Source organism: Mesorhizobium sp. WSM4819, assembly GCF_055811215.1.
Window position 1 is genome coordinate 115,344 of the sequence record NZ_JBVVQO010000007.1, and the last position, 54,254, is coordinate 169,597.

At 62.0% G+C, this 54,254-nt stretch carries 58 protein-coding genes and 1 pseudogene (1 of these 59 only partly in view); 28 read left to right on the plus strand and 31 right to left on the minus strand.

What is annotated here, in order from left to right; all coding sequences use genetic code 11:
- Position 1: a 1-nt sliver of a site-specific DNA-methyltransferase gene (locus AC0L18_RS09100; RefSeq protein WP_023799298.1), read on the minus strand. Its footprint begins 1,133 nt before the window's first position; only 1 of the gene's 1,134 nt is visible here; only part of the start codon is in view: it crosses the left edge, with 1 base visible at position 1; the stop codon falls past the left edge of the window.
- A gap of 187 nt (positions 2 to 188) precedes the next feature.
- On the opposite strand from AC0L18_RS09100, the gene AC0L18_RS09105 reads away from it, so the two are divergent.
- Complete coding sequence (locus AC0L18_RS09105; protein ID WP_473491733.1) at positions 189 to 878, plus strand: HAD family hydrolase; 690 nt, start codon at positions 189 to 191, stop codon at positions 876 to 878.
- A 39-nt stretch (positions 879 to 917) separates the two neighbouring features.
- On the opposite strand, the gene AC0L18_RS09110 is transcribed toward AC0L18_RS09105, so the two are convergent.
- A complete protein-coding gene (locus tag AC0L18_RS09110; RefSeq protein ID WP_287172147.1) occupies positions 918 to 1,592 on the minus strand; it encodes a hypothetical protein in 675 nt (224 codons plus the stop codon).
- A 127-nt stretch (positions 1,593 to 1,719) separates the two neighbouring features.
- Here AC0L18_RS09110 and thrC point away from each other — a divergent pair, with 127 nt between their 5' ends.
- From thrC to AC0L18_RS09135, 5 genes are all read left to right on the plus strand, one after another.
- Positions 1,720 to 3,117, plus strand: a complete 1,398-nt coding sequence (gene thrC / locus AC0L18_RS09115) for a threonine synthase (protein WP_473491735.1) — start codon at positions 1,720 to 1,722, stop codon at positions 3,115 to 3,117.
- A 14-nt stretch (positions 3,118 to 3,131) separates the two neighbouring features.
- Positions 3,132 to 4,424, plus strand: a complete 1,293-nt coding sequence (locus tag AC0L18_RS09120; protein ID WP_287217482.1) for a M16 family metallopeptidase — start codon at positions 3,132 to 3,134, stop codon at positions 4,422 to 4,424.
- Between the two features lie 15 nt (positions 4,425 to 4,439).
- A complete protein-coding gene (locus tag AC0L18_RS09125; RefSeq protein ID WP_473491737.1) occupies positions 4,440 to 5,036 on the plus strand; it encodes a GNAT family N-acetyltransferase in 597 nt (198 codons plus the stop codon).
- 2 nt (positions 5,037 to 5,038) lie between these two features.
- Positions 5,039 to 7,927, plus strand: a complete 2,889-nt coding sequence (locus AC0L18_RS09130) for an EAL domain-containing protein (protein ID WP_027152376.1) — start codon at positions 5,039 to 5,041, stop codon at positions 7,925 to 7,927.
- Between the two features lie 270 nt (positions 7,928 to 8,197).
- Entirely contained in the window at positions 8,198 to 8,608 is a 411-nt protein-coding gene (locus tag AC0L18_RS09135; RefSeq protein WP_473491845.1) for a DoxX family protein, read from the plus strand.
- Positions 8,609 to 8,753: 145 nt separating this feature from the next.
- Here AC0L18_RS09135 and AC0L18_RS09140 read toward each other — a convergent pair whose 3' ends face one another.
- Both AC0L18_RS09140 and AC0L18_RS09145 read right to left on the minus strand, forming a co-directional pair.
- Complete coding sequence (locus tag AC0L18_RS09140; RefSeq protein ID WP_473491738.1) at positions 8,754 to 9,776, minus strand: oxygenase MpaB family protein; 1,023 nt, start codon at positions 9,774 to 9,776, stop codon at positions 8,754 to 8,756.
- 150 nt (positions 9,777 to 9,926) lie between these two features.
- Positions 9,927 to 10,190, minus strand: coding sequence for a DUF4242 domain-containing protein (locus AC0L18_RS09145; RefSeq protein ID WP_023799307.1), 264 nt, complete (start codon positions 10,188 to 10,190; stop codon positions 9,927 to 9,929).
- Positions 10,191 to 10,341: 151 nt separating this feature from the next.
- On the opposite strand from AC0L18_RS09145, the gene AC0L18_RS09150 reads away from it, so the two are divergent.
- The 4 genes from AC0L18_RS09150 (at position 10,342) to AC0L18_RS09165 (ending at position 14,477) form a co-directional block, all read left to right on the plus strand.
- The gene (locus tag AC0L18_RS09150) at positions 10,342 to 11,220 is read left to right on the plus strand and encodes a LysR family transcriptional regulator (RefSeq protein WP_473491739.1); all 879 of its coding nucleotides are present in this window, start codon (positions 10,342 to 10,344) and stop codon (positions 11,218 to 11,220) included.
- 239 nt (positions 11,221 to 11,459) lie between these two features.
- Positions 11,460 to 12,011 (plus strand): nuclear transport factor 2 family protein, encoded by a 552-nt coding sequence (locus AC0L18_RS09155; RefSeq protein WP_473491740.1) that lies wholly within the window; start codon positions 11,460 to 11,462, stop codon positions 12,009 to 12,011.
- 189 nt (positions 12,012 to 12,200) lie between these two features.
- Positions 12,201 to 13,010: a class I SAM-dependent methyltransferase gene (locus tag AC0L18_RS09160; protein ID WP_473491742.1), complete on the plus strand. Its 810-nt coding sequence runs from the start codon at positions 12,201 to 12,203 to the stop codon at positions 13,008 to 13,010.
- 450 nt (positions 13,011 to 13,460) lie between these two features.
- Complete coding sequence (locus AC0L18_RS09165) at positions 13,461 to 14,477, plus strand: transglycosylase SLT domain-containing protein (protein ID WP_473491846.1); 1,017 nt, start codon at positions 13,461 to 13,463, stop codon at positions 14,475 to 14,477.
- A 151-nt stretch (positions 14,478 to 14,628) separates the two neighbouring features.
- Here AC0L18_RS09165 and AC0L18_RS09170 read toward each other — a convergent pair whose 3' ends face one another.
- Positions 14,629 to 15,237 carry a YqgE/AlgH family protein gene (locus AC0L18_RS09170; protein WP_023799312.1) on the minus strand — a complete coding sequence of 203 codons (609 nt, stop codon included), beginning with the start codon at positions 15,235 to 15,237 and terminating at the stop codon, positions 14,629 to 14,631.
- Positions 15,238 to 15,427: 190 nt separating this feature from the next.
- On the opposite strand from AC0L18_RS09170, the gene AC0L18_RS09175 reads away from it, so the two are divergent.
- The 3 genes from AC0L18_RS09175 to AC0L18_RS09185 all read left to right on the plus strand — a co-directional run bounded on the left by AC0L18_RS09175 (position 15,428) and on the right by AC0L18_RS09185 (position 17,453).
- The gene (locus tag AC0L18_RS09175; protein ID WP_473491743.1) at positions 15,428 to 16,234 is read left to right on the plus strand and encodes a protein-disulfide reductase DsbD domain-containing protein; all 807 of its coding nucleotides are present in this window, start codon (positions 15,428 to 15,430) and stop codon (positions 16,232 to 16,234) included.
- 121 nt (positions 16,235 to 16,355) lie between these two features.
- Positions 16,356 to 16,856 (plus strand): redoxin family protein, encoded by a 501-nt coding sequence (locus AC0L18_RS09180; protein ID WP_473491744.1) that lies wholly within the window; start codon positions 16,356 to 16,358, stop codon positions 16,854 to 16,856.
- 117 nt (positions 16,857 to 16,973) lie between these two features.
- Positions 16,974 to 17,453, plus strand: coding sequence for a DUF2938 domain-containing protein (locus AC0L18_RS09185; protein ID WP_473491848.1), 480 nt, complete (start codon positions 16,974 to 16,976; stop codon positions 17,451 to 17,453).
- 36 nt (positions 17,454 to 17,489) lie between these two features.
- Here AC0L18_RS09185 and rnhA read toward each other — a convergent pair whose 3' ends face one another.
- The 11 genes from rnhA to coxB all read right to left on the minus strand — a co-directional run bounded on the left by rnhA (position 17,490) and on the right by coxB (position 26,703).
- Complete coding sequence (rnhA, locus tag AC0L18_RS09190) at positions 17,490 to 18,023, minus strand: ribonuclease HI (protein ID WP_473491746.1); 534 nt, start codon at positions 18,021 to 18,023, stop codon at positions 17,490 to 17,492.
- Positions 18,020 to 18,982, minus strand: a complete 963-nt coding sequence (locus tag AC0L18_RS09195; protein ID WP_473491748.1) for a homoserine kinase — start codon at positions 18,980 to 18,982, stop codon at positions 18,020 to 18,022. Before AC0L18_RS09195 ends, rnhA begins: the two co-directional genes overlap by 4 nt.
- Before the next feature lie 5 nt (positions 18,983 to 18,987).
- The gene (ispH, locus tag AC0L18_RS09200; protein ID WP_027152363.1) at positions 18,988 to 19,998 is read right to left on the minus strand and encodes a 4-hydroxy-3-methylbut-2-enyl diphosphate reductase; all 1,011 of its coding nucleotides are present in this window, start codon (positions 19,996 to 19,998) and stop codon (positions 18,988 to 18,990) included.
- A 97-nt stretch (positions 19,999 to 20,095) separates the two neighbouring features.
- Positions 20,096 to 20,851, minus strand: a complete 756-nt coding sequence (locus AC0L18_RS09205; protein WP_473491750.1) for an SURF1 family protein — start codon at positions 20,849 to 20,851, stop codon at positions 20,096 to 20,098.
- Positions 20,848 to 21,234 (minus strand): DUF983 domain-containing protein, encoded by a 387-nt coding sequence (locus tag AC0L18_RS09210; RefSeq protein WP_287236991.1) that lies wholly within the window; start codon positions 21,232 to 21,234, stop codon positions 20,848 to 20,850. Before AC0L18_RS09210 ends, AC0L18_RS09205 begins: the two co-directional genes overlap by 4 nt.
- 186 nt (positions 21,235 to 21,420) lie before the next feature.
- Entirely contained in the window at positions 21,421 to 22,302 is an 882-nt protein-coding gene (locus tag AC0L18_RS09215; protein ID WP_027152361.1) for a cytochrome c oxidase subunit 3, read from the minus strand.
- A 1-nt stretch (position 22,303) separates the two neighbouring features.
- A complete protein-coding gene (locus tag AC0L18_RS09220) occupies positions 22,304 to 22,945 on the minus strand; it encodes a cytochrome c oxidase assembly protein (protein WP_287236990.1) in 642 nt (213 codons plus the stop codon).
- Positions 22,946 to 22,952: 7 nt separating this feature from the next.
- The gene (locus AC0L18_RS09225) at positions 22,953 to 23,114 is read right to left on the minus strand and encodes a hypothetical protein (RefSeq protein ID WP_077381685.1); all 162 of its coding nucleotides are present in this window, start codon (positions 23,112 to 23,114) and stop codon (positions 22,953 to 22,955) included.
- Between the two features lie 2 nt (positions 23,115 to 23,116).
- A complete protein-coding gene (locus AC0L18_RS09230) occupies positions 23,117 to 24,061 on the minus strand; it encodes a heme o synthase (protein ID WP_473491751.1) in 945 nt (314 codons plus the stop codon).
- A 76-nt stretch (positions 24,062 to 24,137) separates the two neighbouring features.
- Positions 24,138 to 25,787, minus strand: a complete 1,650-nt coding sequence (ctaD, locus tag AC0L18_RS09235) for a cytochrome c oxidase subunit I (RefSeq protein ID WP_473491752.1) — start codon at positions 25,785 to 25,787, stop codon at positions 24,138 to 24,140.
- 37 nt (positions 25,788 to 25,824) lie between these two features.
- A complete protein-coding gene (coxB, locus tag AC0L18_RS09240) occupies positions 25,825 to 26,703 on the minus strand; it encodes a cytochrome c oxidase subunit II (RefSeq protein ID WP_287236988.1) in 879 nt (292 codons plus the stop codon).
- Positions 26,704 to 27,078: 375 nt separating this feature from the next.
- Here coxB and AC0L18_RS09245 point away from each other — a divergent pair, with 375 nt between their 5' ends.
- The 3 genes and pseudogenes from AC0L18_RS09245 (at position 27,079) to AC0L18_RS09255 (ending at position 29,647) form a co-directional block, all read left to right on the plus strand.
- The gene (locus AC0L18_RS09245; RefSeq protein WP_473491753.1) at positions 27,079 to 27,669 is read left to right on the plus strand and encodes an invasion associated locus B family protein; all 591 of its coding nucleotides are present in this window, start codon (positions 27,079 to 27,081) and stop codon (positions 27,667 to 27,669) included.
- 242 nt (positions 27,670 to 27,911) lie between these two features.
- A complete protein-coding gene (gene tldD, locus AC0L18_RS09250) occupies positions 27,912 to 29,324 on the plus strand; it encodes a metalloprotease TldD (RefSeq protein WP_473491755.1) in 1,413 nt (470 codons plus the stop codon).
- Between the two features lie 43 nt (positions 29,325 to 29,367).
- Positions 29,368 to 29,647: pseudogene (locus tag AC0L18_RS09255) on the plus strand (AbrB/MazE/SpoVT family DNA-binding domain-containing protein).
- 99 nt (positions 29,648 to 29,746) lie between these two features.
- Here the strand turns inward: AC0L18_RS09255 and AC0L18_RS09260 are convergent.
- The 4 genes from AC0L18_RS09260 to AC0L18_RS09275 form a co-directional block, all read right to left on the minus strand.
- Complete coding sequence (locus AC0L18_RS09260) at positions 29,747 to 30,253, minus strand: RES family NAD+ phosphorylase (RefSeq protein WP_473491757.1); 507 nt, start codon at positions 30,251 to 30,253, stop codon at positions 29,747 to 29,749.
- Positions 30,246 to 30,617, minus strand: coding sequence for an antitoxin Xre/MbcA/ParS toxin-binding domain-containing protein (locus AC0L18_RS09265; protein WP_027152353.1), 372 nt, complete (start codon positions 30,615 to 30,617; stop codon positions 30,246 to 30,248). Before AC0L18_RS09265 ends, AC0L18_RS09260 begins: the two co-directional genes overlap by 8 nt.
- Positions 30,618 to 30,702: 85 nt before the next feature.
- Complete coding sequence (locus tag AC0L18_RS09270) at positions 30,703 to 31,944, minus strand: class I SAM-dependent RNA methyltransferase (RefSeq protein WP_473491758.1); 1,242 nt, start codon at positions 31,942 to 31,944, stop codon at positions 30,703 to 30,705.
- Entirely contained in the window at positions 31,941 to 32,735 is a 795-nt protein-coding gene (locus AC0L18_RS09275) for a TlyA family RNA methyltransferase (RefSeq protein WP_473491759.1), read from the minus strand. Before AC0L18_RS09275 ends, AC0L18_RS09270 begins: the two co-directional genes overlap by 4 nt.
- Positions 32,736 to 32,908: 173 nt before the next feature.
- Here AC0L18_RS09275 and AC0L18_RS09280 point away from each other — a divergent pair, with 173 nt between their 5' ends.
- Positions 32,909 to 33,310 carry a GFA family protein gene (locus tag AC0L18_RS09280; protein WP_077381347.1) on the plus strand — a complete coding sequence of 134 codons (402 nt, stop codon included), beginning with the start codon at positions 32,909 to 32,911 and terminating at the stop codon, positions 33,308 to 33,310.
- Positions 33,311 to 33,430: 120 nt separating this feature from the next.
- Here AC0L18_RS09280 and AC0L18_RS09285 read toward each other — a convergent pair whose 3' ends face one another.
- Complete coding sequence (locus AC0L18_RS09285) at positions 33,431 to 34,093, minus strand: FMN-dependent NADH-azoreductase (RefSeq protein ID WP_473491761.1); 663 nt, start codon at positions 34,091 to 34,093, stop codon at positions 33,431 to 33,433.
- 98 nt (positions 34,094 to 34,191) lie between these two features.
- On the opposite strand from AC0L18_RS09285, the gene AC0L18_RS09290 reads away from it, so the two are divergent.
- Entirely contained in the window at positions 34,192 to 35,055 is an 864-nt protein-coding gene (locus tag AC0L18_RS09290; RefSeq protein ID WP_473491762.1) for a LysR family transcriptional regulator, read from the plus strand.
- A 194-nt stretch (positions 35,056 to 35,249) separates the two neighbouring features.
- On the opposite strand, the gene AC0L18_RS09295 is transcribed toward AC0L18_RS09290, so the two are convergent.
- From AC0L18_RS09295 to AC0L18_RS09310, 4 genes are all read right to left on the minus strand, one after another.
- Positions 35,250 to 35,735: a DUF302 domain-containing protein gene (locus AC0L18_RS09295; protein WP_473491763.1), complete on the minus strand. Its 486-nt coding sequence runs from the start codon at positions 35,733 to 35,735 to the stop codon at positions 35,250 to 35,252.
- 178 nt (positions 35,736 to 35,913) lie between these two features.
- On the minus strand, positions 35,914 to 37,116 hold the full coding sequence (locus AC0L18_RS09300) for an MFS transporter (protein ID WP_473491849.1): 1,203 nt from the start codon (positions 37,114 to 37,116) through the stop codon (positions 35,914 to 35,916).
- A gap of 92 nt (positions 37,117 to 37,208) precedes the next feature.
- On the minus strand, positions 37,209 to 37,709 hold the full coding sequence (locus tag AC0L18_RS09305) for a cupin domain-containing protein (protein ID WP_473491765.1): 501 nt from the start codon (positions 37,707 to 37,709) through the stop codon (positions 37,209 to 37,211).
- A gap of 201 nt (positions 37,710 to 37,910) precedes the next feature.
- A complete protein-coding gene (locus tag AC0L18_RS09310; protein WP_473491766.1) occupies positions 37,911 to 38,825 on the minus strand; it encodes a LysR family transcriptional regulator in 915 nt (304 codons plus the stop codon).
- Between the two features lie 147 nt (positions 38,826 to 38,972).
- Between AC0L18_RS09310 and AC0L18_RS09315 the strand changes: the two genes are divergently transcribed.
- From AC0L18_RS09315 to AC0L18_RS09355, 9 genes are all read left to right on the plus strand, one after another.
- Positions 38,973 to 39,803, plus strand: a complete 831-nt coding sequence (locus AC0L18_RS09315) for a 3-hydroxybutyrate dehydrogenase (protein ID WP_473491767.1) — start codon at positions 38,973 to 38,975, stop codon at positions 39,801 to 39,803.
- Between the two features lie 51 nt (positions 39,804 to 39,854).
- Positions 39,855 to 40,940 (plus strand): patatin-like phospholipase family protein, encoded by a 1,086-nt coding sequence (locus AC0L18_RS09320; RefSeq protein WP_473491769.1) that lies wholly within the window; start codon positions 39,855 to 39,857, stop codon positions 40,938 to 40,940.
- A gap of 218 nt (positions 40,941 to 41,158) precedes the next feature.
- The gene (locus AC0L18_RS09325; protein WP_292543980.1) at positions 41,159 to 41,428 is read left to right on the plus strand and encodes a BufA1 family periplasmic bufferin-type metallophore; all 270 of its coding nucleotides are present in this window, start codon (positions 41,159 to 41,161) and stop codon (positions 41,426 to 41,428) included.
- Between the two features lie 32 nt (positions 41,429 to 41,460).
- A complete protein-coding gene (gene bufB / locus AC0L18_RS09330) occupies positions 41,461 to 42,489 on the plus strand; it encodes an MNIO family bufferin maturase (protein ID WP_473491771.1) in 1,029 nt (342 codons plus the stop codon).
- Positions 42,476 to 43,252 carry an HvfC/BufC family peptide modification chaperone gene (locus AC0L18_RS09335; RefSeq protein WP_473491773.1) on the plus strand — a complete coding sequence of 259 codons (777 nt, stop codon included), beginning with the start codon at positions 42,476 to 42,478 and terminating at the stop codon, positions 43,250 to 43,252. Before bufB ends, AC0L18_RS09335 begins: the two co-directional genes overlap by 14 nt.
- Before the next feature lie 35 nt (positions 43,253 to 43,287).
- A complete protein-coding gene (locus AC0L18_RS09340; protein WP_473491851.1) occupies positions 43,288 to 43,743 on the plus strand; it encodes a DoxX family membrane protein in 456 nt (151 codons plus the stop codon).
- 30 nt (positions 43,744 to 43,773) lie between these two features.
- On the plus strand, positions 43,774 to 45,075 hold the full coding sequence (locus AC0L18_RS09345; protein WP_473491852.1) for an NAD(P)/FAD-dependent oxidoreductase: 1,302 nt from the start codon (positions 43,774 to 43,776) through the stop codon (positions 45,073 to 45,075).
- Positions 45,023 to 46,915 carry an adenylate/guanylate cyclase domain-containing protein gene (locus AC0L18_RS09350; protein ID WP_473491774.1) on the plus strand — a complete coding sequence of 631 codons (1,893 nt, stop codon included), beginning with the start codon at positions 45,023 to 45,025 and terminating at the stop codon, positions 46,913 to 46,915. The genes AC0L18_RS09345 and AC0L18_RS09350 overlap by 53 nt, the downstream gene beginning before the upstream one ends.
- Positions 46,916 to 46,943: 28 nt before the next feature.
- The gene (locus AC0L18_RS09355; RefSeq protein WP_473491854.1) at positions 46,944 to 47,321 is read left to right on the plus strand and encodes a DUF3307 domain-containing protein; all 378 of its coding nucleotides are present in this window, start codon (positions 46,944 to 46,946) and stop codon (positions 47,319 to 47,321) included.
- Between the two features lie 119 nt (positions 47,322 to 47,440).
- Here AC0L18_RS09355 and dxs read toward each other — a convergent pair whose 3' ends face one another.
- The 6 genes from dxs to AC0L18_RS09385 form a co-directional block, all read right to left on the minus strand.
- Positions 47,441 to 49,381, minus strand: coding sequence for a 1-deoxy-D-xylulose-5-phosphate synthase (dxs, locus tag AC0L18_RS09360; protein ID WP_473491776.1), 1,941 nt, complete (start codon positions 49,379 to 49,381; stop codon positions 47,441 to 47,443).
- Between the two features lie 207 nt (positions 49,382 to 49,588).
- Positions 49,589 to 50,509, minus strand: coding sequence for a pirin family protein (locus AC0L18_RS09365; RefSeq protein WP_473491778.1), 921 nt, complete (start codon positions 50,507 to 50,509; stop codon positions 49,589 to 49,591).
- Between the two features lie 10 nt (positions 50,510 to 50,519).
- Positions 50,520 to 50,786, minus strand: coding sequence for a DUF2277 domain-containing protein (locus AC0L18_RS09370; protein ID WP_023799339.1), 267 nt, complete (start codon positions 50,784 to 50,786; stop codon positions 50,520 to 50,522).
- A 110-nt stretch (positions 50,787 to 50,896) separates the two neighbouring features.
- Positions 50,897 to 51,148, minus strand: coding sequence for an exodeoxyribonuclease VII small subunit (locus AC0L18_RS09375; protein WP_023799340.1), 252 nt, complete (start codon positions 51,146 to 51,148; stop codon positions 50,897 to 50,899).
- A gap of 3 nt (positions 51,149 to 51,151) precedes the next feature.
- Positions 51,152 to 52,078, minus strand: a complete 927-nt coding sequence (locus AC0L18_RS09380) for a histone deacetylase family protein (RefSeq protein WP_128179928.1) — start codon at positions 52,076 to 52,078, stop codon at positions 51,152 to 51,154.
- Between the two features lie 181 nt (positions 52,079 to 52,259).
- On the minus strand, positions 52,260 to 52,904 hold the full coding sequence (locus AC0L18_RS09385) for a TetR/AcrR family transcriptional regulator (protein WP_473491780.1): 645 nt from the start codon (positions 52,902 to 52,904) through the stop codon (positions 52,260 to 52,262).
- 118 nt (positions 52,905 to 53,022) lie between these two features.
- Between AC0L18_RS09385 and AC0L18_RS09390 the strand changes: the two genes are divergently transcribed.
- The gene (locus AC0L18_RS09390; protein ID WP_473491782.1) at positions 53,023 to 54,243 is read left to right on the plus strand and encodes an MFS transporter; all 1,221 of its coding nucleotides are present in this window, start codon (positions 53,023 to 53,025) and stop codon (positions 54,241 to 54,243) included.
- Positions 54,244 to 54,254 lie beyond the last annotated feature (11 nt).

The window sequence follows — 54,254 nt, forward strand, 5'->3', positions numbered from 1 at the left end:
TTGTTACACCCAAAGCACGCGTTACTGTTTACTCCCTGTTATGGTTACCGATCAGCGTAAATATTCGGTGAAGGCCCAAGGGTCCGGATCGGGTGCAGACCCCGGGTAATTTGCGAAGATCGGCCTGTTGGTGTATGCCGCGCCGCCTGAACCGTCCCAGCCTCCTCCCTCCCGCTTTCCGGATCGCTATGCCCCAGCCAGACCTTGTCATCTTCGATTGCGACGGCGTGCTCGTCGATTCCGAGATCATCGCCGCGCGCATCGAAGCCGAGCTGTTGACGTCGGCCGGCTACGAGATATCGGCCGAGGAGATTTCCGAAACCTATGCCGGGCTGACCTTCAAGGACATCATGATGCGGGTCGAGGAAAAATCCCGCGTCCCATTCCAGGCCTCGCTGATCGATCGCGCCGAAGACCTGGTCGACCGCCGCCTGCGCAGCGACGTGCGCGCCGTCGACGGGGTGCACGAGGCGGTCGCCGCGGTGAGGGCGCCGCGCTGCATCTGCTCGAATTCGCGCACCGAGCGGATCGAATTCATGCTGGAGAAGGTGCATCTGCTGCCGTTTTTCAGCGGCCGGATTTTTTCCTCGCTGGAAACACCAAGCGGGAAATCCAAGCCGGCGCCCGACGTGTTTCTCTTTGCCGCGGCAACGCTCCAGGCCGATCCGGCGAACACCTTCGTCATCGAGGATTCCGTGCATGGCGTGACCGGCGCCAAGACAGCCGGCATGCGTGTGATCGGCTTCACCGGAGCGGCGCACAGCTATCCCGGGCATGCCGACTCGCTGACCGAGGCCGGCGCCGAAACGGTCATCCGCCGCTGGGCGGAACTGAAAAGCGTGATCTCCGCCCTGTCGGAGTGGTCGGCGGATGCGTGAAGCAGGCGTCCAAATGGACGCGCAGATCCAAAGCCGCGGCTATTCGGCCGCGGCAACCTTCTTGTCGGTCTTCTTCGGCGGGCCTTCGTCATAGCCGGCGAACACCTGATAGTCCCGCGCGGTGGGCTCGGGAACGACAACGTTCGAATCGGTGAAGACGAACTGGGTGGCACTCGAGGGATTGGTAACCTGGACCTGATGTTGGTGAAGCTGCGAGTAAAGGACCTCCTTGCCATGCATCACAGCGATACGGATCGGCATGGTGATGGTGCCAGGGCTGAACATCGGTCCCGGAACGACCTTGCCGGCGACGGCGATCTTCATCGTCAGCGAGCCGTTGGCGCGGATGCAGTCGCGGGTCACATCGGTGATCGAAGCCTGATAGACGATCTTGGCGGAACCATCCTGCTGGCCGCTGCTCGCGTCAAGCGCGGCAGCTTCTGCATCCAGGGTGGCGGCTTTTTTCTTGGGCTTTTGACTGCCCTTGGCATAGGTGTTGAAGAAGGCGGTGCCGTCGCGCAGCGTCACTTTCGGACAATAGGCCAGCAATTGGCTGGCGAGAACCTTGGGGTCCGGCGGTGGTGGCGGTGTCGTGTCCTTCTTTCCGAAGCCCAGCATGCTGCTGCCGCCTGATTGGCAGCCGGCGGCGGTAAGCATAAAGCCGGCGAGCGCCAGACCCGCGACAAAACGACCGTTAAATGTATGAAACGCCATGAACTGCACTTCCCTCTCGCAAAGCGGGTGACGTATATCAACCGCGCGGCAAAAATGCGACTGAGCAAGTACGGAAATTAACCACTTTGCCGCGGACAATACCGCCCGGCAGCAATGGAACATGACGATGCGCTATGTGAGTACCCGCGGGGAAGCGCCCGTGCTTGGATTTTCCGACGCTGTGCTGGCTGGTTTGGCGCGCGATGGCGGACTTTATGTCCCTGAAACCTGGCCGCAGTTTTCGGCAGCTGAGATCCGCGCGATGCGCGGCCTTGCCTATCCCGACCTCGCGATCCGCGTGTTGTCGCCGTTTCTCGGCGGCGAGATCGCGATGCCGGTGTTCGAACGCCTGGTGCGCGAAGCCTATGCGACGTTCCGTCACGAGGCGGTCTGCCCGCTGGTGCAGACCGGCTCGAACATGTTCGTTCTGGAACTCTTTCATGGCCCGACGCTTGCCTTCAAGGACGTCGCCATGCAGCTTCTCGCCCGGCTGATGGACCATGTGCTTGCCGAACGCGACCAGCGCGCCAGCATTGTCGGCGCCACCTCCGGCGATACCGGCGGGGCCGCCATCGATGCCTTCGCCGGGCGCAACCGCACCGACATCTTCGTTCTTTTCCCGCACGGCCGGGTCTCGCCGGTGCAGCAGCGGCAGATGACGACGTCCATCGCCGCAAATGTCCATGCGCTGGCGGTCGAAGGCAATTTCGACGATTGTCAGGGCCTGGTGAAGGACATGTTCAACGATCACGGTTTTCGCGACCGGGTCTCGTTGTCCGGCGTCAATTCGATCAACTGGGCCCGCATCATGGCCCAGATCGTCTACTACTTCTCATCGTCGCTGTCGCTCGGGGCGCCCGACCGGCCGATTTCGTTCACGGTGCCGACCGGCAATTTCGGCGACATCTTCGCCGGCTACGCCGCCAAGAAGATGGGGCTGCCGATCGAGCGGCTGATCATTGCAACCAACGACAACGACATTCTGGCGCGCACGCTGTCGAGCGGCGAGTACCGCACGAAAGGCGTCTTTTCGACCACGTCGCCGTCGATGGACATCCAGGTCTCTTCGAATTTCGAGCGCTTGCTGTTCGAGGCGGCCGGCCGCGACGCCTCTACCGTGCGGCGCTACATGAGCGGCCTAAAGCAGTCCGGCGCCTTCACCATCGAAGCGGGCGAGATCGCCAGGATCCGCTCCGAATTCGACGCCGGCCGCTCGACCATGGACGAAGTCGCAGCCACGATCCGCTCGACGCTCGCAGCCAGCAACTATCTGCTCGACCCGCACACGGCCGCGGCCATGCACGTTGCGGTTGCAAAAGCCACCAATGCCGTGCCGATGGTGGTGCTGGGCACCGCCCATCCGGCAAAGTTCCTCGCCGCCGTCGAAGCGTCCAGCGGCGTGTCGCCTGCCCTGCCCGCATGGCTAGGCGGGTTGATGACTTCAGAGGAAAAATACACGGTACTTCCATCCGACCTGAAAATGGTGGAAGATTATGTTAGCCACCACACGCGGGCGGCAAATTAGGGAGTATCAGCTATATGGGTGTTGAGGTAAGCCGTCTGTCGAACGGCCTGACAGTCGCCACCGAAACCCTTCCAAGCCTCGAATCCGTCGCTCTTGGCGCCTGGATCAAATCAGGCGCCCGCAATGAGCGTAGCGAAGAGCACGGGATGGCCCACCTGCTTGAACACATGGCGTTCAAGGGAACCAGAAGGCGCAGCGCCTTTGAGATCGCCTCCGAAATCGAGGATGTCGGCGGCGAGATCAATGCCGCCACCAGTGTCGAGACCACCTCCTATTATGCCAGGGTGCTGAGCGACGACGTGCCCCTGGCCGTCGATATCCTGTCCGACATCCTGCAGGAATCCGAGTTCGACCCGCAAGAGCTGGAGCGCGAGCAGCATGTGATCCTGCAGGAGATCGGCGCCGCACACGATACGCCCGACGATGTCGTCTTCGACCACTTCACCGAGACGGCCTTCCGCCACCAGACGATCGGCCGCTCCATCCTCGGCACGCCGGAAACCGTCAAATCCTTCACCTCGAAGCAATTGCACAAATTCATCGAACGGCAATATGGCGCCGAGCGCATGGTGATCGTTGCCGCCGGCGACATCAAGCACGACAACTTCGTGCGCGAGGTCGAGAAGCATCTCGGCGGTTTCCGCAGCAAGTCCGACAACACCATGCCGCAATATGCGCAATATGTCGGCGGCGATTTCCGCGAGGACCGCGACCTGATGGACGCGCAGATCGTGCTGGGGTTCGAGGGCCGCGCCTATCATGTACGCGACTTCTACGCCTCGCAGGTCCTGTCGATGATCCTTGGCGGCGGCATGTCGTCGCGTCTTTTCCAGGAGGTCCGCGAAAAGCGCGGGCTGTGCTATTCGGTCTATGCCTTCCACTGGGGTTTTTCCGATACCGGCATATTCGGCGTCCATGCCGCGACCGGGCAGAGCGACATCGCCGAATTGGTGCCGGTCGTCATCGGCGAGTTGCAGAAGGTCGGCGAGACCATCCTGCAGGAGGAACTCGACCGGGCACGCGCCCAGTACCGTGCAGGCCTGATCATGTCTGCCGAAAGCCCAGCCAGCCGCGCCTCGCAGATCGCCCGGCAAATGCTTCTGTTCGGCCGGCCGATCGCCAAGGAAGAGCTGATGGAACGGCTGTCGGCGCTGACGGTCGAGCGGTTGACGGACCTTTCGTCACGGCTGTTTTCGACCAAGCCGACGCTGACTGCCGTCGGACCGGTGGGCACGCTCGCTCCCTATGAGGCGGTCCTCGAGTCGCTTTCGGGCACGCAGACCACGGCCCGAAAGCTCGCCGGCTAAGTCCATCAAAGCGTCATGTTCGCGCTCCCTTTCTTTCGCCGTGACCTGCCGGCACTGAAGGGTGACCGGGTCACGCTGCGCGTGCCGCTGACCGACGACTATCGTGAATGGTCGGTGCTGCGCGGGGAAAGCCGCGCCTTCCTGGAGCCGTGGGAGCCGCGCTGGAACCCCGACGAACTCGACCGCACGGCCTGGCGGCATCGCCTCAGCCGCTATCGCGAAGACTATGCGCAGGGAACGGCCATAGCCTTCTTCATCTTCGACAAAAGCAACGCCAAGCTTGTCGGTGGAATCACCCTCGGCAATATCCGCCACGGCGTCGCGCAAAGCGGCCATATCGGCTACTGGATCGGCGAGCGCTACAGCGGCCGTGGCCTGATGACCGACGCGGTCAAGGTGGTGACGCGCTTCGCCTTCGATACGCTGAGGTTGCACCGGATCGAAGCTGCCTGTATTCCCGACAACGCCCGGTCGATCCGCGTGCTTGAAAAAGCCGGATTCCGGCGCGAAGGACTTCTCCGATCCTATCTCAGGATCAACGGCATCTGGCAGGACCACTACCTCTACGCCCGGATCGAGGACGATCCGCCGGGCGCGGAAACGAAGGACTGATTTTGACGAATTTCCTGCGAATCGGGTCGTTGTTCGCCTTTGTGCTGACGGCAATCGTCGTGCTCTGCGCGGCGTCTTCGGCCTTCGCCGTCGAACCGATCAAGATTGCCCGCGACGATGTGGCGCTCGACCTTTCGGGCGCCGTCGAAATCTACCGCAACCAGGGCGAGAATTTTCAGGTGTCGACTGCTCCGGGACCGGACGGCATCGTGCGGCGCATCGAGGTCGAGGCCAATGATGCGCGCTCGACCGGCGACTGGGCGGTGTTCGCGCTTGCCAACACCACCGACCAGCAGCTCGACAGGCTGATCGTCGCACCGCATTTCCGGCTGGTGAATTCCGGTATCTTCTGGCCGGATCTCGGCTCGACGCGCATTGCCGCGATCACGCCCAGCGAGGGCTTCGCGCTCGACCGCCAGAGCAGCCCCGACGCTGATGTGTTCCGGGTGACGCTGAACCCCGGAACGGTGATCACCTTCATTGCCGAACTGGCGTCGCCCAAACTGCCGCAGGTCTATCTTTGGGAGCCGGAATCCTACAAGGATTCGGTCAATTCCTACACGCTGTTTCGCGGCATCGTCATCGGCATCGCCGGCCTCCTGGCGCTGTTCCTGACCATCCTTTTCGTCGTCAAGGGGACCTCGATGTTCCCGGCAACCGCAGCGCTCGCCTGGGCGGTGCTCGCCTATATTTGCATCGATTTCGGCTTTCTCAACAAGGTCCTGGAAATATCGCCCGGCAACGAGCAGATGTGGCGGGCCGGAACGGAGGTGGCCCTTGCAGCGACCTTCGTGGTGTTCCTGTTCGCCTACCTCAACCTTAACCGATGGCACGGCCATTTCAGCTACGGCGCTCTGGTCTGGATTCTGGGGCTGCTGCTGATCGCCGGCGTTGCAATCGTCGACCCGGCGGTCGCCGCCGGCATCGCCAGGCTGTCCTTCGCCGCCACCGCGCTGACCGGCCTCGGCCTGATCATCTTCCTCGGCATACGCGGCTACGACCGCGCCATCATGCTGGTGCCCAGTTGGGTCATGGTCCTGTTGTGGCTATGCGGGTCGTGGATGGCGATCACCGGCATGCTCGACAATGACATCGCCCAGCCGGCACTGGGCGGCGGGCTGATCCTCATCATCCTGCTCATCGGCTTCACCGTCATGCAGCACGCCTTTGCCGGCGGTGCGCTGCATCAGGGCCTTTTCTCCGATCTCGAACGGCAGGCGCTGGCCGTGGCCGGATCGGGCGACACGGTGTGGGACTGGGACGTGATGCGCGACCGCGTCGTCACCAGGCCGGATGTCAGCATCCAGCTGGGTCTTGCGCCCGACAGCCTGGGCGGCGCTGCCCGCAACTGGCTGCCGGTACTCCATGCCGACGACCGCGACACCTTCCGTACGACGCTCGACGTGGTGCTCGAACACCGGCGCGGCCGGGTGTCGCAGAATTTCCGCCTGCGCGGCGCCGACGGGCACTATCACTGGTTTTCGCTGCGCGCCCGGCCGGTGATCGGATCGGACGGCGAGGTCATCCGCTGCGTCGGCACCATGGTCGACGTGACGGAGCAGAAGAAGTCCGAGGAGAGGCTGTTGCACGATGCCGTGCACGACAATCTGACCGGCCTGCCGAACCGCGAATTGCTTATGAACCGGCTGGAGGCGATCATCTCGATCGCGCGCACCGAAGAGAAGGTCCGTCCCACCGTCTTCGTCATCGACATCGACCGGTTCAAGCAGGTCAATGACGGGCTCGGCATCTCGGCCGGAGATACCATCCTGCTCACTGTTGCGCGCCGGCTGCACCGGCTGCTCAAGCCGAAGGATTCGCTGTCGCGCTTTGCTGGCGACCAGTTCGCGCTGATGCTGCTTTCCGAGCAGGACCCGGCCCGCATCGCAGCCGTTGCCGACGCCATCAAGCATGCGATCAACAATCCGATTACCTTTGCCAAGCGCGAGATCGTGCTGACCGCCTCGATCGGTCTGGTCACCTGGACCTCGGCGCAGAGTTCGGCCGAGGACATGGTCAAGGACGCCGAGCTTGCCATGCACCAGGCCAAGCGTTTTGGCGGCGACAGGATCGAACCGTTCCGACCCGCCTTCCGGACCGTCGGCACCGACCGGCTGCAGTTCGAGTCCGACCTGCGCCGCGCCATCGAACGGCGCGAATTCACACTCGCCTACCAGCCCATCGTGCGGCTGGAAGACGGCAGTGTTGCCGGCTTCGAGGCGCTTTTGCGCTGGGATCATCCGCGTCGCGGCATGATCCCGCCAGGCGATTTCATCCCGGTCGCCGAGAGCTGCGGCCTGATCGTGCAACTTGGCTTGTTCGCCATGCAGCAGGCCGCCGAAGATCTGGCGGGATGGCAAAAGCAGATCGGCGACGCGCCGCTGTCGGTTTCGGTCAACCTGTCCAGCCGACAGCTCATCCGCCGCGATCTGGTCAGCGACGTTCGCTCGGTGATCGCGCGGGCCAATCTGAAGCCGCGCTGTTTCCGACTCGAGCTCACCGAATCGCTGGTGATGGACAATCCCGAGCAGACAGCCCATGTGCTGAACAAGCTGAAGAAGCTTGGCATCGGCCTGTCGCTGGACGATTTCGGCACCGGCTACTCATCGCTGGCCTATCTGACGCGCTTTCCCTTCGACACGATCAAGATCGACAAGAGCTTTGTCGACGACACGACACCGAAGCGCGCGGTGCTGCTCAAATCGATGGTCAACATGGCGCATGAACTCGGCCTTTCGGTCGTGGCCGAGGGCATTTCGGACGAAAGCGATGCGCTCGAACTGCGCCAGATGGGCTGCGAATATGTGCAGAGCTTCATGTTCGGCGCGCCGATGCCCGGCGATCAGGTGCTGAGGACGCTGAAGGAACAGTATCCGCTGACCCGGGCTTGATCTTATTCATGTCGTTGTCCCAAAACCGCTGCCCTTTTTGGGCGGCATGAGCCTGGCGATTGGCACCCGCTGGAGCACATCGAAGGTCTCAGCTCCCGCGGCTCGGCACTCCATCAAAAGTACGACCGGCGGTCACGCGACTGTGAACTGGGAGTATTGGTTTACGGCTCGCGCTGTGCATCATACCGACTTCGCGAAATCGGTGCGAAGAGCTGACCCGCTGATATTCAGCCTGCTGGCCGGAATCACCGGGTCATGATGGAGGCCCAGCTGATGAATTTCGACAAGATTTCTGCCTGGTCTCCAGTGTGGTTAAGCGTCGTGAGGATCATGTCGGCGCTGCTGTTTCTGGAGCACGGAACTCAAAAGCTCTTCAATTTTCCGCCCGCTCCCGAGCCGATGCAACTGTCGGGGCTTATTGTGATACAGGCATTGATCGAGCTGATCGGAGGCGCGCTGCTTGCCCTCGGACTCTTCACCCGGCCCGTCGCGTTCATTCTGTCCGGCAACATGGCGGTCGCCTATTTCATGGCGCATGCGCCGCAAAACTTCTTTCCGGTTGTCAACGAGGGCGACTCGTCGATCCTCTACTGCTTCATTTTCCTGTACTTCTTTTTCGCGGGAGGCGGCGCGTGGAGCGTCGATGCGGCCCGTCGCGGGACCGGCCTCGCGACGCCCTGAACAGGATCGCGAGGGAACTTGCTGGGCGGCTACCAGCGGAGCATGTCCGACAGCCTGCCAGGTCGAAATGATAGGAAGTTCCGGCTCCGCTGATCGTCGCTTTCGGGCCCTTTGCTGGACATTCCCCGACGCGAGATACGCGCCCTTAGGGCGGCCATTGCCGCACTTTTAACCCGTCGCTTTCCCTTATGCGGGCATCAAATCCCGCATGATCGCGACCGTGCTGCTCGTGTCTAGGTGCCTTCTGTCGGCGATAGAGATAGTTCTCGGGAAGACCGAGGCGACGGCACGACTGGACGGCCGGAGATGAAGGGAGCACGATGCGCTCGCAGATTGCAGCCGTCGTCTTCACAAAAGCACGCTCCCACGGCTTCAACGTCCAGTTGTCGCCGAGTGCCAACCGCTTGCGGACCCAGCGGGGCAGGATTTCGACAGCCGCCTTCAGAAATGGCCGCTGAAGCGGTTGAGCCATTCCCGGCAAGACGGGAACGTCTTCCATGATCTGCAGGAATTCCAGGACGATCGGCGATGCGACGAGTCTTTGCCTCATCGCGTCGAACAGCGCGTAAAGCTCGGCCTGCGACGTGGGCGCGTCAACCGCACCATAGAGAAGCGCGACGGGGCGAGCCTCGGCGGACATCGCATCCCGTTCGAAAAAATGCAGTCGATGCACATAGACGTGATAGGCCTCCATGAAACCAAACCCGGCCGTCGCTTGCACCCAGTCCAGCAACTTCGGGTCGGTGGCGTCGTATGGCTCACCTTCGCTGGTTCGGCCTGAAACGCGCCCATGCATCCTGACCACAACTTCAATCATGGCCTTGGCCTTGGTCCGGGGACCGTAGACCGTGACCAAGGCGGCGAGGCCCGTGCGCCGTAATCGTCGGAGCGCGTCGGAGCGGAATGTGCTGTGCTGCCAAATGGCGTCGCGAACCCGCGGCTCTGCCAATTCGAGCAGCACCGCCGTAACCCCGCCGATGAACAGCGCAACCGGGTTCTTGAAAATACGCCACGACACCGAGTTGGGCGGCAACAGCGCCGGCTCGCCCTGCGGGGTCGAGAAGTCCATCTGCGATCCGAGCCGCTGGCGCATGAACGACTGCGCAAGATTATCCACACGACGCCCAAGCGGGCGAGGCAGAGGAAGGGTGCCCGAATTGCCAAACATGCTCCGACTCTCCTGGCAACGCGTGTGGCTGGCGGATGCAGCACGAACGACTTGGCCCTTCCGTCGTTCCAAAGATTCAAACTGACGCGCTGCATAACTCCGCAAGAACACCGGGCCCGGATAGCCATCACGAGCCCGGTCGCGCCGGCCCTATGGGGTAAGATCGAGCGCCGGCACGATTCTGTGATAGGGCAGCCCCGCATCGTCGTTTAGACGCTTCACGTCGACATCGGAGGCAGCGTCAAACAGGCACATGCAGCGCCCGTCCTCCGGTGCGAAGGTCGAGCGCAGGTAGCTGATGTCGGTGCCGTTGGAGGTCATCTCGGCGGCTTTGCTGATCGCCGCCTTCTGCGCATCTCCCAAAGCTTCCATGCTGATGCCCTTGAGGTCGCGTTCCACCATGTAGACGGTCATTTCCAGATCTCCTCTTGTGAACAGTGACCACAGGAGTTGAATGCAGCGGCGGGCGAAAGAGAACGACATTTTTTCTATCGATCGATAGCCGACAGTTATCGATGAAAGGATTACAATGTCGTTTCGTGGAACCGCCTCGGGAGGGCTTGCCATGGAGATGTTTCAGGTCCGCTACGTGCTTGCCGCCGCGAAGATGCTGAACTTCACCAAGGCCGCCACCGATTGCAATGTCTCTCAACCGGCGCTCACCAAAGCGGTCAAGACGCTCGAGGATGAGCTTGGCGCGCCTTTGTTCCACCGCGAGGGAAAGCGCGTCCTCCTGAGTGAGTTCGGGCGCTCCATTCTGCCGCATCTTCAGCAGATCATGCAGGAGGCGCACGCAACCAGAACGCTTGCCGACAATTTCAGGCTGCTCAACCAGGTGCCGATCCGCCTCGGCGTCATGTCGACCATCGGCCATGGGAAACTCGCCCGGTTCCTCGCAAAGTTCCAGCGCGACTATCATGGCGTCGAGCTTGAAGTTAGCGAGGCGAGCGTCCAGGAACTGAAAAACAGGCTCGAGCAAGGCGATCTCGATGTTGCCGTTCTCAATCCGCTGGAGGGATTGGGAGCGGCGTTCCGCGTCCATGATCTCTACAGTGAGCGTTACGTCGTCGTATTCGCGCCGGATCATCGGCTTGCGAGCCTCAATGCAATCAAGTTGGTCGATCTCTCTCAAGAACCCTATGTCGATCGTCTGTCCTGCGAAATGCGGGACCTGGTAATGGGTGCGTGCCGGGAAAGAAACGTCAGCCTTTATGCCCGCTTTCGTTCCGAGCGCGAGGATTGGATCCAATCAATGGTGCTGGCGCGGATCGGCTTCGCCTTCATGCCTGAATATTCGGTGACATCGCCTGAACTTTTGCAGCGTCCGCTGATCGAACCCGCGGTGGCACGCACGGTGTCCCTGGCTAGCATTCCCGGCCGGCCCTATAGCCCGGCGACTGCGGCAATGGTCCGAGCTGCCCAGACGTTCGATTGGCCGGGCTAGGCGTTTATGCTGAGGCGTGAGCTTTGCTGATTTGAGATGCGTCAGATTCAACTTCTCGGCCGCTCGGCCCACGTGGCACTCGTCGTACACGATCTCCAACGAGGAGGTTGGGATCAATCCTGTTCAGCATGTCGATGAAATTATATCACTGGATTCAGCATCATCGAAGTGCGATCTCCTGAGCAAGCGGAGCAGCGCAAGGCGCGCTTCGCATCGGAAACAGATGCAGGAGCACCCGCATGCCGGTATCACGACGTTCCCTTCTCGCCGCAGCAAGCGCTGGCGTGGCATTGTCACAAACTGCAAAATTAACGAAAGCCTCGGCACAGGCTCTTGAGGAGACTGCTATAGACCAGACGGTTGTCGATCTCGTCGAGCGTTCTGCGGAAGCAAATTCGGCGCTGATGCGCGGGGAGACAACGAAATACTACGAGGTGATCCCACATACCAAGGACTTCCTGCTGATGTCTCCATTCGGAGGAAAGCCGACGCGGGCTTCTGAACTGACTGCAGAGCGGATCGAAGCGATGGGCCGCTTTTTCAAGAACGGGACCTTCGAGCACGAACTTCTTCAAGCCTATGGTTCCGCCGACATGGTGGTCCTCGCGATCATTGAACGCCCGCATGTCGAGGTCGGCGGTCTGCCAGCACAGGATTGGCCGCTGCGGGTTACCTTGGTCTATCGCCGCGAAGAGGCGGAATGGCGCCTGGTGCATCGGCACGCAGACCCCCTGGTCAAGGGCGTGCGCCTGGAGCAGGCGGCGGCCCTTGCACGCGGCGAAGCCGCGTGATGCGAAGAGTGTCGCCATCCCGGCGGAGCGCTCTGGCTGAAGGTCCAAAGCCCGCTGAAGGGTTTTCGCTTCTCGTCGACGCAGAACGTCATTCTATGGCGCCAGATGTGGCCCGACGCGCCTTGCGAGCACCTGCTGATGCCGGTGGAGTAGATCCGCCATAGTCATGCGCCCTGAGGGAGGACGATCATGACCTTGCCCAGCTACGCAATGAAACAGGTAAGTTTCCCGGAGATGTACGAGCGGTGGCTCGTCGGCCCTCTCTTCCGTCCATGGGCCGAGATGGCTCTTGACGAGTTGGAATTGTCTTCGGGCGATCGCGTACTCGATATTGCTTGTGGAACAGGAATAGTGGCGCGCGTTGCAAGAGAGCGGCTCGGTGGAGCCGGATTTATCGTCGGTGTCGACGTCAGCGCGGACATGCTTGCCGTGGCGCGCGCTGTAGAACCAGCCGTCGACTGGCGCCAGGGCAATGCCGGCGAGTTGCCTCTGCGTAGCGGTGAGACGTTCGACGTGGTCGTCTGTCAGCAAGGACTGCAGTTCTTTCCTGACAAACCCGCGGCGGCGGCGCAGATGCGTCGCGCGCTGACGATGGGTGGTAGGCTGGCAATCGCCACGTGGCGCCCGGACGACGAAATCCCGTTCTTTCGCGACCTGCGCCGCGTCGCGGAGCGTCATCTGGGCGCCATCGCCGATCAGCGGTACAGCTTCGGGGAAGCGGCTCCGCTTGAGGCGCTGCTGCGAGACGCCGGCTTCCACGAGGTCCGATCGAGGATTGTTTCGCGCACCATCCATTTCGGGGAAGGCGTACCTTTCCTGCATTTGAATACGATGGCGCTGGTCGGGATGAGTTCCTTAGCCAAGGAATTGGGTGATCAGGAACGCAAGCGCGTCGTGGACGCGATCGTGAGCGAGAGTGCGCCCGTGCTGCAGCCATACTCCATCGGATCGGGACTGGCCTTCGAGCTCAGCACCAATCTGGCGACAGCCAAAGGCTAAATGATCTCTCACCAGCTGCGGACTCTTTCGATCGAGTATTGTGCCGAGAATGGCTGCTCATTCACAATCTGCCGTTCGAGACCGAAAGGATTGCCCGGCTGCGGTCGAGGGCAGACCAACTCAGGGAAATTTCTGCTCGCCAATCGAGAGGCTTCACAAGCAACGCATCGGCTACGCAGCCCTCGATTAAAACCAGCTTGTTTTACATTTCGAATTATTTTGCCGCACTGTGGCCATTGTGCCGCCATTATCCATGACTAGTTGAATGAAGCACTGACCGTTCTTCTTGTCTTTTTCGACGTTGACGGCTCAACGTTGGAAATAGACCTGTCCCAAAATATCTGGGCGGCTAGACAAGGAACGGAGGGGGACCTGGCGTCACTCCAAAGAACATTTGAATTCTTTGCTTGCGGAGCCTTCGTCCTTTCGGGCGGACGGCCTTTGTCGAAAATGATGGCGGGGCTTGGCCTGGCGGCGACCGTGGCAGCCATGCCATGGCCGGTCTATTCGGGAGTCCTGGTCAACGGCGTGACCGAAGCCGCGGTTGCCACTGCTGTTCCGTTCTCGGCTCTGAGTTTTCCCTCGGCCGCGCCCGAGTTCGACATCATCGATCCAGACACCATATCGACCTCTGGACGCGAGGGAGAACGCACGCTGGCCCAGGCATTGAAGGGCACCGTCTCCATCCTTTCCCAAGGCGCGGAACAGATCGTCCTCGGCATGTCGATGCACGAGTTCGGCGAGTACAAGGTGTCGCAGCACATCGCCAGCGAAATCCTTCGTGCAGCCAAGGACACCCAATTTCCTGCCGACACGCTTTTTGCGATCGCCGAGAAGGAATCCTCCTTCGACATCAACAATCGCCCGTCTAAAGGGTCGGCGCTTGGTCTTATGCAATTCCTCGACCAGACATGGCTCGAGGCGGTGAAGAGGTACGGTGCAGAATTCGGCCTGGGCGACGAAGCGGAACTGATCCGGACCCGCCCCGAGGGCAAGCGCGAATACCATTTCGTCGAGGACAAGGCCGAAGAACAGCGCATCCTTGAATTCAGGCGCGATCCCTATCTGTCGGCGGCACTTGCGGCCAAGAACCTTCTCGCGGCCAAGCAACGCATCGAAGCTCGTCTTGAGAAGGCCATGGATGAAAGGGATCTCTACCTCCCCCATTTCCTTGGCACCAACGGGGCAGCAGCGCTCCTGTCGAATGCCGATGAGAAGCCCAATGCCACGGCCAGCACAATCTTCCCCAAGGCGGCACGCTTCAATATTGCGATCTTCAAGGCCGAGGGAAAACAGCTCACCGTCGGCCAGTTTCACCAGCGCCTGCGCTCCTTCCTGGAAGCCCGCATCGGCAAATACAGCGATGTCGAAACGCGCGTGAAACAGGCTGACCTGTCCTGGACGTCGGGTTTCGAGAATCTCGTCTACGATCTGGGCAAACGGCTGGCGATGGCAATGCGGCGGTAACCAGCCAGGTACGGGTTTTCACCTCTAAAGCGCGTCGCGTTGATCGGCCTCACGCGACGCGCTTTAGGTTGTCGTTTTATGCATGTCGCTATCGCAAAACCGCTACACACCCACGGGTCAAGCCCGAGGGCATGCTTTTGCGCGACATGCATTAGGCGTGACCGGCGGCCAGGCTGAGATGCGCGAGGTCGATACCGATCGAAGCGAGTATCCGGTCGTATTTGCGTTCGATGTCGGTATCGAACAGAAGCTCCGCATTTGCCGGGCAGGTCAGCCAACCGTTCTCGGCGATTTCGCTTTCCAGCTGACCGGCGCCCCAGCCCGAATAGCCGAGCGCCATCAGCGCGTGCCGAGGCCCGCGGCCCGACGAAATGGCGCGCAATATGTCGACGGTCGCGGTCAGGCAAATGTCGTCGGAGACGGCCAGCGACGATTCCACCCGGTAGTCGCCCGAATGCAGGACGAAGCCGCGGCTGCGGTCCACCGGTCCGCCGTTGCGGACAACGAAGTCGCGGGCCTGCGCGGGCAAGCGGATCGCCTCCTGTTCGTTCATGATGCCGAGTTGCACGAGCAGATCCGGAAACAGCATCTGCTGTGTCTGGTTGATGACCAGGCCCATCGCGCCTTCGTCGCTGTGCGCGCAAATATAGATGACGGAGCGCGTGAAGCGGTCGTCCTTCATGCCGGGCATGGCAATCAGGAACTGGTCGTCGAGAAAGCCGCGTCCCGCAGCCATCTTCTTGTGGCGCAACAAGTCCATGAGGGGAGCGTAACGCGTTTCTGGAGCGCCGAAAAGATGCGCCGCGCGCGATTTGGTCGCAGATGTGCATCCAAGGCACGCAAAGCTTTGCCCGAGATCACACAAAGCTGTGCCCGAGGTCACGCAAATATGATAGCAGCGACGCCATGAAGTCATTGCGCAGCCATGAACGGACGCTCAAATCACCGCCATGCAAAGCTTGAAAGTCCTGCTGCTCAGCGCCGCTGTCGGATGTGGAACCGGTCTTCCCGCCGCAGCCTCCTCGTCGATCTGGTACGAAAGCGAAGGCGGCAAAGTACGCCTTGTGACCAGCGGCGAGCCCGACACAGCCGGACGCATCCATGGCGTCCTCGATATTTCGCTCAAGCCTGGCTGGAAAACCTACTGGCGCGATCCGGGCGACGCGGGCGTGCCGCCGCAAATCGATATCTCGGCCAGCACCAACATTGCCAACGCGACGTTTTCGTTTCCACCACCCCAGCGCCACGACGACGGCTCCGGCAAATGGGCCGGCTACGACCATCCGGTTTCGCTGCCGGTAATGTTCACGCTGTCGGCGCCGAACGAGCCGGCCGTCATCGTTGCCGATATCTTTCTCGGAATTTGTGAGACGATCTGCATCCCGGTGCAAACAAAGCTGACCATCGATCCGGGCTCCGATCCGGACAATGTCGAAGACGCCGCTTTGGTGAAGGCGGCGCTTGCAACGCTGCCTGCTCCCGCAAGACCCGATTTCGGCGTCAATATCCTGCCGGGCGACCGCGCGACACTGATTGTCGAGGCGAGCTTTCCGGGCAATCCCAAAGCAGCGGATTTCTTCGTCGCCGGCGAGCGGGACTACATGTTCGGCGTGCCGGCCCGCAGCGAAAAGGACGGCAAGCTGGTGTTTACCGTGCCGATCCTCGACAGACCGACGACGACGCCGACGGATGGCGGACTTTACTACACGCTGACAACTGCGGCCGGCGCCGTCGAAGGCCTGCTGCCGTTCCCTTGATCCCCAGCAAAGGATGTTCAGATCGAACATCCCTTGCTCCGGCCACCCCGACAGTTGCGGGAAACGGCTGAATTCGCTATCGCAAGGACACTCCCTTCCATTTGTCAAAACGAGGACCACGATGATGATTGCCGTTGGCGACAAGCTGCCCCAAGCGAACTTCAAGACGATGACTGCCGACGGCGCAAAAGCGATCACGACGGCCGAGTTTTTCTCGGGAAAGAAGGTGGTGCTGTTCGCTGTTCCCGGCGCTTTCACGCCGACTTGCTCCAACAACCATCTGCCCGGCTTTCTGGATAATTACGACGCCATCCTGGCGCGCGGCGTCGACACCATCGCCGTCGTCGCCGTCAACGATGTCCACGTGATGGGCGCCTGGGCCCGCTTCAGCGGCGGTGAAGGCAAGATCCTCTATCTTGCCGACGGCAATGGCGATTTCGTCAAGTCGATCGGTCTCGACGCCGACCTTTCCGGCGGTGGCATGGGGCTGCGCTCGAAGCGGTTTTCGATGATCGTCGACGACGGCAAGGTCGCCGCGCTCAATGTCGAGACAAAGCCTGGCGTTGATGAATCCGGTGCTGCTCACATTCTCGGACAGCTTTCCGTTTTGGCGACAGCATAGGCCGAGGTTTTCACGCTCCTTTGGCCTGACGATCGCGCTCGTTTCGGCAGCCGCGCGTCCAATTGGGCGTGCAAAGAACGCTGTTTGGGAATTGCCTGCTTTTAGGGGACCTCAATGATGTTTGACCACTTCTGGCGCGCTGTGGCGATCGGCATCGGCGCCACGGCGCTCATGGACCTCTGGGCGATTTTCCTGAACACGGTGTTTGCTCAGCCACGGCCGAACTGGGGACTGGTTGGTCGCTGGGTCTGGCACCTGAGGGACGGCAAGGTCTTCCATAACGATATCGGCGAGGCAGCACCCTATGCGCATGAATCGGCGCTGGGCTGGGCCTTCCACTATTTTGTCGGTATCGTCTACGGCATCATCCTGGCCGTTTTGGCGGGAGCGGCGTGGCTGGCCGCGCCGACCTTCCTGCCGGCCTTCATCCTCGGCATCGTCACCGTAGGCGCCGGCTGGTTCCTGCTGGCGCCCGGCATGGGCGCCGGCTGGGCCGCGTCAAAGCGCCCCAACCCTATGCAGATCCGCGCCCTCAACCTCGTATCGCATACTGTGTTCGCGCTCGGACTTTTCGGCACAGCGCTGCTGATCCGCTGAATATGCCGGACCAGACTGGTCAGTAGTCCAGATTGGTCAGTAGCTTTGGGTCGAGCGGCGCAGTTTCCTGGCTGCCGGCTGTTTGGCTTGGGTGTTTTCCCCAGCCGAAACGGGCGCGGGCCTGGCCGTCTTGTTCTTGAACGGCGCCATGCCGAGCCGCGCCAATTCGTCGGCACGCTCGTTCTCCGGATGGCCGGCATGGCCCTTGACCCAATGCCAGATCACCTGATGACGGTTGCGCGCCTCGTCGAGCGCCTGCCACAGTTCGGCATTCTTCACCGGTTGCCTGGCAGCGGTCTTCCAGCCGTTGCGCTTCCAGCCGTCGATCCAGCTGAAAATGCCGTCCTTGACATAGTTGCTGTCGGTATAAAGATCGACCGAACAGGGTTCTTTCAGCGCATTGAGCGCCGAGATGGCGGCCAAAAGTTCCATGCGGTTGTTGGTGGTAGCAGCCTCGCCGCCCGACAGTTCCTTCGTGACGCCCTTGAAGCGCAGGACAGCCCCCCAGCCGCCAGGCCCCGGATTGCCCGAACAGGCACCATCGGTGAAGATTTCGACGCGCTTGGTCATGTCAGTCCGTATTCGGAAGGAGATTTGATCGCCCGGTGGAAACGCATACGCCTGATATATTCGGTCGGATCGCGTTTCACGACCAGCCCGCCGTTGGCAATGATCAGCCAGTCGTAAAGCCGGGTCAGCATGAAGCGCAGTGCCGAGCCGCGCGCCAGCATCGGCAGCGCAGCTTTCTCTTCGCCGCTCAAGGGCCGCACGCTTTGGTAGCCGGCAAGCAGCGCCGTGCCCTTGGTCAGGTTGAAGGAAAAATCCTTCTCGAAGCACCAGGCATTGAGGCAGGTAGCGACATCATAGGCGTAGAGATCGTTGCAGGCGAAATAGAAGTCGATCAGCCCCGACAGTTTCTCGCCGAGGAAGAAGACGTTGTCGGGGAAAAGATCGGCATGGATGATGCCTTCCGGCAGGCCGTTCGGCCAATTCCGCTCGAAATCGCCGAAATCGGCATCGACCTCGGCCGCCAGTCCCGGCTCGACCTCGTCGGCGCGAAGACGAGAGGCGCTCCACAGCTTGCGCCAGCCATCGATGGCAAGGGCATTCGGACGGGTCATCGGAAAGTCGGCGCCGGCCAGATGCAGCGCCGCCAGCGCCTTGCCGACCTCGCCGCAGTGCGCTGATGTCGGCCGCCGCAGCGAAACGCCTTCGAGGAAGGTGATGATGACCGCCGGCCGGCCGGCTAGCGTTCCGATGACGTCGCCATCATGCGCGGTCACCGGGAGCGGGCAGGAAATGCCCTTCCTGGCGAGATGGCTCATGAGGCCGAGGAAGAACGGCAGGTCGGCCTTGTCGACGCGCTTTTCGTAGAGCGTCAGGATGTAGGAGCCGCTGGTCGTGTGCAGCAGGAAGTTCGAGTTCTCGGTGCCTTCGGCTATGCCCTTGTAGGACAGGAGATCGCCGACTGGATAGGCCTTGAGGAACGCGCCGAGCTCGCCTTCGTTGACGTCGGTGTAGACCGCCATGAACCTTACGCGGCCCCGTTGACGAAAGCCATGTCGGCGGCCGTCAGCTCGACGTCGCGCAGCACCCGCATCACCGGAAAATCCTCGGTTTCCGTCGCCGTCACCGCCAGCTCGATGGTTACGTCGAAGCGCTGCCGGAACGCATCGATGATCTCGTCGACGATGATTTCCGGTGCCGAGGCACCTGCCGAAAGACCGAGCGTCGAGATGCCGGCGATCTCGGTCCATGGAATTTCGGAGGCGCGCTGCACCAGAAGCGACATCGAGGCGCCGGCGCGTTCGGCCACTTCGACGAGACGCCGCGAATTTGAGGAGTTGGGAGCGCCGACGATCAGGAAGAGATCGGCACCCGCGGCGGTCTCCTTGACCGCTTCCTGGCGATTGGTGGTGGCGTAGCAGATCGATTCCGCTGCCGCCGCATGCAAATCGGGAAAACGATCCTTAAGCACCCGAATGATGCCGGCGGTGTCCTCGACCGACAGCGTCGTCTGGGTTACGAACCCGAGCGCCTGCGGGTCGGCGGGCACCAAATTCGCGGCGTCGGCTTCGGTCTCGATCAAGGTGACGGCGCCGTCCGGCAACTGCCCCATCGTGCCGATCACTTCCGGGTGGCCGGCATGGCCGATCAGAAGCACATGACGGCCGAGCCGCTGATGGCGCATTGCCTGCTTGTGGACCTTCGACACCAGCGGGCAGGTGGCGTCGAGATAGAAGAGGTTGCGCGCCTGGGCGTCCGCCGGCACCGACTTCGGCACGCCATGCGCCGAAAAGACGACCGGGCTCTGACGATGCTCAGCCGGTATCTCGGAGAGCTCCTCGATGAACACCGCACCGAGGCTTTGCAGCCCCTCGACGACGTAGCGATTATGGACGATCTCGTGGCGAACATAGACCGGCGCGCCATATTTCTTCAGCGCCAGCACGACGATCTGGATGGCGCGGTCGACGCCGGCGCAGAAGCCGCGCGGCTGGCAGAGCCTTATCGTCAGCGGTGGCTTTGTCGTCGTGTGAAGCATGATTCCCGGCCGGTTGGTCGTAGCGTGAACTCAAGTCTTGAACTCAAGGCGCGAAATGAGGTGCGCACCCCTGCCCTGTCAAGGGCACCAGTGCTGATCATTCTTCTTTCGCCGGGCGGCGAAGCCTAAAGATGAGGACGCCGGCAAGGGCAGCGGCAAGGCCGTACCAGGTTACGGCATATTGCAAATGGCTGTTCGGCAGGTCGATGATTGTCACGCCGCCGACCGGCAGCCCACCCGGGTTCGGCGTGGCGTCCGCGTCGATAAAGAATGGCACCAGCCCCGCGCCGGCCGGCAGACCAGCGCTGGCCGCCATGGCGTCGCGATCCTTCCAGTAGAAGATGTTTTTCTGCGGATCATTGTCGGGAAGCATCATCGAGGGCTTTGCCGGCAGCGGATTGCGGGCGAGCCCCGTCACCGTTACCTGGCCCGCACCATGGCTTTGCGGGCGCTTGGCAGCGTCCTTGAGATCGTACGGCACGAAGCCGCGATTGATCAGGACGAAGCGGCCGTCCTCCAGATGCAATGGCGTGAAGACATCGAAACCGGACTGGCCTTCCCAGGTCGCGAAGAAATGTCGCTCGCCTTGATGCAGGAACGTGCCTGATGCCGTCACCGGCGTGTAATCCACATCGCCGCTGGCGGCAAACCGCTTTTCGACCTCGGGCAACGGCACGGGCGCTGAGTGCGTGCGCCGGTCGATGGTCTGGAGAAGACCCTCTTTCCAGTACAGGCGCTGGACCTGCCAGGTGCCGAGCGCCAGCAGGATGAAGAACAGCACGAGGCCAAGCCCAAGCAGCAATGCCGTCTTCGGCCGCGAACGGCCTGCAATCGAAGCGGATGTCGTGCTCATTCGCCGAGGTCCAACCTGCCCTCTGCCGCCTTGTTGCGGTATTGCAGCGTCAGGAGCACACCCTTGATCAGCCTAAGCGCGCCCAGGCAAAGCACCAGTGTCAGCGGTATCCACAGCAGGAAATGCAGCCAGAGCGGCGGGCTGAGCGTCACCTCCATCCACAGCGCCAGCCCGACGACGATGAAGCCGATGATCAGGATGACGAACACCGCCGGACCGTCGCCGGCATCGGCGTAGGAATAGTCGAGGCCGCAATTGGCGCAGCGTTCACCGACGGTGAGGAAGCCGGAAAACAGCCGGCCCTCGCCGCAGCGCGGGCAGCGGCCGCGCAGGCCAGCCGAAATCGGATCGATTGCTGGCCAGATCGCCTTGTCGTCGCTCATTCCGATACCTTAATGCATGTCGCGCAAAAGTGCGCAGCGGTTTTGCGATAACGACATGCATAAAAACAAGAACTTAAAGCGCGTCGCATGAATCCATTCAGCCGCGACGCGCTTTAATGCCCTTCACCCCAAAAGGTAAGGCGGCCACGTCGCCGCAGCCGCCTCATCGATTTCCTCAGGTAGATTTCAGTGGCCTTCGATGACCGCGCCGCTCGAGGCCCAGACATAGATCGACGCGAACAGGAACAGCCAGACCACGTCGACGAAGTGCCAGTACCAGGCGGCAGCCTCGAAGCCGAAATGGTGCTTGGGCGTGAAGTCGCCCTTCATCGCGCGGACCAGGCAGACGAGCAGGAAGATGGTGCCGATGATGACATGGAAGCCGTGGAAGCCGGTCGCCATGAAGAAAGTGGCGCCGTAGATCGAATCCCTGAAGCCGAACGGCGCGTGCATGTATTCGTAAGCCTGCACCATGGTGAACAGGATGCCGAGACCGACGGTCAGCACCAGGCCGTTGATCAGCCCCTTGCGGTCGCCATGAAGCAGCGCGTGGTGTGCCCAGGTCACCGTAGTGCCCGACAGAAGCAGGATGACGGTGTTGTAGAGCGGCAGGTGGAAGGGGTCGAGGACCTCAACGCCCTTCGGCGGCCAGACACCGCCGGTGAAGGTGGCGCGGGCATATTGCTGTGCCTCGCCGGGAAACAGGCTGGCGTCGAAGAAAGCCCAGAACCAGGCGACGAAGAACATCACCTCGGAAGCGATGAACATGATCATGCCGTAGCGCAGATGCAGCGACACAACACGCGTGTGGTGGCCTTCATGCGCTTCCCTGATGGTATCCGACCACCAGGCGTACATGGTGTAGATGACGATCAAGAGGCCGATGAAGAACAGCCACGGATTGGCGATGTTGAAGCCGAAGATCGGGAAATCGCCGCCCTTGAGATACTGCATGTAACAGACGCCGCCGATCGCGGTGACCAACGCGCCGACCGAGCCGAGGAATGGCCACGGGCTCGGGTCGACGAGGTGGTAGTCATGTTGTGGTTTTGCGTGCGCGTCTGCCATATCAACCCCCGAGGCTTCGTTCGGTATGTGAAACTTTGTTGCTTGTGCCTTCGGCCGGCACTGTCGACGCCACCGGCTTGGTCTTCTCGTTCTTCTCGACCGGGAACATCGTGTAGGACAGGGTAATCGTCTTCAGGTCCTTCAATTCCGGCGCATTGACGATGTCGGGATCTACATAGAACACGACCGGCATGTCCAGCGTCTCGCCAGGCTTCAGCGTCGTATCGGTAAAGCAGAAACACTCGACCTTGTTGAAGTAGGATCCCGCAAATTCCGGCTGCACATTAAAGGTCGCGCGGGCCGTGGTGGCGCGGACGAATTTGTTCGTGGCGCTATAATGCGCCTGCGCCGTCTCGCCTATCTTGATGGTGACGGAGCGGGCGACCGGCTCGAACTGCCAGGGCACGCCGGCTGTGTTGGCGTCGAAACGGATGGTGATATCGCGGTCGAGCACCCGGTCGGCATATTGCTGCGTTGCGCGTTTCACGGTGCCGCCGTAACCGGTCGCCTGGCAGAACATCGCGTAGAGCGGCACCGCAGCATAGGCCATGCCGATCATGCCGCCGAAAAAGGCGATGCAGACGCCGGCGACGATGCGGTTGGTATTCCTGTTTTGAGGATGGGTCACCGTTTGACGGTTCATCTGAGCCTCACATCGTTCCGGTGAGGTTGTGACCGAATTTCACGACGGTCGCGATGTAGAAGATGACGACAAGCACCGCCAGCGCCAGGCCAATGGCCACCGAGCGGTTGCGCCGGGCCTTCTGCTGGCGCTCCGTCAGCGTGACGAGTTCAAGCTTCTTGTCGGCCATGGTCATGCTCCGCCCATGGTCAGCACGCGCCCGACAACGCAGTCGGCAAGGTAGACGGCGAAAATGGCAAAGAGGTAGAGCAGCGAATAGCCGAACAATGCCTTGGCCGGCTTCATCACATGGTCGTCGTCCGCCATCCGCAGCACCTGCCACGCATACCAGACGAAGCCGGCACCAAGCAGCACCGAAAAGACGCCGTAGGCGGGCGTGGTGAAACCGAGCATCCATGGCAGCACGCCAACCGGGGCAAGGATCAGCGCGTAGGCAAAGATCTGGCGTCGGGTCGAAGCCTGGCCGGCGACATTCGGCATCATCGGGATGCCGGCCCTGGCATAGTCCTCGGACTTGAAGAGGGCGAGCGCCCAGAAATGCGGCGGCGTCCACAGGAAGATGATCAGGAACAGGACGACGCTTTCCAGGCTGACGGTTCCGGTTACCGCGGCCCAGCCGATCACCGGCGGAATGGCGCCGGCAGCGCCGCCGATGACGATGTTCTGCTGCGTCCAGCGCTTCAGCCACATCGTGTAGACGACGGCATAGAAGAAGATGGTGAAGGCCAGGAGTGTGGCCGACAGCCAATTGACCAGCACGCCGAGCGTCATCACCGACAGCACCGACAGCACCAGGCCGAAACTCAGCGCCTCGCCTGGCCGGATGCGGCCGGCCGGCACGGGACGGCCGGCGGTCCTGGTCATCACCGCATCGATATCGGCGTCATACCACATGTTGAGCGCGCCGGACGCGCCAGCCCCAATGGCAATGGCCAGGATCGCGATCACCGCCAGAAGCGGATTGATGGCCACGGGTGCCGCGACCAGGCCGACAAAGGCGGTGAACACCACAAGCGACATGACGCGCGGCTTCAACAGTGCGAAGAAATCGCCCGCCGTCGCTTCCGACATGCGAAAACCCGGTTCGTCAGTCAATGAGTCGTCGACAAGGGCCATGCGTACTTAAAGTCCATCATTCCGTTGGCCAAAACCGCCGGCGAACCGGCGGTTCCGTATTTCCCCCAGGCAGAGCCTATTTGATTTTCGGCAGCTGCTCCCACTGGTGGAAGGGCGGCGGCGAAGGCAACTGCCATTCGAGCGTCGTCGCACCCTCGCCCCATGGGTTGGCGCCAGCCACCCGCTTCTTCTGGAAGGCCTCGAACACGCCATAGAGGAAGATGACCACGCCGACGGCCGAAATATACGAGCCGTAGGACGACACCATGTTCCAGCCGGCAAACGCATCCGGATAGTCGATGTAGCGGCGCGGCATGCCTGAAAGACCGAGGAAATGCTGCGGGAAGAAGACGAGGTTGACGCCGACGAAGGTGACCCAGAAGTGGGTGTTGGCGATGACAGGCGAATACATGTAGCCGGTCATCTTCGGGAACCAGTAGTACCAGCCGGCGAAGATCGCAAAGACCGCGCCCAGCGACAGCACATAATGGAAATGCGCGACCACGTAATAGGTGTCGTGCAGCGGACGGTCGAGACCGGCATTGGCAAGCTGGACGCCGGTAACGCCGCCGACGGTGAACAGGAAGATGAAGCCAATCGCCCACAGCATCGGGGTCTTGAGCGAAATCGACCCTCCCCACATGGTGGCGATCCACGAGAATATCTTCACGCCCGTCGGCACCGCGATAACCATCGTGGCGAAGACGAAATAGCGCTGCGTGTCGAGCGACAGGCCGGTCGTGTACATGTGGTGCGCCCAGACGATGAAGCCGACCGCACCGATCGCGACCATGGCATAGGCCATGCCGAGATAGCCGAAGATAGGCTTCCTGGAGAAGGTCGAGACGATGTGGCTGACGATGCCGAAGCCCGGCAGGATCAGGATGTAGACTTCCGGATGGCCGAAAAACCAGAACAGGTGCTGGAACAGGATCGGGTCGCCGCCGCCATCGGGCGCGAAGAAGGTGGTGCCAAAATTGCGATCGGTCAAAAGCATGGTGATGCCGCCGGCAAGAACCGGAAGCGACAACAGCAACAGGAAAGCGGTGATCAGCACCGACCAGGCGAACAGCGGCATCTTGTGCAGCGTCATGCCAGGCGCGCGCATGTTGAAGATGGTGGTGATGAAATTGATGGCGCCGAGGATCGATGAGGCGCCGGCGATGTGCAGCGATAGGATCGCAAGATCCATCGCCGGTCCCGGCTGGCCCGAGGTCGACAGCGGCGGATAGATCGTCCAGCCGCCGCCGACGCCGTAGGCGCCAGGCGCGCTCGGCATGAAGGCCGAGATGATCAGAAGGATGAAAGCCGGTGGCAGCAACCAGAACGAGACGTTATTCATGCGCGGGAATGCCATGTCCGGCGCGCCGATCATGATCGGCACCATCCAATTGGCGAAGCCGCCGATCAGCGCCGGCATGACCATGAAGAAGATCATGATCAGCGCATGGGCGGTGGTGAAGGCATTGTACATGTTCTTGCCGCCGTCGAGCGCGGCGTCGGCATTCAAGCCGTAGACCATCTGCGCCAGGCCGGTGAAAATCTGGATCCCCGGCTCCTGCAGCTCCATGCGCATGACGACCGAAAGGGCACCGCCGACGCAGCCCGCCATGATCGCGAAGAGCAGGTAGAGCGTGCCGATATCCTTGTGGTTGGTCGAATACACCCACCGCACCCAGCCATGATACGGCTTGTGGTCGTGGTCGTGAGCTGCAGCGTCTGCCATGTTCGGCTCCGTTCCCTGATCTTTTCTGGTCGCGGCATCAGTTGCCGGCGGCCGCTACCTTGTCTTTCCCGTCGACCTCGGCCATCAGCGCCTTGTTGGCGCCGGGAAGGTCGGTGCCGGCCGCTGCCAGCCAGGTCTTGTACTGGGCGTCGGAGACGACGCGGATCGCGATCGGCATGAAGGCGTGGTCCTTGCCGCAGAGCTCCGAGCATTGGCCATAATAGAGGCCTTCCTTTTCCGCCTTGAACCAGACCTCGTTGATGCGACCCGGAACCGCGTCGGTCTTGATGCCGAAGGACGGCATGGCAAAGGCGTGGATCACGTCTGCCGCCGTCACCAGCACCCGGGTCATGGTGTTGACCGGCACCACCATCTCGTTGTCGACGGCGAGCAGGCGCGGATAAGCGCCGCGGTCCTCCTTGCCGGCCGCCGCGCGGTCAGAATCCGCCAGGATCGCCGAGTTGAAGGAAAGCGTGTTTTCGGTCTGGTATTCGTAATCCCAGTTCCACTGGTTCCCCGTCGCCTTGACGGTCAGCTTGGCTTCCTCCGGCGGCGTGTATTGCGCAGTCAAGAGCTGGAACGAGGGGATGGCGAGCAAGAGCAGGACGACGACCGGCCCGACCGTCCAGATTACCTCGATCAGCGTGTTGTGGCTGGTGCGCGACGGGGTCGGGTTGACGCTCGCGCGAAACTTCAGGATGCAATAGGCGATGAGAAAGAGCACGAAGAGGGTGATCGGCACGATGAACCACAGCGTATAGCCCTCGAACCAGGCGATCTGCCGCATCATGTCGGTGGCTGCGGGCTGGAAGGTCATCTCCCACGGCGCAGGCTGGGCCGCATGGGCGGATGCACCGGTGAACAGTGTGGCGGCAGCGCTTGCCAGGAGTTTGGCGCCTGCTAGGAATTTTCTCATTGCCGTCATTATCTCCCAGTTCCTCGCGATCGGACCGCAAGAATATCGAACAACGCCGGGACGGGAATCCCGGATAGTCCCGAGGCTGGTTCAAACCATACTCTATTTGCCTCTGCAAGAAAGGAGCGGGGGAAACCGTGCGGCATTTTTGCGCGCAAGCGCGGCTGCGCCTTGTGGCGGCGGCCGCGGCGGTGTCGGACCCGCGAATGCCCGAGCGGCGGAGTGTCCCGGCAAAATGCGCCGGGCCGTCGCAATTCGGGCGAATTTGGCACGGAAAACCGCGCAATTGCCTTGGTCGAGGCAGGCCGGCAGTGGTCTCATCCTTTACTTGCCCTTGGCGCGGCTTAAAGTGCCGTGATTCGCAATGGAGCCGTCATGAACTCTTGGCTTTGGGGACTTGGGCTTTCTAGAAGCTTGGCAAAGGCCATCCTTCTCGCTGCCGTGTGTAGCGTTGGCCTATCTGGCGTTGGTCTGTCCGGGATCGGCCTGTCCTATGTTGGCTCGTTCGGCGTCAGCCAGGCCAATGCCGCGCAGCCAAGCGGCAAGGTGCGGGCGACGCATGGCGCATGGTCGATCATCTGCGACACGCCGGCTGGCGCCACCTCGGAACAATGCGTGATGATGCAGAACGTCGTCGCCGAAGACCGTCCCGAGATGGGGCTTTCCGTCGTCGTGCTGCGCACCGCCGACAACAAGGCCGAAATCCTGCGCGTGCTGGCGCCGCTCGGCGTGCTGCTGCCCAACGGGCTCGGCCTCAATGTCGACGGCAAGGACATCGGCCGGGCCTATTTCGTGCGCTGCTTCCAGGACGGCTGCTATGCCGAGGTCATTCTCGAAAAGCCGCTGCTCGACACGCTGAAAACCGGAACGTCGGCCACCTTCATCGTCTTCCAGACGCCGGAGGAAGGCATCGGCATTCCGGTCGAGCTCAAGGGTTTCGCCGACGGTTTCGCCGCGCTGCCTTGAGACGGGGCGCGAGACCCAAAACCCTGCTGACGAAAATGAGATTGTGACCGCCTTTGGCTACAGCGCCGCGCATCCAAGGACGCGCAAAGGACGCTGTAGCGCTTCGATTTTGCGCATGATCCTTTCCGAAAATCGATTCCGATTTTCGGGGTCATGTACAGACAATGGTCATTGCCGATTGTCTGGGCGCACCTTCGCGCCTACATCGTGAGGACAATCTCTTTCCACGGACGGACCGCGCCATGAACAGCCTGATCGGCCAATTCGACATTTCCGACGATCGCATCAAGCAGATCGTCGCCGAGACCATCAACGGCGCCGACGACGGCGAGTTGTTCCTCGAATACAGCGAGAGCGAAGCGCTGATGTTCGACAATGGCCGGCTGAAGACCGCCAATTTCAACACAGACCAAGGCTTTGGCCTGCGCGCGGTCGCCGGCGAAGCGAGCGGCTACGCGCATTCCAGCGATCTTTCGGAAGCATCGCTGCTGCGCGCGGCCGACGCTGTGTCAACCGTCAAGAGCGGCTATTCCGGCACGCTTGCTGCGGCTCCCGCCCGCAGCAACCGCCATCTCTATGGCGACGACAACCCGATCCCCTCGCCCTCCTTCGAGGCCAAGGCCAAGCTCCTTCAGGAAATCGATGCGTGGCTGCGAGCCGAGGATCCGCGCGTGCGGCAGGTGACGGCGTCGCTCGCCGCCTCCTGGCAGCATGTCGAGATCGTGCGTGCCGACGGCCAGATGGTGCGCGACGTCCGCCCGCTGGTCAGGATCAATGTGTCGGTGGTGGTCGGCAACGGCGACCGCCAGGAGAGCGGCTCCTTCGGCATGGGCGGACGCAAAGGGTTTGGCGAATTCCTGGTCGAGGACAGCTGGAAACACGCCGCCAAGGAGGCGCTGCGGCAAGCGCTGGTCAACCTCGAGGCCATTCCGGCCCCCGCCGGCACCTTTGACATCGTGCTGTCCAGCGGCTGGCCGGGCGTCATGCTGCACGAGGCCGTCGGCCACGGGCTGGAAGGCGACTTCAACCGCAAGAAGACATCGGCCTTCGCCGGGCTGATGGGCCAGCAGGTGGCAGCAAAAGGTGTCACCGTCGTCGACGACGGCACCATGGCCGAGCGGCGCGGCTCGCTGACCGTCGACGATGAAGGCACGCCGTCGGCCCGCAATGTGCTGATCGACGACGGCAAGCTTGTCGGCTATATGCAGGATCGCCAGAACGCCCGGCTGATGGGCATGAACGCCACCGGCAACGGACGGCGCGAAGGCTACGCGCACCAGCCGATGCCGCGCATGACCAACACCTATATGACTTCAGGAGACATGGAGCCGGACGAAATCATCGCCTCGGTCAAGAACGGCATCTATGCCGTCTCCTTCGGCGGCGGCCAGGTCGACATCACCTCGGGGAAATTCGTGTTCGGCTGCACCGAGGCCTACATGATCGAGAACGGCAAGGTGACGCAGCCGATCAAGGGCGCCATGCTGATCGGCAATGGGCCGGATGCCATGCATCGCGTTGCGATGATCGGCAACGACATGAAGCTCGACACCGGCATCGGCATGTGCGGCAAGGCCGGCCAGGGCGTGCCGGTCGGCGTCGGCCAGCCGCACCTCAGGATGAACCAGATGACGGTTGGCGGAACGCGGGTTTGATAGAAGCTGCGGTTTTTGTCTTACATTCAGAGGATGCGCCGCGATGGCCAACCCGGAAAGACTCGTAATCACTGTCTCGACCAAGGGGCAGGTTACCCTGCCCAGCGCGATCCGCAAGCGGAAGGAATGGGAGGCCGGCACACGTCTAATGGTCGAAGATACTCCGGAGGGCGTGCTACTGAAGCCTGCGCCAGTCTTCGCCGAGACGGCCAGAAGACGTGTTTGGATCCCTGCCCCATAGAGACAGGCCAAAGACGTTGGAAGAAATGGACGCGGGTGTGTTGGCCGAAGCGCGGCGGCGCGGCCGGTTAGAACTGCCCTAAAGCGCGTCGCGTTTGACCGGCCTCATGCGACGCGCTTTAGGCTGTTGTTTTATGCATGTCGTTATCGCAAAACCGCTTCACACTTTTGCGCGACATGCATTAAAGCCACGAAGCCGGCGTTTTCGGCAAGCGATGGTCGGGATCGATGACCTTCAGACGGGGTGTGTTGCTCTCGTTCCATCGCCACAGCGCGACGCATGTGCCACCGGGCGACATGAAGGAGGGGTAGATCACGCCATGTTGCCCGTCGGCAATCAGGCGATCTCTCAGCGTGTGCGTCTCAGGCACCAGGCCTTGATCCATGACATCGCGCCATTCACATCGGTGAATGTCCGCCGTCACGCCGAGCCTGGTCAGCACATCAGCGTCCGTAAGGTCTGCCAGGCGCGCGCCCGAAAGTGCGAGTTGCGCAATCAACGCCGGATGCTGGACAAACCCCTGATTGTACTCCGCCCAAGCCGTGGACAATTCGCCCGCGGCATAGATCGTCGGGGCGTCCACTGGATTCCAGCGACCGCCAAAGCGGGCTGCTCCTTCGCCGGAAAGCGGCAGATGCGCCCAACGCGGCACGAAGGCGCGCCATAGGCTCAGTCTGCTTTCAGGCATAGATGCCGGAGCGGACTGCCTCCAGATAGGCAAGCACCTTGTCCGTCTTGCCCTCTCGAACGAGATCGTAGGCGGTCTTTCCCGCCCAGCCGGGGATCGGCTGATGCTTGAACCAGATCGCCGCACGCTGTTCATCGCCGGCCATCTCGCCTGCCATCGCAAGGATACGGACAATCGGACTCAATGCGGCGTCGACCTTGCGCGCGCCGGTCTTGGCGGCAAGCGTGTTGCGCGCGACGCCGATCAGGCCCGCCAGTTCGGTCAGATTGACACCCAGCAGTTCAGCCACCCGTCTTGCCGAAAGAAATGGCGTCCGCTCGTCGCCAAAGCGCGATGCTCTGATATCGAGAGCTGCGGTATTCATAACAGGTTCCTAGCACATTTTGAACATAACACGTTCAAAGTATGCTCATTTTACGCGAAATTCAAGCTCAACAAGTGCGGATCCGCTACCGCCTTCGCTTCGGCTTCTCCAGAAGCGCGACGGCCTCGACATGCGGCGACCACAGGAACTGGTCGATCGGCGTCACGCTTTTCAGGGCGTAGCCGCCATCGAGGAGGATGCGCAAGTCGCGCGCCAGCGTAACCGGATTGCAGGAAACCGCGGCGAGCAGCGGCACGTCGGAACGGGCAATCTGCTTCGACTGGTCTTCGGCGCCGGCGCGGGGCGGATCGAAGACGACGCCGTCGAAGGCATTCAGTTCCCTCGAAGTGAGCGGCCGCCGGAACAGGTCGCGGCGTTCGCTGGTCACCCGCTTCAGACCGCTGGCGAAACGGAATGCCCGGTCGAGCGCCGAAAGTGCTGCCGCATCCCCCTCCACCCCATGGACCTCCGACCTGGCGGCGAGGCGCAGCGCGAAGCTGCCGCAGCCGGCGAAGAGGTCGGCGACCTTTTTGGCGCGCGCGAGGTGCCGGCCGACGATGTCGGCCATCGCCTGCTCGGCGGCCTCGGTCGCCTGCAGGAAGGCGCCCGGCGGCACCGCGACGGCGACGCTGCCGAACGTGACAACCGGCTTTTTGGGCTCGATGATGATCTCGCCATCGATCGAAAGCCTGGCCAGCCCCTGGGCGATGACGGAATTGGAGGCGACGCGGCGCTGGTTCTCGCCGAGCTTGCCGGACTCGTGAACCGCGACATCGAGGCCGGAACCGGTCGCCGTGACCGTCATGCGGAACGATTTCGTCGTGGCGCAAACCAGTTCGGCAAGTGCTCTCAGACGATCGAGCTTTGTGACGATCTCGGGCAGCGAGATCGGGCATTCCTCAATGGAAATGATTTCGGACGACAGCGCCCGAACGAAGCCGAGCAGCATGCCGGTCTCGCTGCGCCGGGCGGTGAACACGACGCGCCGGCGCGTCTGCGGCGCGCACGGCACCAGCGCGTCAATGTCGCAACTGATGCCCTTGCTGTTGAGCGCATGCGCAACCTTGTCACGCTTCCACCGATGATAGGCTTCGGCCTCGAGATGCTGGATGGCGCAGCCGCCGCATTCGGTGAAATGCCGACAGGCAGGGTCGATGCGAAGCGGCGAAGCCTCCAGCACCGACATCAGCGTGGCACGGTCCTTTTCGCGCGCGGCGGTGACGGTTTCACCGGGCAGCGTGAACGGAATGAAAAGTTCGCCGGTTTCGGTTTCGGCGACGCCGTCGCCCTGGGAGCCCAGCCTTGTGATCGTGAAGCGCGCGTTCATCGGCCTCCGATCCCCCTGTTCTCGACCTCGGCGTCCTTGATCCCGGCGAGCAGGAACTCGCGGTTGCCGTCGCCGCCTTCGATCGGCGACAGATGCAGTCCGAGCGAGCGCCAGCCGGGGACGCCGTCAAGCCAATCCTGCAGCAGGCCGGCAACCCGCGCAGCATCGTATGGGTCTTTCAGCAAGCCGCCCTTGCCGATCGCCTCGCGGCCCGCCTCGAATTGCGGCTTGACCAGAAATATTGCTTTGGCGCCGCTCCTGGCAATGGCGAGCGCCGGCGGCAGCGCCAGTTTCAACGAGATGAAGCTGACGTCGGAGACGATAAAATCTGGAATTCGATCGGCAAGATCGGCGGTCGAAAGATCACGGGCGTTCAATCCCTCGATAACAGTCACACGCGGATCGCCGGCGATATCCGGATGTATCTGGCCATGCCCAACATCGATCGCCGTGATATGCGCCGCGCCACGTCCGAGCAGCACTTGAGTGAAGCCTCCGGTCGAGGCGCCGACGTCGAGCGCTTCGCTGCCGGCTGGATCGAGGTCGAAATAGTCGAGCCCGGCGATCAGCTTCAGCGCAGCACGGGACACATAGCCCTGCGCCGGATCATCGACTTCTATGAGGCAATCAGCCCGGACGGTCTGGCCGGGCTTGCGGGCGATGACGCCGTCAACCATCACGGTGCCGCGCTCGATCGCGTCGCGGGCGCGAGAGCGGCTGGCAAACAGGCCGCGCGCGACGAGGAGTTCGTCGAGCCGCTGGCGTGTGCTGGCTGGCAAACGGGAGTTCATCGGCCTTCATGGCGAATGCCTGTCACGAAGGCAAGGATATTGGGGAAGACAACGAACATCTTGCCAAAGCGGCGAGCGCATCACGCCGCACCACAACCTGTTGAATATCGCACTGGGTCCGGCACAATGTTGAGAACAATGCTCGTGTTGCTGCCAGAAGGTGAGGAGGACGAATGCTGACCGGAACCTGCCATTGCGGCGCGGCCCACTGGACTTTGGAGGGCGATCCCGGCTCGATCACAGCCTGCAACTGCACGCTTTGCCGCCGCTATGGCGCGCTGTGGGCTTACGATTATGTTGACGAACGCATCCGTCTTGCCGGACCGACAAGTGCTTACACGCGCTCCGGAAAGGATGCCCCGTCGCTCGAGATCCTGTTCTGTCCGACATGCGCCTGTGTGCTGGCCTGGCGTGGTTTGCGCGCCAGTGCCGCCGGTCGCACTCGGATCGCCGTCAATGTGAGGCTTGCGCCGCCTGACACCGTCGCCGACTTGCCAATCGACCATTTCGATGGTCTCCACACATTCGAGGACCTGCCTGGCGATGGTCGCTGCGTGCGCGATATGTGGTTCTAGTGCATGTCGCGCGAAAACGTGCCCTCGGGCTTGAACCGAGGGTGCTCCGTCGCACCATAAGGCGACCTTCCCGGCGAGTCTCCAGAGCCGCCCTTCTTGTCCGCAGCAAGCGCTTCGTAATCATGCAATCGCCTCCGTTGTCTGCGACAGCAGGTCTTCCGCCAGCTGTAACGCGGCCTCCCGTGCATCCTGGCGAGCCGCATGGTCAATATCGGGTCCAAAGAGGGTTTTCTGGATGATTAGACTGCGGACATCTTCGATACCGATGAAGCGCAACCACGCTTCTACATAGGGTTTTTGAAAGTCGAAGCGCTGCGCCGGCGTGATGGATTGCGCCGCATAGTCGAGACCTCGCGCATGGACGACCACGGCGGTCTTATCCCGGAGCAGTCCTGCGAACCCGTGTTCAGGGTCGAACGAGAAAAGAATGTCCTTCTGCGATACCAGGTCGATGAAGTGCTTGAGTTTGTAGGGAATGCTGAAATTCCACAGGGGCGTCGACAGCAGGACAATATCCGCCCAGTGCAGTTGTTGCGCCAATTCTTGCAATGTGGCCCATGCCTGCTGTTGAGAAGGGGTAAGCGGCGTGCCGCTGAGCCCCGCATATTTGGCCAACATCGCGTCCTCACCGAATTCGGGGAGGTCGACGTCCCATAGATCGAGCGTTGAAATCGCCAGGTCGGGTCGCCGAGCACGACAGCTTTGAACAAACGCCTCGGCGACCTCACGCGAGGCGGAACGCTCTTTACGGGGCGAGGAAACGATATGCAGCAGCCTGGTCATGGATCATCCTTGCTCATTGTGACGAACCGTATTGCGTCATATTTTAATTCGATATAAAAATTGAGATTGTCGACAGTATTCATCATGGAACAGAATATATGCTGGAATTGGTCCTGCTCAGGACGTTCGTCGCCGTGTTCGACGAAAGCGGCTTCAGTCGGGCAGCGGCGCGACTGAACCTTACGCAGTCGGCCGTCAGCGGGCACCTGCGTCGTCTCGAAGAGCAGGTCGGAAAGCCGTTACTCAAAAGGACGACGCGCTCGTTTGAGATGACACAAGATGGCGAGCGCCTGCTCGCCTATGCAAGGGCGATGCTCGCCCTTAACCGGGATGCCTTGGCCGATCTGGCGCAGGCACCCTTTCACGGCAGAGTTCGCGTCGGCCTCTCGGAAGACTTCGCACAGGTCCCCATCCTTCGCGCCTTGCAGGCATTCGGCGCTGATCGCCCCGGATTGCAGATCGAGGTGCAAGTCGGAATTCCGGGTGCGCTGCTCTCGAAGATGAAGGAGGGCAATATCGAACTGGTGCTCGGATCCCAGTGTGAGGGTGAGGAGATGGGGCGCCTCCTGTGGCGCGAGCCTCTTGTCTGGGCATGGGCGGATCATACCGGCGTGGAACTTCCGGACCCGCTGCCACTGGCCGTGTTGCCGGAACCTTGCCCCTACAGGGAAGTTGCTCTTGAACGGCTTGCCAAGGCCGGGATCAGCCAGCGCATGGTGATGATCTGCACCAGCAACGCCAGCCTGAGGGCGGCTGCCATCTCAGGCTTCGCTGTAGCGCCGATGATCGTCAGTCAGCTGAGAAACGGCCTGGCCAGTGTACCCGAAAGCTACGGCCTGCCAGAGTTGCCAGAAGCGCAGTTCAGGCTATTTGCCGCATCGAAAGGCGATACTTCCGTCCTCGAAGAACTGGCGGAGGCCATCATGAACGCCGTTCCTCGAAGGCACGCTGGCGAGGAGTGACCCTGAACTCGCGCCAGCGCTTGCTTCATGGCCAGTTCCGAGTTTCGTTTACCGGACCAACAGCGTCGTCAACCATCTTGTGGCGCGCGCTTGGACATGGGGCTAGCTGTCCAGCCCGTCCCATAGGAACTAAATCCGTGGCGGTGCAAAACATTCGGGGCCGGACATCCAGCCGGCCGGCCCCGCTTCAAGGGTCATTTCTCGATGCTGGAGGTGACGGACTGGATCACTTCGGTCGCCATCTTGAATTCATTGGCGCGGCTTTCGATGCCGTGGCGCCTGGCGATGTAGTCGAAGTCGGTGTAGGCCGCGTAGACCGAGCCATCAGCCGTCTGGTAAACGACGACGCGCACCGGCCAGTCGAGGCCGGCTTTCGGGTTCGCGGTGATGAAGGTCGTGCCGAGTGCCGGGTTGCCGAACATGATGAGCCGCGACGGCCTGACGACATTGCCGGCGGCGTTGCCGAGCTTGGCCTGGTCGATGACACCGAACAACGTGATGCCCTTGTCGGCGACATCCTTCTTGATCCGCGACACGGTCTCTGCAACCGAATAGCCGCTCTTGACTGTGACGACGCCGTCGGACGCCGTCTCAGCACTCGCCTGGGTCTGAAACCCTGGGGTGGCAAGCGTCAAGACAAGCGCCGTCGCCGCGAGGGTCGATTTGACTGAATTGATCATTTTTCTTTCTCCGTGAGTGAAGCCGGTCCGATGACAGGCTGGAAGAAAGGATGCGGAAAGGCTCGGCGGATTGATAATGCCGTTCGCTGCCCGAATTGATGAGTGCGGCGTATGGCTGGCAGGTTCCATGGAAATGCCGCCGCTCATGAGCGGCGGTAAACGTCGAGGTGAAGCGGGATCAGACGCGTGGCGCCGTCAGCGGGCGGGCGATTATCGTTGCCGCGATCAGGGCGGCGACGAGAACAACGACACAAGTGGTCCAGCCGAGCCGGTCATAGACCTGACCGAGGACAAAGCTGCCGACCAACCCGCCGGAATAGTATGAAGCAAGATAGATACCGCTCGCAGCGGCCTTGTCGCTGGCGGCGACGCGGCTGACATGGCCAGTCGTGATCGCCTGCGCCAAGAATGTCCCGATGGCGATCAGCGCCATGCCCGCAAGAACGATCGGCAGATTTGCAGTGAGCAGCGCCAGAAGGCCGGCGATGGCAATCCCGAGCGTCAGGACGATGCCGCTGGCCGGGCCGAACCGCCTTGCCACGCGGCCGGCGAGCGGGGTTGTCAGCATCGACGGCAGAAATACGAAATAAACCAGACCGAGTGCCATCGGCGACAGGGCCAGCGGTGCTGCGGCCAGTTGGAAATTCACATAGGTGAACGTGCCGATGAAGACGAACAGGATCAGGAAGCCGATCGCGAAGCTGCCGCGCAGTTCTCGGTTCTTGAAGTGGGCTTTCCAGGCGCCACCTACGGCAGGGTGGTCGGCGTCGACTCGCATTATGCGGTCGGTCTTCTTCAGAGAGAGCCAGACCAGCAACGCGCCGGCGATATTCAGGGCAGCGAAGGTCAGGAAGTTGATGGAGATGCCAAAGCCGTCCGCAACAGCCGCCGAAAGGATGCGGCCGAAGAAGTTGCTGGCGACGTTTCCGGTGACGTAGGCGGCGAGCGCGCCTGCCGCCTGGCCGGGTGAGAAATGCTCGGCGAGGTAGGCGATCGTCAGCGTGAAGGCCGTCGACATGCACAGGCCCTGCAGAACGCGCAGGAGGGCAAACATTGCGATGCTGTCGGTCATCGAAAGCAGCGCGGTCGGTATGGCGAGCACGACAAGGCTGAACCATATCCCGTTACGCCGGTCGATGTTGCGGCCGAGTAGCGCCACCGCGACGCCGGCGATCGCCATCCCAAAGGTGCTGGCGTTCACAGCGAAACCCATCGTCGCGCGGCTGACGCTGAATTTGACGACGAGCGAGGGAAGGATCGCCTGCGCGGCGAAAAGGTCGACGAGCGTCAGAAATGCGATCAAGGCAATGATGCCGAAACGCAGGCTGTCCGTCGACACCCTGCGGAGCCTGGAGGCAACGGCTTCGTCATAGCTGGCCATCGGAATTTTACCGTGCATGGTTCGACGCTCCCGAAGGGGACCGGGAACGTCGATGGAGGTTGAGGGTCAATAAGCGGGACGCTACGGTCCGGTTACATCGCGTCGTGGGCGTCCATGTCCGGCGGCAGGATGTCGGCCGAATAGAGCACGGCAGGAACCGAACCGTTGTTCTTCCACCAATGCGCGAGCTGGCCGAACTCGGCGGTGGCTTCGCCGGCTTTGTGCTCGATCGCCACCTTGCAGGTGCTGCTGTATTCGCTGATCGCGCCCTCGACGACCAGGATATTTGCCGGACGCGCGGAGTGGTCGTGCCACGGCACGACGCCGCCGGGCTGCACGACGAGCTTGCGCAGACGGAACATATTGCCCTTCCAGGTGTCGCCCTTCGTGCTGAGGTCGATCGTGCTGATGACCTCATCGGTGACACCTTCCGGCGCGCTCGGCATCGACTGCACGGCATTGGTGGCGACCTGGTCGACCGGGCATTCGCCGGCGTGGGCAGGTGCTGCAGCGAAAGCCGCGGCCGAAGCGAGCAGGCTGAACGCAAGAACAAGTTTGATCGGGTTGCGAGATGCTATGACTTTCAAAGACATTTTGCGGTTCTCCTTTTATCGAGCCCGGCAATGGGGATTCATGCGGGGCGTGATGTGGAGATTGGGCGAGCACGGCTGCCAAGAGAAATGCCGGGTACTTCTGAATTCCATAGCCTGAAGCTATCACGCGAGCCTGGGCGCAGTCGTACCGGCTCGTACCCGAACCGCAGGCGTAATCCTGCGTAGTCGACGGAGTTGCGATTACGCGGCGGAACGGCGCATCGAAACCGGTGATGCGCCCTCTGCCCAGCCATAGGATTTGACCGCACCGACAAATGTCGACACCGCGGGCGAGAAGCGGCGGCCGGCGACGGTGACGAGGCACACATCGCGGGTCACCTCCGGCTCTGTCACCGGCCGCACCTGCAGCCCTGGAATCACGGCGGTGTATTCGGGGAGGAAACAGATGCCGAGCCCTCCGGCAACCATGTTCTGGATCCAGTCCTCTCGCTCGCTGGAATAGGAGATGCGAAGCTTCACTCCGCGCTCGACGCAAAGATGAGAGAGATGGTCCCAATACTCGCAGTTGACGCGTCTCAGATAGACCTCGCCGTCGATCGCGCTGATTGGCACGGTCTCGTGCTGCGTCAGCCGATGGCCGGTCGGGAACGCCAGCATGAAGCGTTCGCGAAAGAGTGGCGTCACGTCGAAGCGTTCCGGGAACTTTTCGCTCGACGACATGATTGCGACGTCGATCTCGCCCGCCTCAAGCAGTTGTGAGAGCCGGCTTGGTACCCCTTCAACCAACTGCAACTGAATTCCCTTGTGGCGCATGTTGAAATCGGTAAGCAAACCGGTGAAGCGGCGCGGGCCGATCGTGCACATGATGCCGACCTTCAGATGCGCGTCCTTGAGGCAAAGGAAGCGCGAAGCTTCCTGACGCACGCCGCTCAGTTCATCTGATATCTGTTGGAAACGCGGCCGAAGCAGCGCGCCAAGGTCGGTGATGTGGGTCAGATTGCGCTCGCGCCGGAACAAAAGGCCGCCTACCTCGTCCTCGAGCTGCTGGATCGCGCGGCTGAGCGCCGGCTGGGTGACGTTGCTTTTCTCGGCGGCGCGCGTGAAGTTCCGGGTATCGCAGACGGCGAGAAAATATCGGATGTGGTGAATGTCCATGCCAATCCCCTAGCGCGCCCGAGGCTTCTCCAGCCAATGCAATGAATGCATGGATTTGATAGCACAGCGGCATTTTATTGTTGAGCGCGCATCGCTCAAGGTCCCGCAGAACAGCCGCAGCGTTGCGGCACATCAACGGAGACCGAAATGCTCAACGTCAGCAAACCTGAAACCGATACGCTTGCGATGCGCCGCCCCTTGGAAGGCCGGACGGCTATCGTGACCGGCTCGACCAGCGGCATCGGCCTCGGCATCGCCCGCGCCCTGGCGCAGAACGGTGCAGCCGTCATGCTGAACGGGTTCGGGGATCCGGTGGAAATCGAAACGCAGCGTGCCGCCCTGGCCGAGGAAAATGATGTCGACGTCGCCTACGACAACGCCGACATGTCGAACCGCGACGCTATCCACATGATGGTGGAACGGGCCGTTGCACGCTTCGGCCAGATCGACATCGTGATCAACAACGCGGGCATACAGCATGTTGCGCCAGTCAGCGAATTTCCCGTCGCCAAATGGGACTCGATCCTGGCGATCAACCTTAGTTCGGCTTTCCATCTGATCCAGGCGACCTTCGAGCCGATGAAGGCTCGCGGCTATGGCCGCATCATCAACATCGCTTCCGCCCATGGGCTGATCGCCTCGCCATTCAAATCAGCCTATGTCGCCGCCAAGCACGGCATGGTCGGGTTGACGAAGGTGGTCGCACTCGAGGGCGCCGAGTACGGCGTGACTTCGAACGCGATCTGTCCAGGCTATGTCTGGACGCCGCTCGTCGAGAAACAAATCGAGGATCAGGCGAAGTCGCACAACATCGCCCGCGACGCCGTTATCCGCGATATCTTTCTGAAGAACCAGCCGACCAGACGCTTTGCGACTGTGGAGGAGATGGGAGCGCTTGCGGTCTTTCTCTGCAGCGACTGCGCAGCTTCGATCACCGGCACAGCCTTGCCGGTCGACGGCGGCTGGACTGCGCACTGAGCGCACCGTCATCGTCAAAATTTCTGCAATTTTACGCGAGGAGGGTACCCGATGAACACTCATGCCGACGTTATGAAGCTTGCCTCCAGCCAATCGGAACCGGCCGCGCCCAGCGTGGTCCGCGGGAAGCGGACGATCAACCTCGCGCTTCAGGGCGGAGGCGCACACGGCGCCTTCACATGGGGTGTCATCGATCGGCTCCTTGACGAGGAAAACTTGTCCTTCGAGGGGGCAGTCGCCACCAGCGCCGGGGCCATGAACGCGGCGGTGCTTGCCTACGGGCTTGCCGAAGGCGGACGGCGCGGCGCGCAGAAGGCGCTTGCGAATTTCTGGCGCCGCGTCAGCCACGCGGCGGCCTTCAGCCCTCTGCAGCCGAGCCTGCTTGACAAGATGACCGGGTCGCGTTCGCTCGAATACTCCCCGGCCTTCCTGATGCTCGATATGGTGACGCGTTTGATGTCGCCCTATCAGTTCAATCCCTTGAACTTCAATCCGCTGAAAAACGTTCTCGAGCAGTCTATCGATCTCGATGCCGTCCGCATGTCGCGCTGTCCTCTGAAACTCAGCATCTGCGCGACCAATGTGCGGACCGGGAAGGTCAAGGTTTTCTCCAATGACGAGCTGTCGATCGACGCCATCATGGCGTCGGCATGCCTGCCGTTCCTGTTCCAAGCCGTCGAGATCGACGGCGAGGCCTATTGGGACGGCGGTTACATGGGAAATCCGGCAATCTTCCCGCTGATCTATTCCTGCGACACGCCGGACGTGCTGATCGTACACATCAATCCTATAGAACGCGCCGAACTGCCGCGCTCGGCGACGGACATCCTGAATCGCATCAACGAGATAAGCTTCAACTCTTCGCTTTTGCGGGAAATGCGGGCGATCGCCTTCGTCACGCAACTAGTCGACTCGGAGGCCGGCCAGGCGCTCGACCTCAAGCGCATCTTCGTCCACGGCATTTCGGATGACGAGACCATGAAAAAGCTTGGCGTCTCCAGCAAGCTCAATGCCGATTGGGGCCTGCTTACGGATCTTCGCGACCGCGGCCGTGAACGCGCCGAGGAATGGCTCGAAGCCAACTATAGCCACATCGGAGAGCGTTCGACGGTGGACATCCACGAACGCTATCTCTGACAACAACTCCCGGCCGGCATTATCCCCCTCTGGATGCCGGTTTGCTGAGCCCTCCGGCACCCTCCCGGAGGGCTCTTTTCATGCAGCCGGCACCTACAGCGCGTCTATCGAAACCATGCCGAGACAGCATTTCAGTTGATGGCTGCGATCGAAGAGAGTGGTTTCAGACGGGCTGATCGCCGGTCTGAACCAAACACAAACCCAGGAGACGGAAAATCATGATCAATACCAAATCGCTCATCGGCTCGGCTTTCGCCGCTGCTACCACGCTCGCCGCCAGCGCAGCCTTCGCCGGTCCGGCCGCCCAGCCGGAGTTCTCGTTCGAAAAGTGCTACGGCGTCGTCAAGGCCGGCCAGAACGATTGCCAGACCGCCACGCATTCTTGCGCCGGGACCTCTACGGCCGACAACCAGTCCGACGCATGGATCTACGTGCCGGCCGGCACTTGCGGAAAGCTTGCCAGCGGCAGCACCGAACCCAAGGCCTGATCCACTCCCACGCAACCCAATGGAGACGACTGATGCCCAATAAGCTTCCCACCCTCCCAATTCCGCAAGCCGCGGGCATCGGTCTTCGCTCGCCGCACATTGCTGAAATGCTTAGCCGCCGCCCGTCGGCGGGTTGGCTGGAGGTTCATGCCGAAAACTACATGGGCGGTTCTGCTGCCGTCGCCGCGCTCGAAAACCTGCGTGAGACCTACCCCCTTTCTGTTCACGGCGTAGGGCTGTCTCTCGGCAGCGCTTCCGGCGTCGACCGCGACCATCTGGAACGCATGCGCAAGGTATGCGTGCGCTTCGAGCCCGATCTTGTTTCCGAACACCTCGCCTGGAGCGGCGCCGATGGCGCCTACCTCAACGACCTTTTGCCGCTCCGTTACGACGAAGCAGCGCTCGCGATCGTCGCCAACAATATCAAGCTCGTTCAGGACACTCTGAAGCGCCGCATCCTGATTGAAAATCTCTCTGCCTATATCGAGTTCAGCGGTTCGACGATGACGGAGGCCGAGTTCTTGGCCGAGCTTGTGAAGCGCACGGGATGCGGCCTGCTTCTCGACGTGAACAACGTCTACGTTTCCGCCCACAATCTTGGCTTCGACGCGGCTGCGTTCATCGAAGTGCTGCCTGCCGAGGCGATCGGCGAAATCCATCTGGCAGGCCATGCTGTCAACGAGGTTGGCGATGACACGGTCCTGATCGACGACCACGGCTCGCGCGTGCCGCCCGCCGTGTGGTCACTCTATGCCGGCACGATCGAGAAATTCGGCCCACGTCCCACCCTGATCGAATGGGATACCGACGTGCCCGTGCTCGACGTGCTGCTGGGCGAAGCAATGTGGGCGGATATGCTTGCCGCTTCGATCGCCTTCCGCAAGCGGCAGGATTCCCTTCCTGTTTCCGCGCCGAAGCAGTCCGCTCCGGGCATTGTCGTTCCGTTCGAACGCTATGCACCGCGCGGCCAGATGCCGGTGCTTGCCGCTTTCGATGCGATCAAGCCCGCGCGCCTCGCTGTAGACCGTGACGTCAGGAGGAACCGCCATGCTGCCGCTTGAACATCTGCAGAACATCATCGCGCAGTCCGTGCTTGGCAACCCGCAATTCGGCCTTTCGTCGCTTGTTTCAGCGGGCCGCGCCGATCCATGCCGACGGCTGCGCATCTATGAGAACAATACCCGCGCCTCGCTGACAGCGACGCTGATGGCCGTATTCCCAGTCGTCGTTCGCATGGTCGACGAGCGGTTCTTCCGCTATGCCGCAAGCGAGTTCATTCGTCAGCATCCGCCCGGCGAGCCAAGGCTGGTGCGCTACGGCTCCGACATCCCGCGCTTCCTCGGGACCTTCGAAGGTCTGGCTGAAATGCCCTTCGTAGCGGAAACGGCGCGGCTTGAATGGGCGATCGCCGAGGCGCTTGATGCGGCATCACTGCCGGCCCTGAACCTGGCGGCACTGGATGGTGAAGCCTCGAGCTCGACCCCCGATCTGATGCTCCAGCCATCCCTGCGCCTCGTTATGTCGCATTGGCCGGTACTGTCGATCTGGTCGGCGCATCAGAACGGAGGCGTTCCGGATCAAGCTGATGTCTGGCAGCGAAAAGCCGAGCGCATCGCGCTCTCTAGGCACGGCGACAATGTACGCTTCGCGCGCCTCACGAGCGCCCAGTTCTCGTTCCGCCATTCCCTGAAAAACGGCCTCGGCCTGGAGACGGCCGTTTCACGCGCCCTCACGCACGAACCGACGTTCGATGTCCTCGGCGCCCTCGTCAGCCTGTTCGGCGAAGGCTTGGTGACCGGCATCGGCTTCGACCACCCGCAGTAAACGAAATGGAGAGACCAATGAGCGTGACCCGCGAAATGCCTTCAACCAGTGGCCGCAGCCTAGCCGCCGCCTACCGCAGGCCTCTGAACCTGGCGGGCAGCATACCCCTTTCTCTTGTTCAGCTGGCGGGTCGCGTCGCCGTCGCCCACGTGTTCTGGCAATCGGCGCAGACCAAGCTCGCTTCCTGGCCGGTAACGCTACAGCTTTTCGCGTTTGAATATAATCTGCCGCTGATCGACCCGGCGCTGGCGGCCCCGCTCGCGACAGCCGCCGAAATCATCGGCGCCGCATTGCTTTTCCTCGGCCTGCTCTCGCGCCTCGGCGCGCTGATGCTGCTCGGGGTAGTCGCGGTGATCCAGATCTTCGTCTATCCGGGACACTGGGGCGAACACCTCATGTGGAGTTCGCTGCTGCTGCTCATTTTGGCTCGCGGCGCAGGCGTCGTATCGTTGGACTATCTGGTCGACGGCTATTTCCGTCGCGGAGCGTGAACAATGCTGCGGCAATCAAGCGAAGAAGTGATGATCTTGGCAGAGTTGGAAGCGACGCCGGCCAAAACAGATACGCTTCCACCGCGCCGGCCGCAGGTCGTCATTCTCGGCGCGGGCTTCGGCGGCCTCAACGCAGCGCTCGGCTTGCGCAACGCGCCGGTCGATATCACTGTCGTCGACCGCCGCAACTATCATCTGTTCCAGCCGCTGCTTTACCAGGTGGCGACGGCCGGGCTATCTCCGGCCCAGATCGCCATGCCGATCCGGCGCGTCCTCGCCAGCCAGAAGAATGCAACCGTCCTGATGGAAAAGGTGGAGGGCGTCGACACCGCTGCGCGGACTGTGCTGACCGGCAGCCGGCGAATTCCCTACGACTACCTGATCATCGCCACCGGCGCCCGTCACGCCTATTTCGGTCACGACGCCTGGGAAGCGAATGCTCCCGGCCTCAAGACCATAGGCGACGCCACCGAAATTCGCGCCCGCATATTGACCGCGTTCGAAAAGGCAGAGGTGACCGACGATCCGGCTCTTCGAGAAAAACTCCTCACCTTTGTCGTTGTCGGCGGTGGACCGACCGGCGTCGAGCTCGCGGGCGCTATCATCGAACTCGCGCGCAAAGCGATCGTTCGCGATTTCCGCAACATCGATTCCTCTACCGCAAGGGTTGTACTTGTCGAGGCCGACGAACGGCTGCTCACCGCATTTCCGGAGAAGCTCTCGCAATCGGCCAAATCGCAGCTCGAAAAGCTTGGCGTCGAGGTCAGGCTCGGCGCCGCGGTTACGCAGTGCGACGACAATGGCGTCGCGCTCGCGGATGGGCAACGCGTCGCTTCAGCCTGTGTGCTCTGGGCTGCCGGCGTCATGGCCTCGAGGGCGGCGAAATGGCTGAACGTCGCAGCCGATCGCGCCGGCCGCGTCGTTGTCGACGGACATCTGCATGTGCCCGGCCGCGAAGGCGTCTATGTCATCGGTGATACCGCTTCGGTAAAGGGCAAGGACGACCGTCCGGTTCCGGGCGTCGCCCCTGCCGCGAAGCAAATGGGCCGCTATGTAGCTGACCTCATCAAGGCGCGACTTGCGGGGCGGACGGCAGAACCTTTCCGCTACGCCGACTACGGAAATCTCGCCACAATCGGCCGCAAGGCCGCCGTCGCGGATTTGGGACCCATCCAACTGAGCGGTTTCCTAGCCTGGCTGCTCTGGAGCCTCGCGCATCTGTGGTTCCTTGTCGGTTTCCGCAACCGCACCGTTGTCTTCCTCGATTGGGCTTGGGCTTATGCAACATTTGACCGCAGCGCGCGCCTCATCACCGAACGCCACGACCGGTAGGCGCCGGCTGCCGCGCATAGCGCTTGGGCGGGCGATGACGGCGCTGCTGCTCATGGCGGTCATGTCGACGGCTGCATCGGTGCATGTCATCTGGGAGCGCACGGCAACCCGCAATGTCGAGAAGATCGTCGCCAGCCTTGGCGCCCAGAGTGCCAATTCTGTCCGCGGCGAATTGACATCAACGCTGGCTGTCGTGGCAGGCACGGCCGAGATTATCCGCTCGATCCTGTTCCAAGGCACGATCAAGGCCGATGACGAGGTCAGACGCGAATTCCTGTTCCTGTCGCTGCTGCGTGAACAGCGCGCAATCGGCTGGATCGGATTTGGCTTCCCCGACGGACGGTTTTTCGGCTCGCACGCGGCGGCCGGCGGCAAGATCGAGATGGTTGAAATCGGCCCGGGCATGCCGGGGAAGCCGCGCCCGTTGCGCCGTGATATCTATCATCCCATCCCCGGCGATGTGATGTTCGAAGAACGCATCCACGGCGAGACCGCTTACCTAGCGCTCGGTGCGCCCTGGTATCGCCGGGCGATGGACTCGACGGAACCTGTCTGGAGCGCGATCGACGTCCTGCCCAATGGCTTCGAGCCCTCGGTGGTTGTTTCAAAGCGGGTCGAGCTCTATGGCAGGTACCAGGGCGTGGTCATGGTGGCCGTGAGTTTCGCCAATTTGTCGCAGACGCTGAGTGGTCTGCAAGTATCAGGTCACGGCAAGACGTTCGTGCTGGGCGGTAGCGACAAAGTAATGGCTGCATCGGATGCGCCCGGCGGTCCTATGCCTGCTCATCTTCGCGATTTTCCCAAGAGCGATGCGCTTGCCGCCGCGGTGGGCGACGCCATTTCGATGATGAAAGGGAACGAATTTCGCACGCTGGTTGATGGTGGCGAGATCGGCCCGGTCTACGTCTCGTCGTTTGCGCTCCCATTCGAACAATGGCGGCTCCTGACCGCGATACCGCGCTCCTCCTTCGCGGAAGAGATCGACCGTAACACGCGTCGGGTGCTGCTGGTGGTCGCCGGGCTCGTCGTGCTGGCAGCGGCCACTGCCGTGCTGTTTTCGAACCTGCTTTTCGCCAGGCCAATCCGCCAGCTTGCCGCGCAGCTCCGTGAGATCGAACGGTTCTCGCTCGACCAGGTGCGGCATGTTCCGACATTCCTGGCCGAACTCAATGATTTCTCGGAGGCGCTGAAGCGCATGGCGGGCGGCTTGTCGGCTTTTGCCAAATACATGCCGCTCGACGTCGTCCGGCCCCTCGTCGCGGGCGGGCTTGAGCCTGCGCCCGGCGGCAAGCTCGTGGAAGTGACCGTGATGTTTGCCGATCTGCCGGGCTTCACCGAACTCACCGAGCGGCTCGGCCCCGATGTCCAGCCGCATCTCACCAACTTTCTCACGCTTGCAGTCGAAGCCATTCATTCCGAAGGAGGCACCGTCGACAAGTTCATTGGCGACGCCGTCATGGCCATCTGGAACGCACCGACAGCCGTGCCGGATCACGCACGCCGCGCATGCAGCGCCGCAGCCGCGATCCGGGCCGCGATGCATGCGCTGCCCGCCGTTTCGCCGGACCACAGCGACATAAGGGTGCGAATTGGCATCAATACCGGCACCGCGATTGTCGGCAATGTCGGATCGGCCGAACGGCTGAGCTATACGGCCATCGGCGATACGGTCAACTTGGCAAGCCGTCTTGTTGGCGTCGCCAAGGAACACGGCGTCGAAATCGTGCTTAGCGACATGACGCTTGCGCAGACAAGCGGCCAGACCGCCGCGCAGCCACTTGGCATCACGAATGTTCGCGGGAAGGCAGTCCCGGTCCTGATACACACGCTCGCAACCTGAACAACCGCTGCGGCCATGGAGTATGGTCATGGAAATGATGACTTTGACGTTCGCAATGCTTTTCTGCCTCCAGCTAAAGCACTTCATTGCCGACTATCTGCTCCAGCCCGGCTGGATGTTGGGCGGAAAGGGCGATCTGCGTCGCGTCGGCGGCTATGTCCACGCGGGCTTGCATGCGCTAGGCTCTTTGCCGGCCCTCCTCATCGCCGGGCTCGAACCCACCGCAATCGTCCTGCTTTCTGCCGCGGAATTCACGGTCCACTACGCGACAGACTACACCAAAGCCGGGCTGTCGGGGCGCAGCCATGCTGGCCCCGACACGCGGACATACTGGGCCATGCATGGGGCTGACCAATTCTTGCACCAGCTTACCTATGTCGGCCTGATCTTCGCTGCGCTCGCTTAGAGAGAGGAATTTGAGGCAGGACAACGAGGCATTCACCGCGCGCGGATGCCAAATGACAACGCAAACAGTCAGTTACGTCCGCCGGTCGGCAAACTGATGCAAGCCGTTGAGATTTTGATTCAGGCGCTTTGCGCGCTGGCGGTGCGTCCCAGCGCCACGAAGACGGTGCGCACGATGCCGGCGGCATCAAGCCCGGCGTCGGCATACATCTTTTCGGGCTTGGCGTGATCGACGAAGCTGTCGGGCAACACAAGCGGGCGTACCTTCAGGCCGTTTTCCAGCAGCCCTTCATGGGCCAGGAATTGCAGCACATGGCTGGCGAAGCCACCGACCGCGCCCTCTTCGACTGTTACCAGCACTTCGTGCGAGCGCGCCAGCCGCCGGATCAAATCCTCGTCGAGCGGCTTGGCGAAACGAGCATCGGCGACCGTGGTGGAAAGCCCGGCCGCGCCAAGCTCCTCGGCCGCAGCCAGGCAATCCTGCAGCCGCGTGCCGAAGGAAAGCAGCGCAACCTTGGTGCCCTCCCTGACGATACGGCCCTTGCCGATTTCGAGAACCGAGCCACGCTCCGGCAGGTCGACGCCGACGCCGTTGCCGCGCGGGTAGCGGAAGGCGATGGGGCCTTCATCATAGCTTGCCGCCGTGCGCACCATGTGTCGCAGTTCCGCCTCATCCGCCGCGGCCATGACGACGAAACCGGGCAGCGTCGCCAAAAAAGTCGTGTCGAAGGCGCCGCAATGGGTCGCCCCGTCGGCCCCGACGAAGCCGGCGCGATCGATCGGGAAGCGCACCGGCAGTTTCTGGATCGCCACGTCGTGGACGACCTGGTCGTAGGCACGCTGCAGGAAGGTCGAATAGATCGCCGCGAAAGGCTTGAAGCCTTCGGTGGCAAGGCCGGCGGCAAAAGTCACCGCATGTTGCTCGGCGATACCGACATCAAAAGTCCTCGCCGGGAACGCCTCGCCGAAGAGGTCGAGGCCGGTGCCGTTCGGCATGGCGGCGGTGATGGCGACGATGCGATCATCTTCGCGGCCTTCCTGGATCAGGCTGTCGGCAAAGACTTTCGTATAGCTCGGCGCGTTGGCCGGCGCCTTGGCCTGCGCGCCGGTGATGACGTCGAATTTGTTGACGCCGTGATATTTGTCGGCGGCCGCCTCGGCCGGTCCATAGCCTTTGCCCTTCTGGGTCACGACGTGGATCAGCACCGGACCGTCGGCATTGTCGCGGACGTTCTTCAGCACCGGAATCAGGTGCTCGAGATTGTGGCCGTCGATCGGGCCGATGTGATAAAAACCCATTTCCTCGAACAGCGTGCCGCCGGTGACATAACCGCGCGCATGCTCGACCGCCCGCTTGATGGCGCGATCGGCGCGCTCGCCGAGATAGGAGGTCAGCTTCTTGCCGAAATCGCGCAGGCCCAGATAGGCCTTGCCCGACGCCAGGCGGGCCAGATAGGCGCTCATCGCCCCGGTCGGCGGCGCGATCGACATGTCGTTGTCGTTAAGAATAACGATCAGCCGGGCATCGAGCGCGCCGGCATTGTTCATCGCCTCATAGGCCATGCCGGCCGACATGGCGCCGTCGCCGATAACGGCAATGACATTGTTGCGGCCCCCGGAGAGATCGCGTGCCATTGCCATGCCGAGGCCGGCGGAAATCGAGGTCGAGGAGTGGGCGGCGCCGAACGGATCGTATTCGCTCTCGGCGCGCTGGGTGAAACCGGACAGGCCGCCCTCTTGCCGCAGCGTGCGGATACGGTCGCGGCGGCCGGTCAGGATCTTGTGCGGATAGGACTGGTGACCGACATCCCAGATCAGCCGGTCGTCTGGCGTGTTGAAGACATAGTGCAATGCCACCGTCAGTTCGACCACACCAAGCCCGGCACCGAGATGTCCGCCGGTGTGCGACACGGCGTCGATCAACTCGGTGCGAAGCTCCGATGCCAATTGCGGCAGATGACGTTCGTCAAGCGTCCTGAGGTCGGCCGGGATGCGGACCTTGTCGAGAAGTGGCGTATGGAGCTTTGCGTTCACTGGTGCTGGGGCCTGCTTTTTATTCATCTGCGAAATAGGCTGCCGGCCGGCGAATGTAAATGCGTGCGAGTGACGCGGCATAGCTTCAAACTGTTAGGGTTTCGTTTACGCGTCAAAAACGGCGCGTCGCTCTAAAGCGCGTCGCGTTCGACCGACCTGACGCGACGCGCTTTAGGTTGTTGTTTTATGCATGTCGTTATCGCAAAACCGCTGCACACTTTTGCGCGACATGCATTAATTGTCCGGCAGCGGAATGAACTCTTCTTCATCCCCCGGAACGATATCGAAACGGCCTGTCTTCCATTCTTCCTTCGCCTGTTCGATGCGTTCCTTCGACGATGACACGAAATTCCACCAGATGTAGCGCTTGGAGCCGAGCGAGGCGCCGCCGAACAGCATGAAATGCGCCCCACCCTCCGACGACACGACGATCTCGTCGCCGGGCCGGAACACCAGCAGCCGCTCTGCCGGAAAGCGGTCACCGGAGATCGAAACCTCGCCTTCCAACGTATGGATGGCGCGCTCCTCGGCATCGGCAGGGATTTTCACGCTGGCGCCGGGCGCCAGGCTGAGGTCTGCATAGAGCGTGTCCGAAGCGGTCACGACCGGTGACCGCAACCCGGAAAACGCGCCAATGACAACGCGTCCGCTGACGCCTTCAGCGTCGATCTCGGGCAGACGTATGGCCGCCGTATTCTCGAAGATCGGGTCGACCTCCTCTTTATCGTCCGGCAGCGCCAGCCATGTCTGCAGGCCGGAAACCGACATCGGCGCACCGCGCAGCTCCTGCGGCGTACGCTCGGAATGAACGATGCCGCGACCGGCGGTCATCAAATTTACGTCGCCGGGCTGGATGACCATTTCGGTGCCGAGCGAATCGCGATGCCTGATCTTGCCGTCGAACAGGTAAGTGACCGTCGACAGGCCGATATGGGGATGCGGGCGGACATCGAGCGCCTGGCCGGCCCGCAAAATCGCCGGTCCCATGCGATCGAAGAAGATGAACGGACCGACCAGCCGACGCCTGGCGGTCGGCAAGGCACGGCGAACCTGAAAGCCGCCAATGTCCTTGGCGTTCGGAATAACCATCAGCTCGATCTGGTCGCTGGCGAAGGCGTCACCGGGCAGAGGGTCGTTTCCGGGAAAGAAGCTCATGCGGTCTTCCTCAGGCGAAGCGGAGTGCAGACCTGGCTTTCGCCTTGGCCGCCACCTCGTCGCGATTGCGCGGATGCTGTGTCGTCTCGAGGCTGTCCAGCAATTCGCGCGCAGACGCGGCTATGGCCTCGACGGCGTGGTCGAACGCATGCTGGTTCTGTTTCGACGGCCGTGTCGTTCCGCTCAGCTTGCGGACAAACTGAAGTGCGGCATCGCGGACCTCGTCATCGGTTGCCGGCGGATCGAAATTGAACAGGGTCTTGATGTTTCTGCACATCGTTCGCAATCTCCTCTCGTCCTGGAGCCGTTTCAAGCGGGATGAGTATTATCCTCAATCATGATCATGTCGAAAAGCCGCCCGGCGAAATTATCGTCCGGGACCGTGCCTTACTCCGCATCCAGCGGCTCGGTCCCCACCGGCTTGCCGTCGCGCGAAAGCCTGATCTTCTCGACCTTGTCCTCGGCCGCCTTGAGCAGCCGGTCGCAATGGAGTTTTAGCGCCTCGCCGCGCTCATAGATGCGGATCGACTGGTCGAGCGGCACGTCGCCGCGCTCCAGATCATCGACGATTTTCTCCAGCGCGTCGAGCGCCTGCTCGAAGCTCATCGCCTTGACGTCTTCGTTGCTCTCACCAGCCATCGTCTATCCTTTCATCAGTCGCCCGACATGGGCGGCGACCGAAAATGCCAATCCCTGCAGATCGTAGCCGCCCTCGAGCAGGCTGACGAGCCGGTTGTCGCTGTGGCGACCGGCGCGCTGCATCAACTGGCCGGTTGCCCAGTCGAAATCGTCCTCGGTCAGGTTGATCTCGGCCAGCGGATCGCGGTGGTGCGCGTCGAAGCCGGCGGAAATGATGATGAGGTCGGGCGCGAAATTGTCGAGCGCCGGCAAGATCCGCGACAGGAAAGCGTCGCGGAAAACCTCGCTGCCGGTCTGTGGCGCCAGCGGCGCGTTGACGATGTTGCCGGCGCCGGTTTCGCTCACCGCCCCGGTCCCCGGGTAAAGCGGCATCTGGTGCGTCGAGCAATAGAGCACCGACGGATCGTCCCAGAAAATATCCTGCGTGCCATTGCCGTGGTGGACGTCCCAGTCGACGATGGCAACACGCTCGGCCTGGTGCTGCCTTTGCGCGTAGCGCGCCGCGATCGCCGCGGTGTTGAACAGGCAGAAGCCCATGGACGTGGTCTTTTCGGCGTGGTGGCCGGGCGGCCGGGCGGCGACAAAGACATTGGCTACGTCGCCCCGAAAGACATCGTCGACGGCGGCGTTGGCAGCGCCGATCGCCGTGACGGCCGCCTGCCAGCTTTTCGGGCTGGCGGTGGTGTCGGCGTCGACACGAGCGATACCGGTGTCCGGCATCAAAGCGCGGACCCGTTCGACGAATTCCTGCGGGTGTGCGTAGAGGATGGTGGCCTCGTCGCCTTCCGGCGCCTCGGCACGATCAAGGGCCGCAAAGGCCTCGTCGTCGAGCACGCGCTCGATGGCGCGCAGGCGGTCCGGCCGCTCCGGATGACCGGGCGGCGTTATATGCTCGAGGAAGATCGGGTGGGTATAAAGCCTTGTGACCATGCCCTCGATATAGGCGCGCCCGGCGGCTTTGACCATGTTTTGCAACCGGCAAAGGCAGACGTTCAACAGGGTTTAGGCGTTGAGTGCTGGTTGGGTCCGGCGCGAGCTGCCCGAATCTTGAGGCGCGCTTCGCCCGTCCCATTCGAGGTCGCGCCTTGCCTTTGGTGGTCTTGAGACAGGCTCAGGCCGGCGATTTGTCCACCTCAGCCGGTGCTTGTGGACGACCAGTGCTGCGGCCTTGCCTGAGCAGTCCCTCCAAAAGCACGTTGAACGCCTTCACCGCCTTTTTCGACGTCGCTTCTGGATTTTCCGAATTTGCGATCCACTGCGCGGCATGTAGCGAGGCGCCGCTGACCAGCCTCGCTGCGGCTTCGGGATCAACGGCAACGATGGTTCCCTCGTCCCTCAGCTTTTGAAGGTTCTCGCTCATCGAGCGGATGCATTCGTTCTGGCTCGGCCATTGCGAAGGATCGCCGAGCACCGCCGGTCCGTCGCGAAGGACAATACGCTGGATCTCCGGCTCCAGCGCCATCTCGATATAGGCGGTGCATTCGTCGACAAAGCCCTGCCAGAGAGTGTCCGCCCTGACTGAGACGATCTTCAACCGGGCCAACATCTCCGCGTCGATCTCGGCGATGACCGCCTGGAGAAGGCCCTTCTTGTCGCCGAAGTGATGATAAAGCGCGCCGCGCGTCAGCCCGGCCGATGCGGTGAAGTCGTCCATCGAGGCCTCGGCATAGCCGACAGTGCCAAAGGCATGGCGCGCCGCCGCGACCAGTTTGGCGCGGGTTTCGGCGATCATCTCCCTGCGTGGTTTGTGCCCCATTCGCCCATTCCTTCACATACGTCTCGTATATATTTGACATACGCGTCGTATGTCGTTATCTGATTTGCATACGCCACGTATATAAGTGGCTCGGCCTCAAAAATCCAGGAGTGTTCCCATGCCCAATCCTTATCGCGAAATATTCAAGGCAAGGGGAGCCAAGGGCTTCGCTGCAGCCGGCTTCGTCGCCCGGATGCCGATGGCCATGGCTCCGATCGGAATCGTCGCGATGCTGTCGCAGACGCACGGCGAGTACTGGCTGGCCGGCGCCGTCTCCGCGACATATGCGCTGGCCAATGCTTTTGTCGCGCCGCAGATATCGCGACTGGTGGACCGCCTCGGCCAGGCGCGGATTGTGGCGCCCACCACTGTCATTTCCGTGCTCGCTTTCGTGGTGCTGATTGCGGCGGCCAATCAGGACTTGCCGATATGGACACTGTTCGTATCAGCGCTGCTGGCCGCCGCTATGCCCAGCATCCCAGCGATGGTGCGCGCGCGCTGGACAGAGCTCTTCCGGGATCGCCCCGAGATAAACACGGCGTTCGCCTTCGAATCGGCGGCGGACGAGCTGGTCTACATCGCCGGGGCTTCGCTGTCGGTCGGCCTGAGTGTCGCGCTTTTCCCGGAAGCGGGAATGCTGGCGAGCACATTGTTCCTCGCCTTCGGCTCGACAGCCCTCATCCTGCAGCGCTCGACCGAGCCGCGCGTGCGACCGGTCGACCAGGGTTCGCGCGGATCGGCAATCCGCCTGCGGCCGGTCCAAATCATCACCTTGGCCCTGATCTTCATCGGCGCGACCTTCGCGACCACCGAGGTGAGCACCGTGGCGATCACCAAGGAGCTCGGCCAGCCGGGCGCCGCCAGCCTCGTCATCGGCGTCTATGCCCTCGGATCGTTCGTCGTCGGCATCGTCCTTGGCGCTCTGAACCTGAAAACACCGCTGCAAATTCAGCTTGCCATCGCGATCGCCATCATCGCGCTCACCACGCTGCCGTTGCTTGTCGCAGACACGGTGCCGCTTCTGGCGCTGGCTGTCTTCGTTAGCGGTGTGGCGATCTCGCCGACCTTTATCACGGCATTCGGCCTGATCGAGCGGCGCGTGCCGGAGGCGATGCTTACCGAGGGCGTGACCTGGGTCATGACCGGCATTGGCATCGGCATGGCGCTCGGCTCCTTTGCCGCCGGATGGGTGGTGGACGCCTTCGGTGCACAGAGCGGCTTCCTGGTGTCGGTGGCGGCGGGCACTGTCGCGCTGGTCACCGTGCTCGCCGGCCAGCGCAGCCTTGCCACGGATTCTGACATCCCCGCGCGCGACGCCGCCGCGGTTCCTGCCGAATAGTCTCCATGCGT

Coding starts and splice junctions, on each gene's coding strand:
- AC0L18_RS09105 (WP_473491733.1), top strand. CDS start 189: ATGCCCCAGCCAGACCTTGTCATCTTCGATTGCGACGGCGTGCTCGTC.
- AC0L18_RS09110 (WP_287172147.1), bottom strand. CDS start 1,592: ATGGCGTTTCATACATTTAACGGTCGTTTTGTCGCGGGTCTGGCGCTC.
- thrC (WP_473491735.1), top strand. CDS start 1,720: ATGCGCTATGTGAGTACCCGCGGGGAAGCGCCCGTGCTTGGATTTTCC.
- AC0L18_RS09120 (WP_287217482.1), top strand. CDS start 3,132: ATGGGTGTTGAGGTAAGCCGTCTGTCGAACGGCCTGACAGTCGCCACC.
- AC0L18_RS09125 (WP_473491737.1), top strand. CDS start 4,440: ATGTTCGCGCTCCCTTTCTTTCGCCGTGACCTGCCGGCACTGAAGGGT.
- AC0L18_RS09140 (WP_473491738.1), bottom strand. CDS start 9,776: ATGTTTGGCAATTCGGGCACCCTTCCTCTGCCTCGCCCGCTTGGGCGT.
- AC0L18_RS09145 (WP_023799307.1), bottom strand. CDS start 10,190: ATGACCGTCTACATGGTGGAACGCGACCTCAAGGGCATCAGCATGGAA.
- AC0L18_RS09150 (WP_473491739.1), top strand. CDS start 10,342: ATGGAGATGTTTCAGGTCCGCTACGTGCTTGCCGCCGCGAAGATGCTG.
- AC0L18_RS09155 (WP_473491740.1), top strand. CDS start 11,460: ATGCCGGTATCACGACGTTCCCTTCTCGCCGCAGCAAGCGCTGGCGTG.
- AC0L18_RS09160 (WP_473491742.1), top strand. CDS start 12,201: ATGACCTTGCCCAGCTACGCAATGAAACAGGTAAGTTTCCCGGAGATG.
- AC0L18_RS09165 (WP_473491846.1), top strand. CDS start 13,461: ATGATGGCGGGGCTTGGCCTGGCGGCGACCGTGGCAGCCATGCCATGG.
- AC0L18_RS09170 (WP_023799312.1), bottom strand. CDS start 15,237: ATGGACTTGTTGCGCCACAAGAAGATGGCTGCGGGACGCGGCTTTCTC.
- AC0L18_RS09175 (WP_473491743.1), top strand. CDS start 15,428: ATGCAAAGCTTGAAAGTCCTGCTGCTCAGCGCCGCTGTCGGATGTGGA.
- AC0L18_RS09180 (WP_473491744.1), top strand. CDS start 16,356: ATGATGATTGCCGTTGGCGACAAGCTGCCCCAAGCGAACTTCAAGACG.
- AC0L18_RS09185 (WP_473491848.1), top strand. CDS start 16,974: ATGTTTGACCACTTCTGGCGCGCTGTGGCGATCGGCATCGGCGCCACG.
- rnhA (WP_473491746.1), bottom strand. CDS start 18,023: ATGACCAAGCGCGTCGAAATCTTCACCGATGGTGCCTGTTCGGGCAAT.
- AC0L18_RS09195 (WP_473491748.1), bottom strand. CDS start 18,982: ATGGCGGTCTACACCGACGTCAACGAAGGCGAGCTCGGCGCGTTCCTC.
- ispH (WP_027152363.1), bottom strand. CDS start 19,998: ATGCTTCACACGACGACAAAGCCACCGCTGACGATAAGGCTCTGCCAG.
- AC0L18_RS09205 (WP_473491750.1), bottom strand. CDS start 20,851: ATGAGCACGACATCCGCTTCGATTGCAGGCCGTTCGCGGCCGAAGACG.
- AC0L18_RS09210 (WP_287236991.1), bottom strand. CDS start 21,234: ATGAGCGACGACAAGGCGATCTGGCCAGCAATCGATCCGATTTCGGCT.
- AC0L18_RS09215 (WP_027152361.1), bottom strand. CDS start 22,302: ATGGCAGACGCGCACGCAAAACCACAACATGACTACCACCTCGTCGAC.
- AC0L18_RS09220 (WP_287236990.1), bottom strand. CDS start 22,945: ATGAACCGTCAAACGGTGACCCATCCTCAAAACAGGAATACCAACCGC.
- AC0L18_RS09225 (WP_077381685.1), bottom strand. CDS start 23,114: ATGGCCGACAAGAAGCTTGAACTCGTCACGCTGACGGAGCGCCAGCAG.
- AC0L18_RS09230 (WP_473491751.1), bottom strand. CDS start 24,061: ATGGCCCTTGTCGACGACTCATTGACTGACGAACCGGGTTTTCGCATG.
- ctaD (WP_473491752.1), bottom strand. CDS start 25,787: ATGGCAGACGCTGCAGCTCACGACCACGACCACAAGCCGTATCATGGC.
- coxB (WP_287236988.1), bottom strand. CDS start 26,703: ATGAGAAAATTCCTAGCAGGCGCCAAACTCCTGGCAAGCGCTGCCGCC.
- AC0L18_RS09245 (WP_473491753.1), top strand. CDS start 27,079: ATGAACTCTTGGCTTTGGGGACTTGGGCTTTCTAGAAGCTTGGCAAAG.
- tldD (WP_473491755.1), top strand. CDS start 27,912: ATGAACAGCCTGATCGGCCAATTCGACATTTCCGACGATCGCATCAAG.
- AC0L18_RS09260 (WP_473491757.1), bottom strand. CDS start 30,253: ATGCCTGAAAGCAGACTGAGCCTATGGCGCGCCTTCGTGCCGCGTTGG.
- AC0L18_RS09265 (WP_027152353.1), bottom strand. CDS start 30,617: ATGAATACCGCAGCTCTCGATATCAGAGCATCGCGCTTTGGCGACGAG.
- AC0L18_RS09270 (WP_473491758.1), bottom strand. CDS start 31,944: ATGAACGCGCGCTTCACGATCACAAGGCTGGGCTCCCAGGGCGACGGC.
- AC0L18_RS09275 (WP_473491759.1), bottom strand. CDS start 32,735: ATGAACTCCCGTTTGCCAGCCAGCACACGCCAGCGGCTCGACGAACTC.
- AC0L18_RS09280 (WP_077381347.1), top strand. CDS start 32,909: ATGCTGACCGGAACCTGCCATTGCGGCGCGGCCCACTGGACTTTGGAG.
- AC0L18_RS09285 (WP_473491761.1), bottom strand. CDS start 34,093: ATGACCAGGCTGCTGCATATCGTTTCCTCGCCCCGTAAAGAGCGTTCC.
- AC0L18_RS09290 (WP_473491762.1), top strand. CDS start 34,192: ATGCTGGAATTGGTCCTGCTCAGGACGTTCGTCGCCGTGTTCGACGAA.
- AC0L18_RS09295 (WP_473491763.1), bottom strand. CDS start 35,735: ATGATCAATTCAGTCAAATCGACCCTCGCGGCGACGGCGCTTGTCTTG.
- AC0L18_RS09300 (WP_473491849.1), bottom strand. CDS start 37,116: ATGGCCAGCTATGACGAAGCCGTTGCCTCCAGGCTCCGCAGGGTGTCG.
- AC0L18_RS09305 (WP_473491765.1), bottom strand. CDS start 37,709: ATGTCTTTGAAAGTCATAGCATCTCGCAACCCGATCAAACTTGTTCTT.
- AC0L18_RS09310 (WP_473491766.1), bottom strand. CDS start 38,825: ATGGACATTCACCACATCCGATATTTTCTCGCCGTCTGCGATACCCGG.
- AC0L18_RS09315 (WP_473491767.1), top strand. CDS start 38,973: ATGCTCAACGTCAGCAAACCTGAAACCGATACGCTTGCGATGCGCCGC.
- AC0L18_RS09320 (WP_473491769.1), top strand. CDS start 39,855: ATGAACACTCATGCCGACGTTATGAAGCTTGCCTCCAGCCAATCGGAA.
- AC0L18_RS09325 (WP_292543980.1), top strand. CDS start 41,159: ATGATCAATACCAAATCGCTCATCGGCTCGGCTTTCGCCGCTGCTACC.
- bufB (WP_473491771.1), top strand. CDS start 41,461: ATGCCCAATAAGCTTCCCACCCTCCCAATTCCGCAAGCCGCGGGCATC.
- AC0L18_RS09335 (WP_473491773.1), top strand. CDS start 42,476: ATGCTGCCGCTTGAACATCTGCAGAACATCATCGCGCAGTCCGTGCTT.
- AC0L18_RS09340 (WP_473491851.1), top strand. CDS start 43,288: ATGCCTTCAACCAGTGGCCGCAGCCTAGCCGCCGCCTACCGCAGGCCT.
- AC0L18_RS09345 (WP_473491852.1), top strand. CDS start 43,774: ATGATCTTGGCAGAGTTGGAAGCGACGCCGGCCAAAACAGATACGCTT.
- AC0L18_RS09350 (WP_473491774.1), top strand. CDS start 45,023: ATGCAACATTTGACCGCAGCGCGCGCCTCATCACCGAACGCCACGACC.
- AC0L18_RS09355 (WP_473491854.1), top strand. CDS start 46,944: ATGGAAATGATGACTTTGACGTTCGCAATGCTTTTCTGCCTCCAGCTA.
- dxs (WP_473491776.1), bottom strand. CDS start 49,381: ATGAATAAAAAGCAGGCCCCAGCACCAGTGAACGCAAAGCTCCATACG.
- AC0L18_RS09365 (WP_473491778.1), bottom strand. CDS start 50,509: ATGAGCTTCTTTCCCGGAAACGACCCTCTGCCCGGTGACGCCTTCGCC.
- AC0L18_RS09370 (WP_023799339.1), bottom strand. CDS start 50,786: ATGTGCAGAAACATCAAGACCCTGTTCAATTTCGATCCGCCGGCAACC.
- AC0L18_RS09375 (WP_023799340.1), bottom strand. CDS start 51,148: ATGGCTGGTGAGAGCAACGAAGACGTCAAGGCGATGAGCTTCGAGCAG.
- AC0L18_RS09380 (WP_128179928.1), bottom strand. CDS start 52,078: ATGGTCACAAGGCTTTATACCCACCCGATCTTCCTCGAGCATATAACG.
- AC0L18_RS09385 (WP_473491780.1), bottom strand. CDS start 52,904: ATGGGGCACAAACCACGCAGGGAGATGATCGCCGAAACCCGCGCCAAA.
- AC0L18_RS09390 (WP_473491782.1), top strand. CDS start 53,023: ATGCCCAATCCTTATCGCGAAATATTCAAGGCAAGGGGAGCCAAGGGC.